The sequence below is a fragment of the Streptomyces rubradiris genome (assembly GCF_016860525.1).
In the GTDB taxonomy this organism is placed as follows: domain Bacteria; phylum Actinomycetota; class Actinomycetes; order Streptomycetales; family Streptomycetaceae; genus Streptomyces; species Streptomyces rubradiris.
Genome location: NZ_BNEA01000005.1, coordinates 1 through 43,512 on the forward strand (window position 1 = coordinate 1; position 43,512 = coordinate 43,512).

The window sequence follows — 43,512 nt, forward strand, 5'->3', positions numbered from 1 at the left end:
TCTCGGCGCGAAAGTCGAGGGTGCGCGAGTCCATGACGTGCTCGACGCCGAGGCCGCGCAGCATCTCGCGCTTGGCGGGGGAGCCGGCGGTGGCGAACACCCGCGCGCCCCGGCGGCGGGCGACCTGGAGCGCGGCGAGGCCGACGCCGCCGGTCGCGGAGTGGATGAGCACGCTGTCCCCCGCGCGCAGCCGGCCGAGGTGTTCCAGGCCGTACACGGCGGTGAGGAAGGCGATGGGCACCGCGGCGGCCTGCTCGTCGTCCAGGGCCGCCGGGGCCGGGGCCGTCAGGCGCGCGTCGAGTGTGAGGAAGGCCGCCATGCCGCCGGGGCCGGCGGCGATGACCCGGTCGCCGACCCGGCGCCCGCGTACGCCCTCGCCGACCGCGGTGATCCGGCCGGCGCACTCGGCGCCGAGCGGTACGACGCCTTCGGCTCCCGGGTAGGAGTCCAGGGCCTTGAGGACGTCGCTGAAGTTCAGGCCCGCGGCGGTGACCTCGATCTCGACCTCGCCGGGTCCGGGCGGGGTGCGGTGCCACCAGGTCGGGCGGAGGCTGGCCAGGGCGCCGGGGCGGGTGGCCAGCAGCCGGTGGTTGCCGTCGCGGGCGGCGTCGAAGGACCAGGAGGGACGCCGGTCCCCGGTGTCCCGGCCGGCGGGCGCCCAGGGCTGGAGCGCGGGTGTCAGCCGCACCTCGCCGCGCAGGGCGACCTGGTCGTCGTCGCCGGGACGCAGCACCTCCTCGAGCAGCTGGGTGCCCTCGGCGGCCGGGCGGGCCGGGTCCAGGTCGACGACGGTGGTGCGCAGCTCGCTGTGCTCCAGGCCGATCACCCGGGCCAGACCCCACAACGGGGCATGCCCCACGGCCGGTTCGTCGCCGTCGGCGGCGCGCTGGGCGCCGCGGGTGACGAGGACCAGGCGGGGCGCGGGGTCCTGGCCCGCGCGGGCGAGTTCCTGCACGAGGTGCAGCACCGGCAGGCAGACGTCGCCGTGCTCGCCGGGGCCGGCGTCCAGCGCCCACGCGTGGACGATGCCGTCGGGGCGGACATCCGCGTCGGCCAGGTCGGCCAGCAGCGCGGCGAGGTCCTCGCGGCGCCCGGGGTCGACCTCGTACGTGTGCGGGCCGGCCTTGCGGTAGGCCGAACCGGCGGTGACGGTGAGGCAGGTGGCACCGCGCGAGCGCAGGCCGGTGGCGAGAGTGGCGGCGGTGGTGCCGGTGTCGGCGAACAGCAGCCAGGTGCCCGGCTGCCGCGCGGTGCCGGGGGATCCGGCCGGCGCGGGGCGCCAGGCGATGTCGAGCAGCAACTCGTCGAGCGGGTCGGCGGCCCCGGCGCGCTCCAGGCGCTGCAGGGTGATGCCGGTGACCTCGCCGACGGCGGTGCCCGCGTCGTCGTACAGGACGACGGTGGCGCCGGTGATCCGCTCGGCGCCGGGCCGGGCGGTGACGGCCGCGTGGGCCCAGCGGGGTTCGGCGCGGTCGGTGAAGAGGGTGAAGCCGCCGACGGCGACCGGCAGGTAGGTGGCGTCGAGGGGGGTCTCCTGCGCGTCGAGCGCGGCGCTGAGGACCTGCAGGGCGCTGTCGAGCACGGCGGGGTGCACGGGGTGCTCGCCGCGGTCGGTGGTCAGCGCGGTCCGCTCGCGGAGCCGGGCGACGGCCTCGGCCCGGCCCCGCCACAGCTCCTGCACCCCCTGGAAGGCGGGGCCGTAGGCCAGTCCGGCGCGGCGCAGTGCCGCGTAGTGGTCGTCGGCCGCGGCGGTGGTGGCGCAGCGCGCCCGTACGGCGGCCAGCGGTTCGGCGCCGGCCCCGGGGGCGGCCCGGCGGAAGGCCGCCCGCGCGGCCTCGGTCCACTGCTCGCCGGCGCCGGCCCGGGTGTACAGCCGCACCGTGCCGGTGTCGGCGGTGCCGGGCAGCAGGACGAGCTGCAGGGTGCTGTCCTCGGCCTGCTCGGGCACGACGGTGAGCCGGCTGAGGGTGATGTCGTCCAGGGCGGCGGCGCCACCGAGGTGCGCGCGGGCCGCGGCGAGCGCGGCGTCCAGCACCAGGGCGGCGGGCAGGACGGGACTGCCGCCGATCTGATGATCCGTCAGGTAAGGGAACTCCGCGAGGGAGACGGGCGCCGACCAGTGCACGGCGTGCGGCGGCAGCGCCGATTCGGTGCGCTCGCGCAGGACCGGGTGGCCGCGGTGCGCGGCCGGGCGTCCCGGGCGCCGCTCGTGTCGGCAGCGGGTGCGCTGCCAGGGGTAGGAGGGCAGGTCGGCCATGGGACCGGCCGGGCCGTGGACCCGGGTGAAGTCGACCGGGTGGCCGGCGGTGTAGAGACGGCCCAGCTCGGTGAGCACGGCGGCCCGGCCCGGCTGGTCCCGGCGCAGCGAGGACACCGCGACCGCGTCGTCGTACGACGAGACGCGCTCGGTGACGGCGTCGGTGAGCATCGGGTGGGGCGAGACCTCGACGAAGACGGTGTGCCCGGTGTCGGCGAGCGCGGTGACGGCGGTGTCGAACAGGACCGGCCGGGTGAGGTTGGCGGCCCAGTACCCGGCGTCCAGGCGGTCGCCGGGCACGATCTCGCCGGTGCCGGTGGAGACCATCGGGATCGCGGTGGGCCGGGGCCGCAGCGGGGCCAGCTGCCGCCGCAGCTCGGCGGCGACGGGCTCCATCAGGGGGCAGTGGGAGGCGAACCCGACCGACTCCAGGACCTTGCAGTAGAGCCCCTCGTCCGCCAGGGACTTGGCGAACCTCTCCACGGCGGGGCCCTCGCCGGAGAACACGGTGGAGTTCGGGCTGTTGGCGGCGGCGATCCACACCGGTCCCGGGGCGCGCTCGGCCAGCAGGGCGCGGGCCCGGTCGAGGGAGACGCCCGCGACGGCCATCCGGCCCTTGCCGGTGGCGGCGTGCAGGACGGTACCGCGGTGCAGGGCGATCAGGAGGGCGTCCTCCAGCGAGATCGCGCCCGCGACCTGGGCGGCGGCGATCTCGCCGACGCTGTGCCCGACGACGGCGGCGGGTTCGACCCCCCAGGAGCGCCACAGGGCGGCCAGCGCTGTCTGCACCGCGGTCAGGGCGGGCTGGCCGACGGCGGTGTCGAGCAGCCGGGAGCGGTCCGGGTCGGCCGTGAGCTGGTCGAGCAGCGACCAGTCGGTGTGGCGGCGCAGCAGGGCGTCGGCCCGCTCCAGGACGGCCCGGAAGGCCCGTTCCCCGGCGAGCTCGCCGTCGAGCAGGTCGGCGGCGAGCGGCCACCAGCGGGGTCCCTGCCCGGAGAAGACGAACACCGCCTTGTCCTGCCGGCCGGCCCGGCGCACGCCGGAGCTGAGGCCGGGCGCCTCCTCGCCGCGGCCGAACGCGGCGAGCGCCCCGCGCAGTTCCGCGGCCGACGAGCCGACGCAGGCCAGCCGGTGCTCGTGATGGGTGCGCCGGACGGCGGCGGCGGAGGCGAAGGTGCCCACGGGCGTGGTGCCGGTGAGCTTGTCCGCGTAGCGGGCGGCGAGGTCGCGCAGGGCCTGCTCGTCCCGGGCCGAGACGGTCAGCAGCACGGCGCCGTCGGCTGTGGCGCCGGGCCGGCCGGCGGCCCGCGGCGGTTCCTCCACCACCAGGTGCGCGTTGGTGCCGCCGAAGCCGAAGGAGCTGACACCCGCGAGGGCGGGGGCGTCGGTGGGCCACGGCTGGAGGGTGTCGGCGACCCGGACGGGCAGGTCGGCGAAGGGGATGTGCGGGTTGGGGGTGCGGTAGTGCAGGGTCGGCGGCACCACGCGGTGGCGGACCATCAGGGCGGTCTTGATCAGACCGCCGATCCCGGCGGCGGCCTCCATGTGCCCGAGATTGGACTTGACCGAGCCGATCAGGCAGGGCCGGTCCGGGTCGCGGCCGTCCCCGAGGACCGCGCCGAGGGCCTTGGCCTCGATCGGGTCGCCGAGGATGGTGCCGGTGCCGTGGGCCTCCACATAGGCGATGTCGCGGGCGCGCACCCCGGCCCTGGCGTGGGCGGCGCGTACGACCGCCTCCTGGGCCTTCGGGTTGGGGGCCATCAGCCCGTTGCTCGCGCCGTCCTGGTTGACGGCGCCGCCCCGGATCACGGCGTGCACGGGGTCGCCGTCGGCCAGGGCCCGGCTGAGCGGCTTGAGGACCACCACGCCCGCGCCCTCGGAGCGCACATAGCCGTCGGCGGCGGCGTCGAACGGCTTGCAGCGGCCGTCGGCGGACATCACCCCGGCCTTGCTGAAGTTGATGGCGAAGGCCGGGGACAGCACCAGGTTCACGCCGCCAGCGAGGGCCAGGCCGCACTCGCCGCGGGACAGGCTCGCGCAGGCCTGGAGCACCGCCACCAGCGAGGAGGAGCAGGCGGAGTCGACGGCCATGCTCGGGCCGCGCAGGTCCAGCAGGTACGAGATGCGGTTGGCGGCGATGCTCAGCGCGCTGCCGGTGCCGGTGTAGGCGTCGATGGCGTCGAGGTCGCCCAGCTCGCCGGTGGCGTGGTCGAAGGTGGAGATGCCGATGAACACGCCGGTCTGGGTGCCGGACAGCGAGCCGGTGGGCACGCCCGCGTTCTCCAGGGCCTCGAAGGAGACCTCGGCGAGCAGTCGCTGCTGGGGGTCCATACGGGCGGCTTCCGCCTGCGAGATGCCGAAGAAGCCGGCGTCGAAGCGGTCGATCCCGTCGACGAAACCGCCCCAGCGGCTGTTGGTGCGGCCGGGGGCCGAGGGGTCCTCGTCGGTGAACTCCTCGGTGTCCCAGCGCTCCGGGGGCACCTCGGTGACCGCGTCGCGCCCCTCGCTCAGCAGCTGCCAGAAGCTGTCGGGGCCGTCGACGCCGCCGGGGAAGCGGCAGCCGATGCCGATGATGGCGATCGGCTCGTCCGCCCCGGACCCGTCCGGTGTGTGCGCGGCCGGTGCGACGGGCGCCGGGGCGGTGAGGGTCGTGGGGGGCTCGTCGGCGGCCCCGGGCGCCTCGACGGCGGCGGGCTGCCCGGCCAGGTGCCGGGCGAGCTTGGCGGCGGTGGGGTGCTCCCAGACGATGCCGGGCTCCAGCGGGACGCCGAGACGGCGCTCCAGGTCCCCGACCATCGCGACCAGTTCCACGGATCGCAGTCCGTACCCGGCGAACGGCAGCTCCGGGTCGATGGTGCCGGCCGGCCGTCCGGTCGCGGCGGCCAGCGCCTCGCGCAGCCACCGCTGGATCACGGCGGCGTCGGGCGGGGCGGTCGGCGCGCCCGGTGCCGCGGGCGCGTCCGGCGCCGCCGGGCCGGGGCCGGCCTCGTCCGCCCGCCACAGCGCGAGCGGTTCGAAGGTGCCCCCGAGGAGGCTGTCGATGCAGGCCCGGCGCTGGAGCTTGCCGCTGGAGGTCTTCGGTACCGTCCCGGTGCGGGCCAGGGCGACGATGTACGGCTGCAGTCCGTGTTCGCGGGCGACCTCGGTGCGTATCGCGTCGATGACCCGGGCGCGGTCCTCCGGCGAGCGGCTGCCGCGGTACTCCTGGACGACGATGAGGCGTTCCTCGCCGTCGATCTCGCGGGCGCCGGCCACTCCGCAGCCCGGCCGCAGGCCCGGGTCGACGCTTTCGACGGTCCGCTCGATGTCCTGGGGGTAGTGGTTGCGGCCCGCGACGATGACGACGTCCTTGATGCGGCCGGTGACGTAGAGCTGGCCGCCGTCGGCGAATCCGAGGTCACCGGTACGGAGGAACGTTCCCTCTCCGGTGTCGAGCCGGGCCCGGAAGGTCTCCTCGGTGGCCTCGGGGCGGCGCCAGTAACCGTGCGCGACGCTCGGCCCGGACACCCATATCTCGCCGACCCGGCCGTCGGGCAGGGCGGCGCGGGTCTGCGGGTCCACGACGACGACACGCTGGTCGTGCAGGGAGAAGCCGCAGCTGGGCAGGTTGCGTACGGCCTCGCCCGGGGTCGCGTCCTCGGCGGTGCCCGTCAGCAGCGCCTCGGCCCGCAGGTTGCGGTGGACGGGCTCGGCGGCCGGATCCCCGGTGGAGACCACCAGGGTGGCCTCGGCCAGGCCGTAGGACGGGGCATGGGTGGCGGGCCGGAAGCCGCACTCGGCGAAGGTGCGCGAGAAACGGTCCATGGTCTCCTTGCGCACCGGCTCCGCGCCGTTGAGGGCGACCCGCCAGGTGCTCAGGTCCAGGGTCCGCCGGTCCTCCTCGGTGACCTTGGCCACCGCGAGGTCGTAGGCGAAGTTGGGGGCGGGGCTCGCGGTCGCGCCGGCGTCGGAGATCGCGCGCAGCCAGCGCAGCGGTCGCTTCAGGAACGAGTACGGCGACATGAAGGTGACCGGGTAGCCGCCGTGGGCCGGGGTGAGCAGGCCCATGATGAGGCCCAGGTCGTGGAAGGGCGGCAGCCAGCTCACCATGTGCTGGTGGGGATCGCCGGCGAAGAACTGCCGGTTCATCTCCGAGATGTTGTGCATCAGGTTGCCGTGACTGACCATCACGCCCTTGGGGCTGCTGGTGGAGCCGGACGTGTACTGCAGGAACGCGAGGTCGTCACGGCCGCTGCCGGGGTCGCGCCAGCCGTCGGCGGCGGCGGTGTCGACGTCGTCGACGGCGATCCAGGCGATGTCCCGCAGCGTCGGGGCGTGTTCGGCGAAGCGGTCGACCAGGGCGACCGTCGCGGCGGGCGCGAGCACCACGGCGGGCTCGGCGTCGTCGACGATGGCGGTCAGCCGCGGCAGGGTGCGCATCGGGAACGCCGGGTCCGGGGGGTAGACCGGCACGGCGACGATGTCGGCGTACAGGCAGGCGAAGAACGAGACGACGTAGTCCAGCCCGGCCGGGCACATGATCAGGGCGCGCTCCTTCGCCGGGAAGCGCTCCCGCAGCACCGCGGCGATCGCCCGGGCGCGCAGGTCCAGCTCGGCGTTGCCCAGGGCCTGGGGCTCGCCCTCGCCGTCCACGAGGAAGCGGAAGATCGACTCCTGCGAGTGTTCCTGCAAGACCGTACGGAAATGGTCGACAAGCGATCGTGCGTCCCGGCCCGGCATGCGAGCGTCCTCTCGATATCGAACGTGCGTGAACTCGTGCGGAGTACGCGGATCGTGCCGCGCGGTCCTGATTGCTTCATTACGTGCGGTGCTTCAGCACAGAGGCCGTGGTGCGGCCGGGAGAATCAGGATGGGCTGATACGAAGAGGCGGCCGGGGAAATACCGTCCGGTGCGTGGGCACCCGGAACTCCCGGTGGAATGCCGCCCATTTTCCGTCAGCATCCATCAGGTTCCGCGGGACCGTCAAGAAACAGCCGGCCCGGCAGGTGGCGGAAGGCCTCAGGACGTGCGGAACCGGTTGATCGCCGGCTCGTGCCGGGCCCGCAGCTCCGGGTCGCCGACCCCGAGCCCCTCCTCGGGGGCCAGGCACAGCACCCCGACCTTGCCCTGGTGCCGGTTGTGGTGCACGTCGTACACGGCCTGGGCGGTGTCCTCCAGCGGCACCACCCGCGACAGCGTGGGATGCACCAGGCCCTTGGCGACGAGCCGGTTGGCCTCCCACGCCTCGCGGTAGTTCGCGAAATGCGTGCCCACGATGCGCTTGAGGTGCATCCACAGGTACCGGTTGTCGTAGACGTGCTCGTAACCGGAGGTGGACGCGCAGGTGACGATGGTGCCGCCGCGGCGGGCCACGTACACGCTCGCGCCGAACGTCTCGCGGCCCGGGTGCTCGAAGACGATGTCCGGGTCGTCACCGCCGGTCAGTTCCCTGATCCGGGAGCCGAACCGCCGCCACTCCCGCGGGTCCTGGGTGTGCTCGTCCTTCCAGAACCGGTAGCCCTCGGCGCTGCGGTCGATCACCAGTTCCGCGCCCATCCGCCGGGCGAGCTCCGCCTTCTGCGGACTGGACACGACGCACACCGGGGTGGCCCCGCCGTTGAGGACCAGCTGGGTGGCGTACGAGCCCAGTCCGCCGGTGGCGCCCCAGATCAGGACGGTGTCGCCCTGCTTGAGCCGGGCGCCGCCCGCGGAGACCAGCTGCCGGTACGCGGTGGAGTTCACCAGCCCCGAGGCGGCCGCCTCCTCCCAGGTGAGGTGACGCGGCTTGGGCATCAGCTGGTTGGCCTTGACCAGCGCCAGCTCGGCCAGCCCGCCGAAGTTCGTCTCGAACCCCCAGATGCGCTGCTCCGGGTCGAGCATGGTGTCGGCGTGCCCGTCGGGGTGGTCCAGCTCCACGGACAGGCAGTGCGCGACCACCTGGTCCCCGGGACGCCAGGCCGTGACCCCCTCGCCGCAGCGCAGCACCACACCGGCGAGGTCCGAGCCCAGCACGTGGTAGGGCAGGTCGTGCCGGGCCGCCTGGGGCGAGGTACGGCCGTAGCGGGACAGGAAGCCGAACGTCGGCACCGGTTCGAAGATCGACGACCACACCGTGTTGTGGTTGATCCCGCTCGCCATCACCGCCACCAGCACCTCGCCGGCGGCCGGTTCGGGGGTGGCCACCTCCTCCAGGTGCAGCGACCGGCGCGGATCCTTGTCGCGGCTCGCCAGCCCCTCGAACATCGCCGTCTCGTCGGCGTGCAGCACGACCCCCCGGTAGAAATCCGGCACCGGCAGGTGGCCCACCTCGTCGAGTTCGCCCGCGAGGATCGCATCGAGGATCTTTTGCATTGTCTGCCGACCTCTTTCCGGCTCAGTCCGCGAATACGGAAAACGATTCGTCCGCGTTTCCCGCAGGGGAGAAAAGCGAAGGTATTACCGGGCAAGCGCGGAACGCATGCTGGCATCCGGGCCGTGGCCGAGTCCAGTGGCCGCGATTCGCGTACGGTGTGCCGAGAGCGTGGCGGATCGGCGAGGCCCGCCGGGATGTTCAAGTGGCCGATACGGACAGTCGAACATCTCCTGGCACGGCCGGGCCGGAGGTGAATCGAGGGTGAATCGCGTGGGTCCCGGCCGGGGTCCGGGCGACCCCGCGGGGAACCCCGCGCGGGGTCGCCCGCCCGCAGCGTTCAACTGGCTTCTGCCGAGCAGTTGAACGCTCCGGTGCGGCGGTACGGCCAGGCGTTCGCCCGCCGTGCGGGTGTCCTAGGGGACAGCCCTGATATGCGCGTAGGGGTTGACCCTGATGCCGGAGGGCACTCGTCCGGTTACGTTGGGGCAAGTGGGCCGGACAGGGCATCTCGTGCCGCCGTGCAGGGACCGTCCGCGCAGCGAAACACCGTGCACCCGGCGTGACCACCCGGGTGAGGAACCGAGGAGGAGTCTGTGACCGACATGGGTGCCAGGAGTTCCGTGCAGGACGCGAAAAGCCGCACCTCGTCCGCCGGCTGGACGGCCCGGCGCGTCACCGCCGTCGTGGTCGGGGGAATCCTGACCCTCGTCGCGCTGACGCTCGTCGGTCTGGGCGGCACCGCCGTGTACATGGCCTCGCACGACGACGGCTACATCGACCTGGGGACCGGCAAGTACGCGCACCGCACCGACACCTACGCCATGGCCACCGACAGCTGGCGCGCCGACAAGCAGATGGGGGGCCTGCTGAACGACCTGCGGATCACCTTCAAGCCGGACAACCCCTCCGACCCGGTGTTCGTCGGCCTCGCCGAACAGGACAAGCTGGGCCGGTACCTGGACGGCGTCCAGCACGTGACCATCCACGACTCCAGCGACAAGGGCGACACCGCGAGCCGGCACGACGGCGGCACCCCCAAGACACCGCCGGCCCAGGCCGATGTGTGGGTCGCCAAGGCCAGCGGGCAGGGGGCGCAGACGCTGAACTGGTCCGTGAAGTCCGGTGACGTCCAGGCGGTCGTCATGAAGGCCGACGGATCGCGCGGCCAGTCCGGCCATGTCACCGTCGCGGCGAAGGTCGCGGGCCTGACCTGGATCGGCATCGGGTCGCTGGTGGTGGGTCTGCTCCTGCTGGCCGGTTCGGTCTGGATGATCGTGCGGCCGGTCCGCCGGGCGCGGGGGCGCACCGCCTGACCCCGCACACGGCGCGCGGCGCGGGCACGGGTCACCGTGCCCGCGCCGTTTCGCGTTTCTGGTCCCTGCCGCGGCCCGCTTCCGTGCCGCGCGGCCGGTTCACCGTGCCGGGCAGGACGGCCGTCCTGCCGGGGCGGGCCGGCCGCGTCCGGCCGCACGGTGCGGAACGCGCCGCAGGCGGCGAACATGGACAGCGCGTGCACCGGTCGGTAGACAGACAGGTGCAGCTCCGGGCGGACGGCCGAGCGTGGCCGCCACCCCGGCGGCTCGCCGTCTCGCAGGCACTCGCCCGTACCCGCCTCAACCCCCAGCCGGACCAGCCCTGTCCGCTGCCCGCGGCGCGGAACCCGCCCGCGCCCCGCGGGGACGGCCACGGCGCGAGCGACGGCACCCGCGACCTGCCGGGGCGACAGCACAGGCCGACGAACTCCTCGCCGCGAAGACCAACGATCAGGAGACTGGCGCATGACCGACATCGACCTGACCAGCCTCACGCCGGAGCAGAAGCGCGTGCTGCTGGCAGAGCGGTTGCGGAGCAAGAACGCCCCCCGGCCGCCGGCGCGCGAGCGGCGGTTCGCCACGTCGTTCCCCCAGCAGCGCATGTGGTTCCTGGACCAGCTCAACCCGGGCAGCGCCGCCTACAACATCCCGGCGGCCGTGCGCGTGCGCGGCCCCCTCGACGTGGAGCTGTGGCGCCGCAGCCTCAACGAGATCGTGCGCCGGCACGAGTCGCTGCGTACCACCTTCGAGGAGACCGACGGCGGCGAGCCCGTACAGGTCGTGCACGAGACCGGCGAGCTGGAGCTGACCGTCGTCGACTGCGCGCACCTGTCCGGCCCCGACGGCGAGGCGGGCGTCAAGGAGCTGGCCCGCCAGGAGTTCACCCGCCCCTTCGACCTGGGCACCGGGCCGCTGATGCGGATGAAGTTCCTGCGCCTGGCCCCCGACGAGCATGTGCTGCTGCTCACCATGCACCACATCGTCGCCGACCTGTGGTCGACGTCGGTGCTCTTCGGTGAACTGGCCGCCCTGTACGAGGGCTACCTGACCGGCGCCGGCGCCGAACTGCCGAAGCTCTCCGTCCAGTACGCCGACTACGCGGCCTGGCAGCGCAAGCAGCTGACCGGACCGGGCTTCGCGGCCGAACTGGAGTACTGGAAGAAGACCCTCGCGGGCGCCGCGCCCATCCTCGAACTCCCCACCGACCGGCCCCGGCCCGCGGTGCTCGGCTCGGCCGGCGCCTCCCGGCCCTTCCGCCTGCCCGCGTCGGTGATGAGCGGCGTGCGCGAGCTGAGCCGGCGCACCGGCACCACCCCGTTCATGACGCTGCTCGCCGCCTATGTCGCGCTGCTGCACCGCTACAGCAGGCAGGAGGACATCGTCGTCGGGGTGCCCGTGGCCAACCGCGGACAGTCCCAGGTCGAGCAGCTCATCGGCTACTTCGTCAACACCCTCGCGCTCCGCAACGACGTCTCCGGCAACCCGGCCTTCACCGAGCTGCTCGGCCGGGTGCGCGGCACCGTCCTCGAGGCCTTCGCCCACCAGGAGGTGCCCTTCGAGCGGCTGGTGGAGGAACTGCGCCCGGACCGCGACCTGTCGCGCTCGCCCCTGTTCCAGGTCTCCTTCGTCTACCAGAACATCCCCGTACCCGAGTTCGGCGCCGGCGGGCTGCGCATGGAACTCATGGAGACCGAGAGCTCCACCGCGCGCTTCGACCTCGAACTGCAGGTGTTCGAGGAGGGCGACGAGCTGAGCGGCTGGTTCGAGTACAACACCGAGCTGTTCGACGCGGCCACGATCGACCGCATGGGCGGCCATCTGCGGGTGCTCCTCGACAACCTGCTCGCCGACCCCGGCCAGCGGATTCTGGACGTCGCGCTGCTGACCGAGGAGGAGCAGCGGGCGCAGTACCGGGAGCGGGCCGACACCCGCCACGAGTGGCCCGACCAGCTGCTGACGCACCAGCGCGTCGAACGGCAGGCGACGCTGCGGCCCGACGCCGAGGCCGTCTACTGCCAGGGCGTCACGCTCACCTACGCCCAGCTCGACGCCTCCGCCAACCGGCTGGCCCGCAGACTGCGCGCCCTCGGGGTCGGACGTGACGTCATGGTCGGGATCTGCCTGGAGCGCTCGCTCGACATGGTCGTCGCCGTGCTGGCCGTGCTGAAGGCGGGCGGCGCCTATGTGCCGGTCGACCCCAAACTCCCCGGCGACCGCATCGCGTTCATGATCGAGGACGCCGGGCTGCCCGTCATGATCACCCAGAGTTCGGTGGCGCCGGGCCTGCCGCGCTCGGGGGCCACGACACTGTGCGTGGACGAGCTGCGCGAGGAACTCGCCGCCGAGTCGGCCGAGCCCCTCGACACACCGGTCGGCGGCGAGGACCTCGCCTACGTCATCTACACCTCGGGCTCGACCGGCCGCCCCAAGGGGGTGCAGCTGCCCCACCGGGCGCTGCGCAACCTCTTCTGGGCGATGAAGCAGTGGCCGGGCATCGACGCCGGCGACAGCCTGCTCGCGGTCACCACGCTGTCGTTCGACATCGCCACGCTGGAACTGCTGCTGCCGCTCGTGGAGGGCGCCCGCGTGGTGCTCGCCACCCGCGAGGTGGCCACCGACGGCAAGCTGCTCGCCGAGGAGATGGCCGCCAGCGGCGCCACCATGATGCAGGCCACCCCCTCGACCTGGCGGATGCTGCTCGACGCCGGCTGGCCGGGACGTCCGGGACTGCGCGGACTGATCTGCGGCGAGGCCCTGCCCCCCGACCTGGCGCGGCGACTGCTGGCCAAGGGGGTGGAGCTGTGGAACATGTACGGCCCCAGCGAGACCACGATCTACTCCCTGGGCACCCGGATCGTGGACGACACGATCACCATCGGCCGCCCGATCGCCAACACCGAGGTGCACATCCTCGACGCCGAGGGCCGCCCGGTGCCGCCGGGCGTCCCCGGTGAACTGTGCATCGGCGGCGCCGGCCTCGCGCGCGGCTACATCAACCGGCCGGAGCTGACGGCCCGGCAGTTCATCCCCAACCCCTTCGACTCCTCCCTCGCCGACCGCCTGTACCGCACCGGCGACCTGGTACGGCGCCGGGTGGACGGCACCATCGACTACCTCGGCAGGCTGGACCACCAGGTCAAACTGCGCGGCTACCGGATCGAGCTGGGCGAGATCGAGTCGGTGCTGATGTGCCAGGAACAGGTGAAGGACTCGGTCGTCGTGGTCCGCGAGGACCAGCCGGGCGACCAGCGCCTCGTCGCCTACGTGGTGCCGGACCGGGCGACCGGGGCGACCGAGGAGCTGCGCCGCCTGCTGCGCGTGGCGCTGGCCGAGAAGCTCCCCGGCTACATGGTCCCGGCCTCCTTCGTGTTCCTCGACGCGCTGCCGCTGACCCCCAGCGGCAAGACCGACCGCGGCGCGCTGCCCGCCCCGGAGGGGCAGGAGACCCGGACGGCGGCCTACGTCGCGCCCCGCGATGCCGGGGAAGAGGCCCTGTGCGACCTGTTCGCCCAGGTGCTGAACGTCTCCCGGGTGGGCATCGACGACGGCTTCTTCGCCCTCGGCGGGCATTCGCTGCTCGCCACCCGGCTGGTGGCGCGGATCCGCGCCACGCTCGGCGTCGAGCTGCCGGTACGCGCCCTGTTCGAGAAGCAGACCGTGGCCGAACTGGCCGAGCTGCTGCGCCGGGGCGACGGCGGGACGCGGCCCGCGCTGACCCCCATGACCCGCCCCGACCCGCTGCCGCTGTCCTTCGCCCAGCGCCGGCTGTGGTTCCTGCACCAGATGGAAGGCCCCTCGCCCACCTACAACCTGCCGGTGGTGCTGCGCCTGACCGGCACCCTGGACGTGGACTGCCTGCGCGCCGCCCTCGCCGACGTCGTCGCCCGCCACGAGGCGCTGCGCACCGTCTTCCCCGACACCGGCGCGGCGGCCTGCCAGCAGATCCTGCACCCCGACGAGGCGCGCCCCGCGCTGCCGGTGACCCGGGTCGACGAGGCCGGCCTGGACGAGGCGGTGACCGCCGCGGTCCGGCACGCCTTCGACCTGGCCCGGGAGATCCCGCTGCACGCGGAGCTGTTCGAGGTCGGCGACGACGTCCACGTCCTGGCCGTCGTCGTCCACCACATCGCGGCCGACGGCTGGTCGCTGGCCCCGCTGCGGCTGGACCTGGCCACCGCGTACCGGGCCCGGCTGGCCGGCCGGGCCCCCGAGTGGGCGCCGCTGCCCGCGCAGTACGCCGACTACGCGCTGTGGCAGCGGCAGTACCTCGGAGCGCAGGACGACCCCGAGAGCGTCTGGTCGCGCCAGCTCGACTACTGGCGCGGCGCGCTGGACGGCCTGCCGGAGCGGATCGCCCTGCCCGTCGACCGCCCCCACCCGGCCGAGGCCTCCCACCAGGGCGACACCCTCACCTTCCAGTGGGACACGGACCTGCACGAGGGACTGGCCCGGCTGGCCCGCGGCTGCGATGTCAGCATGTTCATGGTGCTCGACGCGGCGCTGGCGGTGTTGCTCAGCCGCCTCGGCGCCGGCTCCGACATCCCCGTCGGCGTGGCCACCGCGGGACGCGACGACCCGGCCACCGAGAACCTGATCGGCTTCTTCACCAACACCCTCGTGCTGCGCACCCGCGTGTCGGACCGCCAGACGTTCCGGGAACTGCTCGCCGCGGTGCGCGAGCGCACCCTCGACGCGCTCGCGCACCAGGACATCCCCTTCGAGTCCCTCGTGGACAGCCTGCGGCCGGCCCGCTCGATGTCCCACCACCCGCTCGTGCAGGTCATGCTGTCCTGGCAGACCGTGACCGACGAGACCCTCGACCTGCCCGGCGTCGAGGCGGCGCCGGTGGTCAGGAGCACCGGCACCGCGCGGATGGACCTGGTCCTGCTGGCGCACGAGCGCCTCACGGCCGACGGCACACCGGCCGGCATCGAGGGCGGCATCGAGTACAACGCCGACGTCTTCGACCCGGAGACCGTACGCACCATGCTGCGCAGGCTGCGCCAGGTGGTGCTGGCGATGATCGCCGACCCGGACCAGCCGGTCGGCGACGTCGACCTGCTCACCCCCGCCGAGCGGCACCGCGTGCTGCGGGAGTGGAACGGTACGGCCCCCGAGGCGCCGGCGGCCGGGCTGCCCGAGCTGTTCGAGGCACAGGCGGCCCGCACCCCGGACGCGGTCGCGGTCTCCTGCGGCGACGAACGGCTGACCTACCGCGAGCTGTCCGCGGCGTCGGACCGGCTCGCCGCGCGGCTGCGCGAGCGGGGCATCGGCGCCGACGGCGGCGAGGACGCGGTGTGCCTGCTGATGCAGCGCTCCGTACGGGTGCCCGTGGCCATCCTGGCCGTGCTCAAGGCCGGCGGTGTGTACGTGCCGCTGGACCCCCGCTACCCCGCCTCCCGCATGCGGCTGATCATGGCCGAGACCGGGGCGGACCTGCTCCTGGTGGACGGGGACGCGCTGGAGCCCCCGGCCGCCGACGGGGTGCGCGTCCTCGACGTGGCCGCCGGAGGAGACGCCGGCGCACCGGACGCCGCCGTCCCGCCGGCCGCGGGCGGGCCGGACCGGCTCGCCTACATCATGTTCACCTCCGGTTCCACGGGGCGCCCCAAGGGCGTGGCCGTCACCCACCGGAACGTGGCGAGCCTCGCCGCCGACCACATGTGGCGCGGCGGAAACCACACCCGCGTCCTGATGCACGCTCCGACCGCGTTCGACGCCTCCACCTACGAGCTGTGGGTGCCGCTGCTGTCCGGCGGCCAGGTGGTCGTCGCACCCCCCGGGGAACTCGACCCGGACGTGCTGGTGCGCACCATCCGCGACCACCGGGTCACCGCGGCCTTCTTCACGGCCGCGCTCTTCAACCTGCTGGTCGAACGCGACCCCGCGGCGCTGGCCGGGATGCACGAGGTGATGGCCGGCGGCGAGGCGCTGTCGCCCCCCGTGGTCGCCCGGGCGCTGGCCGCGTGGCCGCGTACGGTGCTGACCAACGGCTACGGCCCCACCGAGACGACGACGTTCGCCGTGCTGCACCGCACCCGCGAGGTCACCGGCGGCACCGTGCCGATCGGCACCCCCATGGACGACACCCGCGCCTACGTCCTCGACGAGCGGCTGCGCCCGGTGCCGGTCGGCGTCCCCGGCGAGCTGTACCTCGCCGGAGCGGGCCTGGCCCGCGGCTACGTCGCCCAGCCCGGCCTGACCGCCCAGCGCTTCGTCGGCTGCCCGTACGGCGCACCGGGCGAGCGCATGTACCGCACCGGTGACCTGGTGCGCTGGTGCGCCGACGGGCGGCTCGAGTACCTGGGCCGGACCGACGACCAGGTCAAGATCCGCGGCTTCCGCATCGAGCCGGGCGAGATCGAGAACGTGCTCGGCGCGCACCCGGCCGTGGCGGACGCCGCCGTGGTGGTGCACACCAAGCCCTCCGGCGGCAAGGACCTCGTCGGCTACGCCGTGCTGGCCGACGGCGCCCACGCCGAACCCGCCGAGCTGCGCTCGTACGTGGCCGAGCGACTGCCGCAGTACATGGTGCCGGTCGTGGTGACGGTCCTCGACGCGTTCCCGATGACCGGCAACGGCAAGCTCGACCGCCGTGCGCTGCCCGCCCCGGACCTCGGCGCCGGCACCGTCTCCCGTGCGGCGCGCACCCCGGTCGAACAGACCCTCGCCGCCGTGTTCGCCGACGTGCTCGGGCTGCCCGAGGTCGGCGCCGAGACCGGCTTCTTCGACCTGGGCGGGGACAGCATCCAGGCCACCCAGCTGGTCGCCCAGTCCCGCACGGCCGGCCTGGTGTTCACCGTCCGGGACGTGTTCACCCACCAGACGGTGGAGGGCATCGCCCGGGTGGCGCGGCCGGCCGGCGAGGACGCCGCGGCGCGCGTCACGGACATCGGCACCGGTGAGATCCCCCTGCTGCCCGTCATGGAACGGCAGCGGCAACTGGGCGGATCGGTGGTCGGCTTCGACCTGTCCGCGACCGTCGGCCTGCCGGCCGGCGTGGACGAGGACCGGCTGACCGCGACGCTCCAGGCGGTCGTCGACCGGCACGACGCACTGCGCACACGGCTGGTGGCCGGGCCCGGCGGACAGTGGTCGCTGCACGCCGACGAGCCCGGCACGCCGCGGGTCGCCGACCTCCTGCGCCGCGTGGACACCAGCACGCTGGCGGACGCGGACGCGCGGGCACTGATCGCCGAGGAGACGGCCGCGGCCAAGCGGCGGCTCGACCCGGCGAAGGGCGCGATGCTCCAGCCGGTGTGGTTCGACGCCGGGCCGGGCAGGCCGGGCCGGCTGCTGCTGGCCGTGCACCACTTCGCCGTCGACGGCGTGTCCTGGCGGATCCTGCTGTCCGACATCGCCGTCGCCTGGGAGGCGGTGAGCGCGGGACGCGAACCGCTCCTCGCGCCGGTGGGGACATCCCTGCGCGGCTGGGCACGACGGGTGGCCGGCGAGGAGGGCATCACCCGGCACCGCGCCGAACTGCCGGTGTGGCAGGACGTCCTGCGGGACACCGAGCCGCTGCTGGCCGGGGCACCGGACACCGGCCGGGACGTCGCCGGCACCGAGGGGCGGCTGACGCTGACCCTGCCGGCCGAGGACACCGCGCCGCTGGTCGGACAGGTGCCCTCGGTGTTCCGCCGCGGCATCCAGGACCTGCTGCTGACCGCCTTCGGACTCGCCCTCGGCCGGTGGCGCGAACACCGCCACGGCCGCACGGGCGGCCCGGTGGTGCTGGACATCGAGAGCCACGGCAGGCACGAGCACCTGGTCGACGGCGCCGACCTGTCCCGCACGGTGGGCTGGTTCACCAGCGTTCACCCCGTACGCCTGGACTGCGCGGCGCTGCCCTGGGACGTGGTCACCGGGGCGGGCGGTGCACTGGCGGACGCCGTCGCGCAGACCTCGGCGCACCTGCGGGCGCTCCCGGCGAACGGCCTCGGCTACGGAGTACTGCGCTACCTCGACCCGCAGAACGCGCCGCGGCTCGCGGAACTGCCCGCACCGCAGGTGCTGTTCAACTACCTCGGCCGGGTGCCCGTCACCGACGAGGAGCGGCCCTGGCTGCCGCTGCGCGACGACACCGCGCCCGGCACCGCCGGCGCGCTGCCGCCGTCCCACCCGCTCCAGGTCAACGCCGTCACCCAGGACGGCCCGGACGGCCCGCGGCTGGTGGCCCACTGGAGCTGGGCGGGTGCGCTGCTCACCGAGGACGAGGTCCGGGAACTGGGCCAGGCCTGGTTCGAGGCGCTGCGCGCCCTGACCCGGTGCGCCGGCGCGGTGGAGGACGGCACGGTGCGGCTGCCCGACGGCGACGACCGCCACGCCGCGGCCGTCGGCGCCGCCGACCTGCTGGGCGCCACGATCCCCAGGGCCGACCACAGCCACGGCACCGGGCTGTCCTTCGGGCAGCTGGAGTTCCTGCTCCAGCCGGTCGGCCCCAACCACGCGCACCACGCCGTCATCACCGCCTACCGGGTGCGCGGCGAGCTGGACACCGCCGCGCTGCGCCGCTCCCTGAACGACCTGGTGCGCCGACACGACATCCTGCGCACCCGCTATGTCCAGCGCGGCTCCGCGACCCTGCAGTTCGCCGACGGCCGGCCCGAGTGGCCGCTGGAGACCGCCGACCTGCGGGCCGGTGAGGACGAGACGCGGCAGGAACGGCTGCGGGAGATCCTCACCGAGCAGACCAGGCGGCCGTTCCGCATCGAGGACGGGAACCTGGTGCGGGCCCTGCTCGTGCGGCTCGCCGACCGGGAACACGCCCTGGTCCTCGTCGCCCACCACATCCTGGTGGACCACTGGGGCTTCCTCGTGGTCTTCGACGAACTGTCGCAGCTGTACGCGGCCCACGCGGCCGGCCGGCGCCCGCAGCTGCCCGACGTGCCGGTCCAGCACCTGGACTACGCGGCCTGGGAACAGGGACTGCTGGCCAGTGGCGCGCTCGACGAGCACATCGCCCACTGGCGCAGGGAGCTGGACGGCGCGGCCCGCACACTCGACTTCGAGGCGCCCGAGCACCAGCTCGACGACTTCATCGAGGGCTTCAGCCACAGTGTCGTGGTCGGCGCCGAGGTCATGACGGCGGTGAAGGAGGCCGCCCGCCGCGAGGGCGTGACCCTGTTCATGATGCTGATGTCGGCGTTCCACGTGCTGCTGCACAGCTACTCGGGCGCGACGGACATCGCCGTCAGCCACCCGCTGGCCGGCCGCGAACGGCCGGAGACCAAGACGATGGTCGGCCCGTTCATCAACATCATCCTCAACCGCTCGCGGATGGCGGACGATCCCCCCTTCCGCGAACTGGTCCAGCGGGTCCTGCGGGGCGAGCTGGACGCGTACTCCCACCAGAACGTCCCGGTGCGCGCGCTCGTGCACGACGGCGTCGTCGGCGACGGCAACCAGCTGCCCCTGCGCGTGATGCTGAACCTGCTCGGCGTGCCCACCCGGACGCTCACCCTGGAGGGGCTGGAGGTGACGCCGCTGGGCGCCCGGGTCGGCGACGTGACCCCGCTCCCGGAGCTGATCACCGCCATCGAGCCGCACAACCTCGACCTCTACCTGGTGGCCCGCGAGGTCGAGGGCGAACTCCACGGCCTGTGGGTGTACTCGCCGGACTACATAGAGCCGGCCGTCATGGGCGCCATCGTCCGCCAGTGGCCCCGGGTCCTGGAACTCGTGGCCACCGAGCCCGAGCTGACGGTCTCCCAGCTGCGCGCGCGCGTGCGGGCCGAACAGGAGTAGAGAAGATGACCGACATCACACACGCCGTCACCAACGGGCTGCCCACCCACCGGGAAGCGCCGTTCGACCCGCCCCGGGTGCTGCGCACCGAGGGCCCGATCGCCCGGATGACCTTCCCCGACGGATACGAGGGATGGCTCGTCACCGGGTACCGGCAGGGCCGGCAGATCCTGTCCGACAAGCGGTTCAGCTCCGCCGCCTCGCACAAGCACCTGGCGTTCCCCTCCGACCGCCCGTCGGACCTGGAGGCGGACATCCCGGGCCTGTTCGAGCACATGGACCCGCCGGACCACACCCGCTTCCGGCGGCGCCTGGCCGGCCAGTTCACGCTGCGCCGCATGCGGCTGCTCGCCGCGCGGATCGAGGAGATCACCGCGCAGTACGCCGACGCGATGCTGCGCAAGGGACCGCCCGCGGACCTGGTCGCCGACTACGCCGTGCCGGTGTCCTCGCAGGTGATCTGCGAGCTGCTCGGCGTGCCGGTCGGCGACCGGGACCGGTTCGTGGGCGACTCGGAGAACCTGCTGCGCCTGGACGTCGACCCGCAGGAGGCACAGGCCGCGCTGAAGGACCTCGTCGACCTCACCGGCGAGCTGCTGCTGCGCAAGCAGGCCGAACCGGACGACGACGTGCTGAGCGTGCTGGTGGCCGGGGACGACATCACCCTGCAGGAGTCCATCGGCGCCACCCTGCTGCTGCTGGTCGCCGGGCACGAGACCACCGCCAGCATGCTCTCGCTCGGTACCTACGCGCTGCTGGACAACCCCGGTCAGATGGCCCTGCTGCGCGCGGACGAGTCGCTGATCGAGAACGCCGTCGAGGAACTGCTGCGCTACCTCACCGTCGTCCACGTGGGCGTGCAGCGCACCCCCACCGAGGACGTCGAGATCGACGGGGTGACCCTGCGCAAGGGGGAGACGGTGCTGATCCACCTGCCCACCGCGAACCGCGACCCCGAGCAGTTCGCCGACCCGGACCGCCTGGACGTCACCCGGGGCGGACACGGCCACCTCACCTTCAGCCACGGCATCCACCAGTGCCTCGGGCAGCAGCTGGCCCGTCTGGAGCTGCGCATCGGCTACACCGCCCTGCTGCGGCGCTTCCCGGAGCTGCGCATCGCCGGGAACCCGGACGAGATCCCGATGCGCTCCGACATGGCCGTCTACGGCGTGCACCGGCTGCCGGTGACGTGGTGAGCGGCCGCGGCGAGCAGGAGGGCACGATGGCTAACCCGTTCGACGATCCCGACGGCGTCTACCAGGTTCTGGTCAACGCCGAACAGCAGCACAGCCTCTGGCCGCAGGACATCGCGGTCCCCGCGGGCTGGACGCCGGTGTTCGGCCCGGACACCCGCAACGCCTGCGTCGACTACGTCGAGTCCCACTGGAGCGACATGCGCCCGGCCGCGCTGCGGGCGGCCGCGGCGCGGACGAACCGGTGACGACCGCGACGGCGGTGCCGCGATCGCCCCTGCGGAGCGGGCAGTTCCGCAGGGTCGTCGCCGCGGAGTTCATCTCCTCCGTCGGCACCCAGATGACGACGCTCGCCCTGCCCTGGTTCGTGCTGACGACCAGTGGCTCACCGGCGCGCATGGGCCTGGTGTTCCTCATCCAGATCCTGCCGGTGCCGCTGCTGAGCATGCCGGCGGGACTGCTGGTGGCCCGCTGGGGCGCCCGCCGCGTGACGGTCGTCGGAGATGTGTGCAACGCGGCGCTGTCGGCCGCGGTGCCCGCGCTGTACCTCGCGGACATGCTGCCGTTCTGGGCGCTGGCGGTGATCGTGGCCCTGTTCGGCTGTGTCGCGTCGGCCTATCTGTCCGCGCAGCGCATGCTGCTGACCGAGACCATCGGCTCCGACGAGGGCCTGGTCACCGCCGGCAACGCCCTGTTCGAGACGGCGACGTCGACGGCGCGGCTGGTCGGCCCGGCGATCGCCGGGTTCCTGATCGCCCGGTTCGACGCGCTCGACGTGCTGTGGCTCGACGCGGTCTCCTTCGCCGTGTCGGCCGCGCTGCTGACCGGGCTGCCCCGCCGGGCGCCGGCCCCGCAGGCGCCGCCGGCGCACAACATGGCGGAGGGCGTGCGGTATCTGGTCCGGGATCCGGTGCTGCGCACGATGTCGCTCGCCGTGCTCGGGTACGGCACGCTCATGCCCGTCGTGATGCTCGCCCTGCCCGTCCTGGCCAGGACCCGCTACGACGCCGACCCGCACGTGGCCGGCTGGCTGCTGGCGGCGTGGGGCGGTGGCACGGCGCTGGGCACCGTCGCGGTCGCCCGGATCGCCCGCCGGGTCCCGCCCGTCCGGCTGGCGGCGGCGGGCGGCCTCGGTGCGGCGCTCCTGCTGTGGTTCCTGCCGTGGGACCAGCCGGTGACGACGCTGGCGCTGACGGTGGCGGCCGGCTGCATGTTCCTGCCCGGGGTGACCGCGCCCGCCGTGGCCCTGATGACGCTGCGGCCGCCGGAGCACCTGCGCCCGCACGTGGTCCCGGTGTTCGGCGCCGTCGTCTTCGTCGCGAGCCCGGTCGCCTACGGCGTGGCCGGGCTGCTCTTCGAGCAGCTCGCGGTGGGCACGGTGCTCACGGCGGTCGCCGTCCTCGCGAGCCTGTGCGCGCTGCTGCTGCTGGGCCTGGCACGGCGCCCCGGCACCCGCTGAGACGGCGGTGCGCCGAAAAGCCGGCCGCCGCCTCGGTGACCGCCGGGGCGGCGGCCGGCTTCCCCCCCCCGCCCGGCAGGACACCGGTGTCCGCCCCGCGCGGCGCGGGGCCCGGCCCGCCACCGGGCGCCCGGATGTGCCTTTGGGCACGGTGACATGTCACGGAAGTCGTAGCGCCGCCGGTCCCGCCGTCCGCGGTGCCCTAGGGTCCTGGGCGCCCCCGGGCCGGACCCGCCGACGACAGGAGGGACGCCGACGGTGTCCTCGGCTCCGACTCCCATGACGCCGGGCCCCCTCGGCCACGGCCGGCGCGCGACGGCCCCCGGCCCGCCCGGCAGCCGGCCCGCCGTCGTCGCGATGCCCGGCGGACCGCACCGTGCCCCGCTCCGGCGCCGGGAGCGGGTGAGGGGACGTCCGCGGCCGGACGGACCCGCGGCACGGCACACCGCTTCCCCTCCGGCCCGGCCGGCCGCGGGCCGCGGACCCGCGAGACCCGCACGGCGGTGGCCGGCCGGCTCACCGGCGGCGCGCCCCTGGTGCGGCACGCAGCGGTCCGGACCGGTCCCCGGCACAGGCCCCCGAAGCCCCGGCAGGCCCGCGGCGCCCGCGGCTCTCCCGTCCCGGGGCGGCCGTGGCACGCGCCGCGCGGGGCGGGCGCCGCCCGCCGGCTCGCCGACGGCACACACACCCCCCACTCCCCGGAGCCCCCTGGCGGTACGGCCACGGTGTCCGCCAAGGCCCGGCAACAGGAAGAAAGGCCGACATGAAGAAAATCATCCTTATCGGAGTCAATGCGACGAGCGCCAAGTACGTGCCCCAGGCGCTGCGTTCGGCGGGATTCGAGCCCGTCTTCCTGGCGGACCCCGACGCGTTCACCGGCCGGTCCGCGCACAGCCTGCGCGACTGCGCCTGCCTCCCGGTGAACATCCAGGACCGTTCCGCGGTGCTGCGCGCGCTGGCCGACCACCCGTCGGTCACCGAGGGGGCGTTCGCCGTCACCGGCCTGTACGACGAGAAGTTCCCGCTCATCGCGGAGATCGCCGCCACCTACGACCTGCACGGCCCGGAACCGGTCGCCGTACGGCTGGCCGCCAAGGACGAAGTCGCCGCTCTCATACCGGAGTTCAGCCCGCCCACCGTGCGCTTCACCGGCGCCGAGGCGGCCCGGCTGGCCGTCGACCCGGCCGCCCTCGGCCCGGTGCCCGACGGCTACGTCCTCAAGCCGGCCGAGCAGGCCGGCGGACGCGGCGCGACACGGCTGCCGCGGGGCGCCCGGCCCGCCGACGTGCGGGACGCGCTGGCCGCCAGCAGCCTGCCGCAGGACCCCACCCGCTCGTGGGTGCTGCAGGCGGACATCCGCGGCCCGCTGTTCAGCCTGGAGGGGTACGTCTCCGACGGCCGGATCGTGTTCATCGACTTCTCCCAGCGCGGGCGCATCGCCTGGACCGAGGTGAGCAACCTGCTCCCGGCCGACCGGCGGCTGCCGCGCGACGCCCAGGAGCGGTGCAAGGCGGCCGTCACGGCGCTCGTCGAGCGCTCCGGTTTCGGCCAGGGCTACTTCCACTGCGAGTTCCTGCTCCAGGACGGACAGCCGTACCTCATCGACGCCAACGCCGGACGCCTCGGCGGCGGCGCCGTCGTCGAGCAGCTCGCGCTCTCCCACGGCCTGGACCCGGTCGAGATCCTCGCCCATGTGCTGACCCTGGGCCTGCCGGCCGCCGGCACGAGCCCGGAACCCGCCTACCGTCCCCTGGGCAGCGGCAGGGCCACCCTGTCGTACTACTACGGCCTCGAGGGCGGCGGACGGATCACCTCGGTGTCCGTGCCGGAGGGCGGGCGCTGCTTCCACACCCGGGTCGTGCCGGACGGCGGACGCGTCGGCCCCGTGGGCACCGGCGACTCCGCCTGGATCGGCATGCTCACCGGGTTCGCCGACGACGTGACCCGGGACATCGAGGGCGTCGTGGTGCACACCCCCGACGGCCCGCGCCCGGCGGCCTGGGTCGCACCGTCATGACCGGTGTGCGCGGCGCCCCGCCCGGCGGCTGGGCGATCTACGCCGTCCGCTTCCTCACCTACAGCACCTGGGGAGTGCTGTACCCGTTCTTCACCGTGTGGCTGCTGGACCAGAAGCTGTTCTCGGCCGCGGACTGCGGGCTGATCACCGGCGCCGCGGTGCTGGCCAACCGGCTCGGCTCGCTGGCGTTCGTCCGCGTCCTGCCACCGGGCGGCGAGCGCCGTGCCATCGTCGGCTCACAGCTCGCGATGGCGGCGGCGGCGGCCGTGATGTGCGCGATGGCGCTGCTGACCGTCCGGTCCCTGGTGGGCTGGACGCTGGTGTCGGCGGCCTTCGGGCTGGCCGGCTCCCTCGCCACCCTCGCGCAACTCACCCTGATAGTGCGCCAGTTCGGCCCGGGGGAGATCCGCAGGGCCTTCTCCTACGAGAACGTCGCACTGAACGCCGCGGGCGGCCTCGCCCCGTTCGTCTCCTCGCTGGCCTACGCCGCCACGGGCCGGCTGTACGTGCTGGCCCCGATCGGCTTCGCCGTGCTCGCGGGTCTGCTGGCGGCCCGCCTGAGACCGGGGCGCGCACCCGCCGCCGAGGCACCGGCGACCGCGCCGGACACCCTCCCGGCCCGGCGACGCGGCATGTTCCTCCTGCTCGGGGTCAACTTCCTGACCCACGTGACCTACGCGCAGTTCTACGGAGTGTTCGCCGTCTACGCGGAGCCCAGCCTCGGGGCGCGCAACATCGGTCTGCTGTTCGCCTTCGCCAGCGTCACCATCGTGGTGCTGCAGTCCCTGGTGACCCGGTGGGCGCGCGGGGCCGGCGAACCGGCGCTCATCGCGGCCGCCAACCTGACGCTCGGGGCGGGCACGGCACTGCTCGTCGCCCCCGAGGGCGGCATGGCGCTGATGGCCCTGGCCGTGGTCGCCATCTCCGTCGGCGAGATGCTCTACGGCCCCGTCTACCAGACGCTGGCCGTGAACGTCTCCGGCGGGCGGACCAGCCTCGCGGTCGGCTCCCTGACCTTCGTGTGGGGCGTGTCCGAATCCCTCGCGGTGGCGGCGGGCCTGTGGCTCATCGGGGCGGGGCACGGAGCCCTGACGTTCGTGGCCGGGACCTGCGCGGCCGTGGCCGTCGTCCTGATCGTCGCCGTCCTGCACCGCCGCTTCAGCGCCATGGCGGGCACGGCCGAGGCCGCGCCCGCCGTCCGGCGCGCGGCCGGTACCACGTCATGACGGGCCGGGGAGGCACCCGCTCCGTCGCCCGTACGGAACGCCTTCGACCATCTTTCGGGGACCGTCGTGGTCTTCCGGACCGCAAGGGAGCTGACCCAGTCATGCTGGAAGCCGAGGACCGTGTGGTGGCTGTGTCCCACGAGCCGGGCCACGCCCGGATCACGTTCGTCACCGGCTCCGGGGACGTCCCGTTGCGCGGGAGGGAAGTCCTCGCCCTGCTGGCCGACGCGTCCGCGCCGGTCGACGTGACGACCCGCTGGACGGACCGCTCGGGCCGGCACGGCTGGGACTTCACCGTGCCGGCCGAGGAGGTCGGCACCGTCACGAGCCTGCTCACCACCCTGCCCGGCAGCCTCGCCGTCGACGCGGCGGTGGCGAAGGTGTCCGTCGTCGGCGCCGGGTTGATGAGCGACCCCCGGATCACGGGACGGATGCTGCAAGCGCTGCTGGGCAGGGGGATCGACCCGCTGTCCGTGACCACCTCGCAGAGCCGGATCTCCGCGACGGTGCCCGAGACGGACGGCGCCCGCGCGGTGGCGGCCCTGCACGACGAGTTCCTGGCCTGACCTGACCGGCGCGGGCCGTCGGACGGCCCGGTCGGTTCGAAAGGGCCGGAAACAGCGGCACCGGTCGGGAACCACCAACAGAAGCGAGAGCCCAGGCCGGCCGGCCTGGGCTCTCCTGGTGTGCGGCGGGTCAGCCTTCCGCCTGCCAGAACCACGGTTCGTCGAAGGCGGGCTTGAGGTCGTCGAACCACACCGCGTGCTCGTCGAGCTTCGCGAAGAACGGCCGCCCCACCCAGTCGGGGTCGCGCGCCTGCAGAAAACGGCAGCAGAACACGTCCTGACCGGCGATCCGGGCGGTGCCGTCGAGCACCACCTTGCCCGGCGAGGCGGACATCACCGGCCCGCGTGCCGTGCGCTCCAGCCCGGAGACGGCGGATATCGCGTCGCGGTAGACGGAGACCGCCCGGCGCAGCGGCAGTTCGAAGTACTGGCTGGCCCCGGTGTCCCGCTCCACGAACATGTAGTAGGGCACCACCCCGAGGTTGGTCATCGTCCGCCACATCCGCGCCCACACCGCCGGGTCGTCATTGACGTGACGCACCAGGGGCGCCTGCGCCCGGATCACCGCACCGGTGTCCCGGATGCGCCGGATGGCCTCCCGGCAGGCTTCGGTCTCCAGCTCGTTGTAGTGCGAGAAGTGTGCCATCACGGCGACGTGCCTGCCGAGCGAGGTGGCCCGTTCCAGCAGCCGCAGCAGCTCGTCCGCGTCGTCGTCGGTGGTGAACCGGTACGGCCAGTACGACAGCGCCTTGGTGCCGAAGCGGATGTTGCGGATGTGTTCGAAGCGGGGCTCCAGCAGCGGGGTGACGTAGGCCCGGAGCCGCTCCGTGGACATGATCATCGGGTCCCCGCCGGTGAACAGCACGTCCGAGACCTCGGGGTGCCCGGAGAGATAGCCGAGCGCCTGCTCCGGCCCGGACACGGCCTGCTTCAGCTCCGCCACGCCGATGAACTGCGCCCAGCGGAAGCAGTATCCGCAGTAGGCGTGGCAGGTCTGGCCCTGCCCGGGGAAGACGAGCACGGTCTCCCGGTACTTGTGCTGCAGCCCGTTGAGCGCCCCGTTCTCCCCCTGCGGCACATTCGCCTGCAGCTGGTCCCCGGGGTGCGGATTGAGGCTCAGCCGCGCCTGGTTGACCGCGGCGCGCAGCTCCTCCCGGCCGGCGTCGCGGTCGATCAGCGCCGCGATCTCGTCGAAGACCGGCTGCGGCAGCATGCCGCGGTCCGGGAAGGTGAGCCGGTAGAGGGGATCGTCCGGGGCCCGGTCCCAGTCGATCAGTTCGTCGAGCACGTAGTTGTTGACCTTGAACGGCAGGACCGAGCTGACCACCCGGATGTCCCGGCGGACAGCCGGGTCCAGCCGCTGCACCTGCGGCAGCGTGGCCAGCCGCGCCCCGGGAACCGCCCGCATCCGCATCGTGCGTGCCGTGCCTGACTCGACGGTCATACCCGCTCCTCCCTCCGGTCCGCGTGCGCCTGCCCGGTGGCCGTGGCGACGGCACGGGACAGCGCGCGCAGCGCTTCGTCGACCTGGTCGTCGTTCACCGTCAGCGCGGGCAGCAGCCGCAGTACGTTGCGCAGCGGCCCGCCGATCTGCAGCAGCAGCCCCTCGGTGACGGCCGCCTGCTGGACCCGGAGCACGGTGGCGGGGTCCGGCTGCCCCTGGGCGTCGGAGAACTCCCAGCCGAGCATGAGGCCGAGCCCGCGGACGTCTCCGGTGATGTCGTGGTCGGCCGCGATCCGCTTCAGGCCCTCGGCCAGGGAGCGGCCCTGCCGGGCCGCGTTCGCCACCAGCTCCTCCCGCTCGATGACGTCCAGGGTGGCGAGCGCGGCGGCGCACGCCACCGCGTTGCCGCCGTACGTCCCGCCCTGGGAGCCCGCGGGCGCCGCGGCCATCAGCTTCTCCGAGGTGGCCATCACGGACAGCGGGAGCCCGCTGGTCATGCCCTTGGCGGCGACGAGGATGTCCGGCTCGACCCCGGAGTGCTGGTGTCCCCAGAACCGTCCGGTGCGGCCGAACCCGGTCTGCACCTCGTCCATGACCAGCAGGAAGCCGTGGCGGTCGGCGCGCTCGCGCAGCCCCTGCAGGAAGGCGGTGCCGGCGGGGACGAACCCGCCCTCGCCCAGCACCGGTTCCACGATGAGGGCCGCGGTGTCCTCCGGGGCGGTCACCGTCGCCAGGAGGTAGTCGAGTTCCTGCAGGGCGAACCGGATGGCCGCGTCCTCGCTCCAGCCGTACCGGTAGGCGGTCGGGAACGGCGCGATGTGCACCCCGCTCATCAGGGGTGCGTAGCCCGTGCGGAACCGGGGGCTGGACGTGGTCAGCGAGGCGGCGCCCACCGTGCGGCCGTGGAAGCCGCCGTGGAAGACGATGACGTTGGGACGGCCCGTGGCCTGCCGGGCCAGGCGCAGCGCCGCCTCCATGGCCTCGCTGCCGGAGTTGGCGAAGAACAGGGACTGAAGGGGAGCCGGAAGCACCTGTCCCAGCCGCTCGCACAGGTCGAGCAGCGGACGGTGCCGGACCGTCACGTACTGACCGTGAATCAGTTTGCCGGCCTGCTCGGCGATCGCGTCGACCACGGCGGGGTGGCAGTGTCCCGTGCTGGTGACCCCGATGCCCGCGGTGAAGTCCAGATACCTCTGTCCATCCTCCCCGAACACGTCAAGCCCTCTGGCATGGCTGACGGTTACCGGGGTCGCCTGTTTGAGAACAGGTGATAAGCGTGCCATGGTCGTCCCTCCGCGTCGGTGCACCCCTGTGGCGCTCCGCCGCCAGCTGACGGTAGTCAGGCCGACCCTGAAAGACAACCGGACAGTCGGTTTTCTATGCGGTTGACAAAACCAGACGGTCGGTTTTGAAATGGGCTCGGCCAGCACGCCGCCACCAGGCACCAGCGGCATGCCACCAGGACACCAGTGGTTGATCACCTGCCGGTCAGCGCAGGGGAATTGCGAGGAATCGATGACTGCGGCGTTACTGGAACTGAACGATCAAGAACGTTCGGTCATGTGGGAACGGGCCGAACAGATCGTGCACCAAGGCCCCGATGCCGTCCGCCCCGACGACCTGCCCGAGCGGGTGCGGCAAGCGGTACGGCGCTTCGGCGAGGACTCGGGCACGACGGGTTTCCTGCTGCTGCGCGGCCTGGAGGTCGGCGAGCTCCCGCCCACCCACTCCGACGGCGAACCCGCGACCCTGCCGGGCCACGGCACGGCCGGCCTGGCCATGATCATCGCCGAGACGCTCGGCACCATGATCGGCTACGCCGACGAGAAGAACGGCGACCTCGTCCACAACGTGCAGCCGCTGCCCGGCGAGGAGACCCGGATCGAGGGCTCCGGCTCGGTGGCGTTCGACTTCCACATCGAGAACGTCCACCACGCCCTGCGCCCGGACTTCATCGGCCTGATCTGCCTGCGGCAGGACCACGACAAGGTCGCCGCGACCCGCGTCTCCTCCGTCCGGGAGGCCGTCGAGCGGCTCAAGCCGTCGACCCTGGACGTCCTGCGGGAATGCCAGTTCTACAGCAACTACCCGGGCTCCTTCACCCGGGACAGCACCGTGGAACCCGCGCCGGCCGGCCCCCACCCGGTCCTCTTCGGCGACGCCGGCAAACCGCTCATGCGCTTCAACTCACACAACACCGTCTCCCTGAGCAAGGCGGGCCGCGCCGCCCTGCGCGCGCTGGCCGAGGCACTGGAGGAGGTCTGCCACGAGGTGATCATGCAGCCGGGCGACTGCGCCCTGCTGGACAACCACGTCGCGGCGCACGGACGGTCGGCGTTCACCCCCCGCTACGACGGGCAGGACCGGTGGCTGCGCCGGTTCTACTCCATCCAGTCCGTTCCCCGTTCGGTACTGCAGATGATGGGCGGATCACGCGTCATCCCGCCGATCCCGGCCATCCAGGGCATCTGGTGAACCCGCCGGAGACCCCGATGACCGAACTCGACGCGTTGCTGTCGCTCGCCGATTTCGAGCAGCGGTGGACGGCGCAGGCGGACCCGCCCATCGCCCAGTACGTGGCGGGCGGGGCCGGTTCGGACAGCGTGGTGGCGGCCAACACCGCCGCGTTCGGCGACGTGTGGCTGCAGCCGCGGGGACTCCACGACGGTCCGCACACACTCGACACGTCGGTCACCGTACTGGGCCACACCCTCGCCATGCCGCTCCTGCTCGCCCCCACGAGCCCGCAGCGGCTGGTGCACCCGGACGCCGAACTGGCCACCGCGCGCGCGGCGGCCCGCCACGGCCTGCTGTCGGTCGTCAGCACCGACTCGCACCACCCCTACGCCGACATCGCGCGCGAGACGCCCGGACACACATGGTTCCAGCTCTTCCCCTACCGCTCCCGCGCGGACGTCGAGGCCACCTTGGCGTACGCGGAGGAGTGCGGGGCCTCGGCCATCGTGGTCACGGTCGACGCGTCGTTCGCGGCCCGCCGGCTGACCACCCTGCGGGCCGGGTACCGGCTGCCCCCGGGAGTCGACTACGGCACCCTGCGCGCACTGGGCATCCTGCGAGGCGACCCGCCGGCCAGCGGACGGCACGAGAAACTCCCCGTCACCTGGGCCGACCTGGAGTGGATCCGCAACCGGACCCGGCTGCCGCTGCTGGTCAAGGGCCTGGTGCGGCCGGCCGACGTCCGGCGCTGCGTCGAACTGGGCATGGACGCGACCATCGTCTCCAACCACGGTGGCCGCCAGCTGGACGGTGTCGTACCCGCCCTGTTCGCCCTCCGCTCGGTCGTCGAAGCCGTACCGCGCGACCACCCGGTGCTGCTCGACGGCGGAATCCGCTCCGGGACCGACATCGCCAAGGCGATCGCGCTCGGCGCACGGGCCGTGTGCATCGGCAGGCCCTATCTGTGGGGCCTCGGACTCGGCGGCCAGCAGGGGGTGGAGCGCGTCCTGGACATCCTGCGCGCCGAGTTCGACGACGCCCTGCTGCAACTGGGCATCAACACGGTGGACAAGCTGGACGACACGTTCGTGACGGCGGCGCGCCGTCTGACGGCCGTGGCCGCCGGCTGACCCGCCACGGGGACGACGAAGCGAAGGAAGCAGCGGCTCGATGGCGACTCCGAAGGCACACAGCGGCACACCCCCGCGTCCCGTGCGCGCCCCGGGCGGGCACGGGAACGGCGGGGTGCTCGCCGGTATCGCCCTGGCGGTCGCGGCCGCCGCCGCGATGGGCGGTGCCGCCCCCGCCCTGAAGGCCATGGGAACCGCCGGTCTGTCGGCGGTCGACATCATCCAGGCCCGCGCGGTCGTGGGCGCCGTGCTGCTGATGCTCATCGCGGCGGTCGTGCACCGCGGCCGCCTGCGGGTCAGGGTCCGCGACTGGTGGCTGGTCCTGGTGTACGGCACGGTCAGCCTCGCCGTGAACCAGGTCGCCTTCACCATGGCCCTGACCCGGCTGCCCGTGGGTGTCGCGCTGCTGGTGGAGTACCTGTCGCCGGTGCTGGTCGCCCTCTGGGTACGGCTCGTGCAGGGAAAGCAGCTCTCCGGGCTGGTCTGGCTGGGGATCGCGCTCGCCCTCGGCGGCCTCGCGCTGACCGGGCGGGTGTGGTCCTCCGGCGGCGATCTCGACCGGGCCGGCCTGGCGCTCGCCCTGCTGGCGGCCCTGACCATGGCGAGCCGCTTCCTGCTCGCCGAACGAGGACTGCGCGCCTACGAACCCCTGGTGATGTCGGCATGGGGCACCACCGTGGACGCCGCGGTCCTCACCCTGGTGGGCGTGATCGACCCCTTCCCCTTCTCCGCGCTGTGGCGGGACGCCGCGCTGAACGACCACTCCCTGCCGGTGTGGGGGCTGGTGGTCTGGGTGGGCGTGATCGGCATGGCCGGCGGGCTGGCGCTGGGCGTCGCGGCGCAGCGCCGGCTGCCGCCCACCTCGGCCAGCCTGATGCTCACCCTGGAGGTGGTGGCCGGAGCCGTCGCCGCCTACCTGGTGCTCGGCGAGGTGCTGACACCGCCGCAGCTGGCCGGGTCCGTGCTGATGCTCCTGGGCATCGTCCTGTCCCAGTCGGCCGCCCTGCGGCGCCGGCCGCCCGCAGAGGCCGCCGTCACAGATCCGGCACCGGGCGGGGACCGCGGGAGCGGGAGACACAGATCGGCATGAGACCGCCGGCCGCGCGCTCCTCCTCGGTCAGGAGGCTGTCGCGGTGTGCCGGGACACCGTCCAGCACGACGGTCTCGCAGGTGCCGTACATGCCCACCCGCCCGTTCCGGGTGAACGCCGCCGCGCTGCACTCCTACAGCCTCACGCCGAACAACCGCACCCGCTACCTGGCCGAACTGCGTTCCGGTTCCGAGCTGCTGGCCGTGGACACCGACGGCAGGACGCGGCGGGTCGTGGTCGGCCGGATCAAGATGGAGAGCCGCCCGATGCTGCTGATCGAGGCGGAGTCGCCCTCCGGCGGCAAGGTGAACGTGATCGCCCAGGACGACTGGCACGTGCGGGTACTCGGCCCCGGCGGCAGCGTCCACAACATCACCGAACTCAAGCCCGGCGACGTCATCCTCGGCTACGCGCTCACCGACCAGCGCCATGTCGGCTGCCCCATCCGGGAGTTCCAGCAGGAGCAGTGAGCCAGGACCGCCCGTCGGCCCCGTGTCACGGCCTCGGCGGACCGGGCCTCGCCTCAACCGAGTCGCGCGAGCGCGTCCTTCGTCGCCTCGTCGGCCGGGAAACGGGCCAGCAGGTGCACGCGCGGGTCGTCCGCGGCGATCAGCTTCGACTGGCGCAGGGTGAGCCGGCCCACCCTCGGGTGCGCGAAGTCCTTGTACACGGTCCGGTAGTCGGCGACGTCGTGCCGCTGCCAGAAACGGGCGAAGTCGGGTGTGTGGGCCAGCAGATCGGCCACCACCTCCGCGTAGCGGGGGTCCGCGGGCTCCTCGTCGGCGCGCATCCGGAACTGGGCGAGCACCTGCGTGGCCTGGGCCTCCCAGTCCGTCATCAGGGAACGCGCGGGCCGCCAGCCGAAAATGACCCACAGCATGTTGCGGCGCTCGGCCGGCAGCGCGCCGAAGTCCGTGAAGAGCGCCGCCTCCGCCCGGTTCCAGGCCACCACGTCCCAGTGGTGGTCCAGCAGCATCGCCGGATTGGGCTGCAGGGCGTCCAGCAGGGCTTGGAGCTGCTCGTTGCGGCCAGGGCAGCCGCGCACCTCGCCGAGATCCGGGGGCAGTTCGTTGCTGAGCCGGTACAGGTGCCGGATCTCCGGCGCGGAGAGCCTCAAGGCCCGCGCGAGCGAGGCGAGCACCTGACGCGAGACCTTGATGTCCCGGCCCTGCTCCAGCCACGTGTACCAGCTCAGGCTCACCCCGGACAGCGAGGCCACCTCCTCGCGGCGCAACCCGGGGGTACGGCGGCGCGAGAAGTCGGAGATTCCCACGTCCTCGGGAGACAACCGCTCGCGCCGCGACCTCACGAACGCCCCGAGCGTACGGCGGCCGGTGTCACCCAGATCCCTCATGGCTGCCATCGGCCCAGGCTAGCAGCGCGTACCGGCCGTTCCCCCGGGGCGCCCCCGGTCCGCGCGGCGGGCGTCCGGGCCGGGAGCCCCGCGGCGCACGCCCGGGCCGCCGGCACCTGCGGCCCGGCACGTTCAAGTGTTCCGCGCCAGGCGGTTGAACGGCCGCGCCGGTGCCGCGCACGCGAGGCTGTGAGTATTTGTCTCCTGGCTGCCCGCCCGCCGACGGCGCACGATCGGGACCGTAAAACCTTTGCGCCTCTCGTGGAAAGGCCCTGCCGTGTCCCAAGACGTACAGCCCGAGACGACCGGGTCCGCCCTCCCGCCGAGCGCGCCGGCCGACTCGCCCCCGGCGCCGCAGACCGCGGCGCGGGTGCCGCCCGCGCTCGCCGTGGCCTGTTTCCTCAGCAACTTCGACCGCTTCGCGATCACCCCCCTGCTGATGGCCATCGCCACCGGATTCCACGTCCGGCTCGGCCAGGTCGTGCTGGTCGCGAGCGGCTACTTCTTCGCGTACGGGTGCGCCCAGCCGGTGTGGGGCATGCTGTCCGACCGCTACGGGCGCATGCGGGTCATCCGCTTCACCCTGTGCGCCGCGGCGGTGTGCGGACTGGTGTCCGCGGCCGCACCCGACCTGACCACGCTCGTGATCCTGCGGATCGCCACCGGGGCGTTCTTCGGGGCGGTCGTCCCCGCCTCCCTGACGTACGTGGGCGACACCGTCCCCGCGGCCGTACGCCAGCGGGCCCTGTCGGATCTGCAGCTGGCCCTCGCCATCGGCACCGCGGCCGCCACCCTGGTCGCCGGCGCAGCAGCAGCCCTGTTCAGCTGGCGGGTGATGCTGGCGCTGTCCGCCGTGCTGGCCGCGGTCACGGTCGCCGGCATGCGCGGACTGTCCGAGTCCCGTGCCGACACCACCCTGCGCCGGCCGTCCGAACAACTCGCCTCGGTGCTGCGGCGGCGCTGGTCCTGGCTGGTCATGGCCTTCGGCCTGGTCGAGGGCGCGGTACTGCTGGGCTGCTTCACCTTCCTGGCCCCGGCCCTCGAGGACGGGGGGATCGGTGCCCTGGGCGCGGGCGGTGTGACCGCCCTGTACGGCGCGGGCACCCTGGGCTTCTCGCGGCTGCTGAAGCGGGTGGCGATGCGCCCGGCGTGGTCGCTGCTGGCCGCCGGCGGCGTGATGATGGCGGGCGGCTTCCTGGTCGCCGCCGCCGGCCCGAACGTGTGGGGGATCGGCGCCGCCGCGATCCTGCTGGGCGGCGGCTGGTCGTTCTTCCACTCCTCGTTGCAGAACTGGGCCACCACGCTGGTGCCCGAGGCCCGCGGCACGGCCGTCGCGCTGTTCGTGGCCTCCCTGTTCGTCGGCAGCGCGATCGGCTCGGGCCTCGGCGGCACGCTCGCCCAGCACGGCCACTACCAGCAGCTGTTCCTCCTCGCGGCGGCCACCGCCGTACCCCTGACCGTGTGCGCCGCCTGGCTGCGCACCCGCTACACGCCTACCGGCTCCTGACCCGGGCCGGCCGCGGCCCCGCGGACTCCAGGGCACCGTCCTTTCCCCGGGGACGGTGCCCTGGTCACCCCGGGCGACGAGCGGACCCGTGTACGACCCAGCGGCAGCCCGGGCCCACCGCGCTGATCTGCGGACCGGCGGCGAACCAGAGCGGGAAGAGACCGACGACGCGGCCGGGCTGCGGCGGCGTATCGGCCGCGTGCCCGATCAGTACGCGGGTTCCGCCCCGGACGCCCGCGGCAGCCCGGGGGTCTCCAGCGGCTCGCACCACAGGCCGTACACACCCGGCGCGAACGGCCCCGTGCTACCCGCTCTGCGCGGCTTTCGCGGAACGGAAGGCGAACGTCCCCAGCAACGCCAGCGCGGCCATGACGGCGGCGGCGGCGAACGCGGCGGTGATACCGCTGTTCAAGGCCTCCTTCGGCGCGTCGGCGTGGCCCCGGACGGACGACCCGAGGAGCGTGGTCAGGATCGCCAGGCCCAGCGTGACCCCGGTCTGCTGAATGGTCTGGAGCGCCCCCCCGGCGGCACCGGCCACCCCGGACGGCACGTTCGCCATGATGATCACGCTGAGCGGCATCAGCCCCAGCCCGGTGCCGCAGCCGATCAGCACACTCGCGGCGAACACCAAAGGGAAGTAACCGGTACCGGGCGTCAGCCGCGTCAGCAGGACCAGCCCGGCCACCAGCAGCACGCAGCCGGTCATGGTCACCGCCTTCGGCCCGAACCGCCGCAGCAGCCGCGGCACCAGCCGGATCATCGCGAACATCAGGACGGCCGTCGGAAGGAACGCCAAACCGGTCGACAGCGGACCCATGCCGCGCACGTCCTGCAGATACAGGGACAGGAAGAAGAACATCGACATGCTCGCCATGTAGCCGACGAACACATTGGTGTACGCGACCGCGCGGTTGCGGTCGGCGAACAGCACCGGCGGCAGCAGCGGCTGCGCCGCCCGCCGCTCCAGGAGGAGGAAGACCACGATCAGCGCGGCGCCCGCGAGGAGCGCGAGGCCGCTGGCCACATCACCCCACCCGTGCGTCGCGGACCGGATGAAGCCGAACACCAGGGCGGCGACACCGCCCGTCGCGGTCAGCGCGCCCGGCAGGTCCAGCCGGGCCTCCCGCCTGGGCGTGACCGGCAGGTACCGCCCGGCCAGCACGATGGCCGGCACACCCAGCGGAACATTGATGAACAGCACCGCCCGCCAGCCGAGCCACTGGGCCAGCACACCACCGAGGATCAGACCGACCGCGAACCCGACACTGGCCATCCCCGAGTACAGCGCCAGCGCGCGCACCCGGGCCTTCGGCTCGGTGAAGACGGTGTGCAGCAACGCCAGCGCGTTCGGTCCGGCCATGGCGGCACCCGCCCCCTGCACCACCCGGGCGGCCAGCAGCCAGGCGGCCGACTGCGCCAGACCCCCCGCCAGCGACGCCGCGGTGAACAGGACGACGCCCGCGACGAACATCCGCCGCCGGCCGAACAGATCACCCGCCCGGCCGCTGACCAGCAGCAGCCCGCCGAACGTCAGGGTGTACGCGTCCAGGACCCACGGCAGACCGGTGGCCGTGAAGTCCAGGTCGGCCCGGATCCGGGGCAGCACGACGTTCATGACCGTGACATCGAGGATGATCAGCAACTGGCAGCTGAGCAGGATGGCCAGCACGGCGTGAGGACGCAGGGGACGGCTGCCTTTGCCGGCCCGGCTGCCCGGGAGCGCTGTGACGTCAGACATGGGGACTCCGTGAAGGGGGGAAGGAACCGGCGGCCGGACACACCCGGCACATCAACCGACCGAGATGCGGCGCAGCTTTCGCGGAGCGTCGACGCAGTAGGCGGCACGCCCGTGCACGACCCGCTGGTTGTCCATGACCAGGACCTGGCCGACCCGCCACCGGTGGGCGTACATCACCTCCGGAACCGTCAACCACCGGTCCACCAGGGCGAAGAGCTCCAGGCTCTGCTCCTTGGTGCGGCCCACCACGGCCGCCCCGTAGTTGCGCTCCGGATCCTCGGGATAGTCCAGCCCGATCTGCAGCGTGTCCCCGCCGGTCACCGGGTCCACCTGCACCGGCGCCACGACCGGGTTGCCGCCGGGCCGCTCCACGTAGAAGCCCGAGACCCTGGACCAGTACTCGATCCGGATGCCGCGCAGGGTCTCCACCAGCTCGGCGGGAGCCGTCGCGAAGAACGCGCTGCTGCCGGCGATCAGCGTCTCACCGCCCTCGTCCGGGGCCTCCAGGCACTCCAGCCCGATGTAGCGGACCGGGTGTGCGTTCAGGATCGCGTCGACGTGCATCGGTATGGCACCGGTCCGGAACTGCGAGTTGTCGGTCCCCGGCCGCTGCTCCTGGACGAGCTGGGTGCCGAACCGGTACGACACCGCCGTGCCGAGCGGCGCCATGATGTCCTCCAGGGACAGCCCGTCCGGGCCGTCGGGTTCCAGGACGACGAAGCCGTGACGCCGCAGCTTCTCCAGATACGGTGAGGGCGCGCTGCGGCCGCAGCGCGCCTCACCGTATCTGGAGAAGCTGCGGCGTCACGGCTTCGTCGTCCTGGAACCCGACGGCCCGGACGGGCTGTCCCTGGAGGACATCATGGCGCCGCTCGGCACGGCGGTGTCGTACCGGTTCGGCACCCAGCTCGTCCAGGAGCAGCGGCCGGGGACCGACAACTCGCAGTTCCGGACGGTGCCATACCGATGCACGTCGACGCGATCCTGAACGCACACCCGGTCCGCTACATCGGGCTGGAGTGCCTGGAGGCCCCGGACGAGGGCGGTGAGACGCTGATCGCCGGCAGCAGCGCGTTCTTCGCGACGGCTCCCGCCGAGCTGGTGGAGACCCTGCGCGGCATCCGGATCGAGAGTACTGGTCCAGGGTCTCGGGCTTCTACGTGGAGCGGCCCGGCGGCAACCCGGTCGTGGCGCCGGTGCAGGTGGACCCGGTGACCGGCGGGGACACGCTGCAGATCGGGCTGGACTATCCCGAGGATCCGGAGCGCAACTACGGGGCGGCCGTGGTGGGCCGCACCAAGGAGCAGAGCCTGGAGCTCTTCGCCCTGGTGGACCGGTGGTTGACGGTTCCGGAGGTGATGTACGCCCACCGGTGGCGGGTCGGCCAGGTCCTGGTCATGGACAACCAGCGGGTCGTGCACGGGCGTGCCGCCTACTGCGTCGACGCTCCGCGAAAGCTGCGCGCATCTCGGTCGGTTGATGTGCCGGGTGTGTCCGGCCGCCGGTTCCTTCCCCCTTCACGGAGTCCCCATGTCTGACGTCACAGCGCTCCCGGGCAGCCGGGCCGGCAAAGGCAGCCGTCCCCTGCGTCCTCACGCCGTGCTGGCCATCCTGCTCAGCTGCCAGTTGCTGATCATCCTCGATGTCACGGTCATGAACGTCGTGCTGCCCGGATCCGGGCCGACCTGGACTTCACGGCCACCGGTCTGCCGTGGGTCCTGACGCGTACACCCTGACGTTCGGCGGGCTGCTGCTGGTCAGCGGCCGGGCGGGTGATCTGTTCGGACGGCGGCGGAGTTCGTCGCGGGCGTCGTCCTGTTCACCGCGGCGTCGACTGCGTGGGGTCTGGGGCGCTAGCGGCCGCCTGGCTGCTGGCCGCCCGGGTGGTGCAGGGGGCGGGTGCCGCCATGGCCGGACCGAACGCGCTGGCGTTGCTGCACACCGTCTTCACCGAGCCGAAGGCCCGGGTGCGCGCGCTGGCGCTGTACTCGGGGATGGCCAGTGTCGGGTTCGCGGTCGGTCTGATCCTCGGTGGTGTGCTGGCCCAGTGGCTCGGCTGGCGGGCGGTGCTGTTCATCAATGTTCCGCTGGGTGTGCCGGCCATCGTGCTGGCCGGGCGGTACCTGCCGGTCACGCCCAGGCGGGAGGCCCGGCTGGACCTGCCGGGCGCGCTGACCGCGACGGGCGGTGTCGCCGCCCTGGTGTTCGGCTTCATCCGGTCCGCGACGCACGGGTGGGGTGATGTGGCCAGCGGCCTCGCGCTCCTCGCGGGCGCCGCGCTGATCGTGGTCTTCCTCCTCCCTGGAGCGGCGGGCGGCGCAGCCGCTGCTGCCGCCGGTGCTGTTCGCCGACCGCAACCGCGCGGTCGCGTACACCAATGTGTTCGTCGGCTACATGGCGAGCATGTCGATGTTCTTCTTCCTGTCCCTGTATCTGCAGGACGTGCGCGGCATGGGTCCGCTGTCGACCGGTTTGGCGTTTCCTTCCGACGGCCGTCCTGATGTTCGCGATGATCCGGCTGGTGCCGCGGCTGCTGCGGCGGTTCGGGCCGAAGGCGGTGACATGACCGGCTGCGTGCTGCTGGTGGCCGGGCTGGTCCTGCTGACGCGGCTGACGCCCGGTACCGGTTACTTCCCTTTGGTGTTCGCCGCGAGTGTGCTGATCGGCTTGCGGCACCGGGCTGGGGCTGATGCCGCTCAGCGTGATCATCATGGCGAACGTGCCGTCCGGGGTGGCCGGTGCCGCCGGGGGGGCGCTCCAGACCATTCAGCAGACCGGGGTCACGCTGGGCCTGGCGATCCTGACCACGCTCCTCGGGTCGTCCGTCCGGGGCCACGCCGACGCGCCGAAGGAGGCCTTGAACAGCGGTATCACCGCCGCGTTCGCCGCCGCCGCCGTCATGGCCGCGCTGGCGTTGCTGGGGACGTTCGCCTTCCGTTCCGCGAAAGCCGCGCAGAGCGGGTAGCACGGGGCCGTTCGCGCCGGGTGTGTACGGCCTGTGGTGCGAGCCGCTGGAGACCCCCGGGCTGCCGCGGGCGTCCGGGGCGGAACCCGCGTACTGATCGGGCACGCGGCCGATACGCCGCCGCAGCCCGGCCGCGTCGTCGGTCTCTTCCCGCTCTGGTTCGCCGCCGGTCCGCAGATCAGCGCGGTGGGCCCGGGCTGCCGCTGGGTCGTACACGGGTCCGCTCGTCGCCCGGGGTGACCAGGGCACCGTCCCCGGGGAAAGGACGTTGCCCTGGAGTCCGCGGGGCCGCGGCCGGCCCGGGTCAGGAGCCGGTAGGCGTGTAGCGGGGCGCAGCCAGGCGGCGCACACGGTCAGGGGTACGGCGGTGGCCGCCGCGAGGAGGAACAGCTGCTGGTAGTGGCCGTGCTGGGCGAGCGTGCCGCCGAGGCCCGAGCCGATCGCGCTGCCGACGAACAGGGAGGCCACGAACAGCGCGACGGCCGTGCCCGCGGGCCTCGGGCACCAGCGTGGTGGCCCAGTTCTGCAACGAGGAGTGGAAGAACGACCAGCCGCCGCCCAGCAGGATCGCGGCGGCGCCGATCCCCCACACGTTCGGGCCGGCGGCGGCGACCAGGAAGCCGCCCGCCACTCATCACGCCGCCGGCGGCAGCCAGAGCGACCACGCCGGGCGCATCGCCACCCGCTTCAGCAGCCGCGAGAAGCCCAGGGTGCCCGCGCCGTACAGGGCGGTCCACACCGCCCGCGCCCAGGGCACCGATCCCCCCGTCCTCGAGGGGCCGGGGCCAGGAAGGTGAAGCAGCCCAGCAGTACCGCGCCCTCGACCAGGCCGAAGGCCATGACAGCCAGGACCAGCGCCGCCGCAGCACCGAGGCGAGTTGTTTCGGACGGCCGGGCGCAGGGTGTTGTCGGCACGGGACTCGGACAGTCCGCGCCATGCCGGCGACCGTGACCGCGGCCAGCACGGCGGACAGCGCCAGCATCACCCGCCAGCTGAACAGGGCTGCTGCTGCGCCGGCGACCAGGGTGGCGGCCGCCGGGTGCCGATGGCGAGGGCCAGCTGCAGATCCGACAGGGCCCCGCTGGCGTACGGCCGCGGGGACGGTGTCGCCCACGTACGTCAGGGATGGCGGGGACGACCGCCCCGAAGAACGCCCCGGGTGGCGATCCGCAGGATCACGAGCGTGGTCAGGTCGGTGTGCGCCCGCGGACACCAGTCCGCACACCGCCGCGGCGCACAGGGTGAATGCGGATGACCCGCATGCGCCCGTAGCGGTCGGACAGCATGCCCACACCGGCTGGGCGCACCCGTACGCGAAGAAGTAGCCGCTCGCGACCAGCACGACCTGGCCGAGCCGGACGTGGAATCCGGTGGCGATGGCCATCAGCAGGGGGGTGATCGCGAAGCGGTCGAAGTTGCTGAGGAAAACAGGCCACGGCGAGCGCGGGCGGCACCCGCGCCGCGGTCTGCGGCGCCGGGGGCGAGTCGGGCCGGCGCGCTCGGCGGGAGGGCGGACCCGGTCGTCTCGGGCTGTACGTCTTGGGACACGGCAGGGCCTTTCCACGAGAGGCGCAAAGGTTTTACGGTCCCGATCGTGCGCCGTCGGCGGGCGGGCAGCCAGGAGACAATACTCACAGCCTCGCGTGCGCGGCACCGGCGCGGCCCGTTCAACCGCCTGGCGCGGAACACTTGAACGTGCCGGGCCGCAGGTGCCGGCGGCCCGGGCGTGCGCCGCGGGGCTCCCGGCCCGGACGCCCGCCGCGCGGACCGGGGGCGCCCGGGGGAACGGCCGGGTACGCGCTGCTAGCCTGGGCCGATGGCAGCCATGAGGGATCTGGGTGACAACCGGCCGCCGTACGCTCGGGGCGTTCGTGAGGTCGCGGCGCGAGCGGTTGTCTCCCGAGGACGTGGGAATCTCCGACTTCTCGCGCCGCCGTACCACCGGGTTGCCGCCGCGAGGAGGTGGCCTCGCTGTCCGGGGTGAGCCTGAGCTGGTACACGTGGCTGGAGCAGGGCCGGGGACATCAAGGTCTCGCGTCATGTGCTCGCCTCCGCTCGCGCGGGCCTTGAGGCTCTCCGCCGCCGGAGATCCGGCACCTGTACCGGCATCAGCAACGAACTGCCCCGGATCTCGGCGAGGTGCGCGGCTGCCCTGGCCGCAAACGAGCAGCTCCAAGCCTGCTGGACGCCCGTGCAGCCCAATCCGGCGATGCTGCTGGACCACCACTGGGACGTGTGGCCTGGAACCGGGCGGAGGCGGCGCTCTTCACGGACTTCGGCGCGCTGCCGGCCGAGCGCCGCAACATGCTGTGGGTCATTTTCGGCTGGCGGCCCGCGCGTTCCATGATGACGGACTGGAGGCCCAGGCCCGCAGGTGCTCCGCCCAGTTCCGGATGCGCGCCGACGAGGAGCCCGCGGACCCCCGCTACGCGGAGGTGGTGGCCGATCTGCTGGCCCACCACACCCGACTTCGCCCGTTCTGGCAGCGGCACGACGTCGACGACTACCGGACCGTGTACAAGGACTTCGCGCACCCGAGGGTGGGGCCGGCTCACCCTGCGCCAGTCGAAGCTGATCGCCGCGGGACGACCCGCGCGTGCACCTGCTGGCCCGTTCCCGGCCGACGAAGGCGACGAAGGACGCGCTCGCGCGATCTCGGTTGAGGCGGAGGCCCGGTCCGCCGAGGCCTGACACGGGGCCGACGGGCGGTCCTGGCTCACTGCTCCTGCTGGAACGCCCGGATGGGGCAGCCGACATGGCGCTGGTCGGTGAGGCGCGTAGCCGAGGATGACGTCGCCGGGCTTGAGTTCGGTGATGTTGTGGGACGCTGCCGCCGGGGCCGAGTACCCGCACGTGCCAGTCGTCCTGGGCGATCACTTTCACCTTGCCGCCGGAGGGCGACTCCGCCTCGATCAGCAGCATCGGGCGGCTCTCCATCTTGATCCGGCCGACCACGACCCGCCGCGTCCTGCCGTCGGTGTGTCCACGGCCAGCAGCTCGGAACCGGAACGCAGTTCGGCCAGGTAGCGGGTGCGGTTGTTCGGCGTGAGGCTGTAGGAGTGCAGCGCGGCGGCGTTCACCCGGAACGGGCGGGTGGGCATGTACGGCACTGCGAGACCGTCGTGGGACGGTGTCCCGGCACACCGCGACAGCCTCCTGACGAGGAGCGCGCGGCCGGCGGTCTCATGCCGATCTGTGTCTCCCGCTCCGCGGTCCCCGCCCGGTGCCGGATCTGTGACGGCGGCCTCTGCGGGCGGCCGGCGCCGCAGGGCGGCGCCGACTGGGACAGGACGATGCCCAGGAGCATCAGCACGGACCCGGCCAGCTGCGGCGGTGTCAGCATCGCCGAGCACCAGGTAGGCGGCGACGGCTCCGGCCACCACCTCCAGGGTGAGCATCAGGCTGGCCGAGGTGGGCGGCAGCCGGCGCTGCGCCGCGACGCCCAGCGCCAGCCGCCGGCCATGCCGATCACGCCCACCAGACCACCAGCCCCACACCGGCAGGGAGTGGTCGTTCAGCGCGGCGTCCCGCCACAGCGCGGAGAAGGGGAAGGGGTCGATCACGCCCACCAGGGTGAGGACCGCGGCGCCACGGTGGTGCCCCATGCCGACATCACCAGGGGTTCGTAGGCGCGCAGTCCTCGTTCGGCGAGAGGAAGCGGCTCGCCATGGTCAGGGCCGCCAGCAGGGAGAGCCAGGCCGGCCCGGTCGAGATCG

26 protein-coding genes and 4 pseudogenes are annotated in these 43,512 nt (G+C 73.4%); 19 read left to right on the plus strand and 11 right to left on the minus strand.

The genetic code is table 11. The features are described 5' to 3' along the window. A partial coding sequence (locus Srubr_RS09045; protein WP_230426646.1) for a type I polyketide synthase occupies positions 1–6,928 on the minus strand: 6,928 nt, incomplete at its 3' end. Positions 6,929–7,256: 328 nt separating this feature from the next. Beyond that, complete coding sequence (ccrA, locus tag Srubr_RS09050; RefSeq protein ID WP_189997946.1) at positions 7,257–8,588, minus strand: crotonyl-CoA carboxylase/reductase; 1,332 nt, start codon at positions 8,586–8,588, stop codon at positions 7,257–7,259. A 594-nt stretch (positions 8,589–9,182) separates the two neighbouring features. Between ccrA and Srubr_RS09055 the strand changes: the two genes are divergently transcribed. The 8 genes from Srubr_RS09055 to Srubr_RS09090 all read left to right on the plus strand — a co-directional run bounded on the left by Srubr_RS09055 (position 9,183) and on the right by Srubr_RS09090 (position 26,110). After that, a complete protein-coding gene (locus Srubr_RS09055; RefSeq protein WP_189997945.1) occupies positions 9,183–9,902 on the plus strand; it encodes a hypothetical protein in 720 nt (239 codons plus the stop codon). Positions 9,903–10,367: 465 nt separating this feature from the next. Then, entirely contained in the window at positions 10,368–19,649 is a 9,282-nt protein-coding gene (locus Srubr_RS09060; protein WP_189997944.1) for a non-ribosomal peptide synthetase, read from the plus strand. 5 nt (positions 19,650–19,654) lie between these two features. Then, complete coding sequence (locus Srubr_RS09065) at positions 19,655–20,845, plus strand: cytochrome P450 (RefSeq protein ID WP_189997943.1); 1,191 nt, start codon at positions 19,655–19,657, stop codon at positions 20,843–20,845. A 26-nt stretch (positions 20,846–20,871) separates the two neighbouring features. After that, positions 20,872–21,090, plus strand: coding sequence for an MbtH family protein (locus tag Srubr_RS09070; protein WP_189997942.1), 219 nt, complete (start codon positions 20,872–20,874; stop codon positions 21,088–21,090). Next, entirely contained in the window at positions 21,087–22,301 is a 1,215-nt protein-coding gene (locus Srubr_RS09075) for an MFS transporter (RefSeq protein ID WP_189997941.1), read from the plus strand. The genes Srubr_RS09070 and Srubr_RS09075 overlap by 4 nt, the downstream gene beginning before the upstream one ends. Before the next feature lie 763 nt (positions 22,302–23,064). After that, positions 23,065–24,318, plus strand: coding sequence for an ATP-grasp domain-containing protein (locus Srubr_RS09080; RefSeq protein WP_189997940.1), 1,254 nt, complete (start codon positions 23,065–23,067; stop codon positions 24,316–24,318). Next, positions 24,315–25,544, plus strand: coding sequence for an MFS transporter (locus Srubr_RS09085; RefSeq protein ID WP_189997939.1), 1,230 nt, complete (start codon positions 24,315–24,317; stop codon positions 25,542–25,544). Before Srubr_RS09080 ends, Srubr_RS09085 begins: the two co-directional genes overlap by 4 nt. A 101-nt stretch (positions 25,545–25,645) precedes the next feature. Further along, positions 25,646–26,110, plus strand: a complete 465-nt coding sequence (locus Srubr_RS09090) for an ACT domain-containing protein (RefSeq protein WP_189997938.1) — start codon at positions 25,646–25,648, stop codon at positions 26,108–26,110. A 130-nt stretch (positions 26,111–26,240) separates the two neighbouring features. Here the strand turns inward: Srubr_RS09090 and Srubr_RS09095 are convergent, their stop codons facing one another. Together Srubr_RS09095 and Srubr_RS09100 are read right to left on the minus strand one after the other, a co-directional pair. Continuing rightward, the gene (locus Srubr_RS09095; protein ID WP_203854937.1) at positions 26,241–27,554 is read right to left on the minus strand and encodes a KamA family radical SAM protein; all 1,314 of its coding nucleotides are present in this window, start codon (positions 27,552–27,554) and stop codon (positions 26,241–26,243) included. After that, positions 27,551–28,837, minus strand: coding sequence for an aspartate aminotransferase family protein (locus Srubr_RS09100; protein WP_189997937.1), 1,287 nt, complete (start codon positions 28,835–28,837; stop codon positions 27,551–27,553). Before Srubr_RS09100 ends, Srubr_RS09095 begins: the two co-directional genes overlap by 4 nt. 232 nt (positions 28,838–29,069) lie before the next feature. On the opposite strand from Srubr_RS09100, the gene Srubr_RS09105 reads away from it, so the two are divergent. From Srubr_RS09105 to Srubr_RS09115, 3 genes are read left to right on the plus strand one after another with little or no spacing between them, the layout of a single operon-like run. Beyond that, entirely contained in the window at positions 29,070–30,029 is a 960-nt protein-coding gene (locus tag Srubr_RS09105; RefSeq protein ID WP_189997936.1) for a TauD/TfdA family dioxygenase, read from the plus strand. Positions 30,030–30,046: 17 nt separating this feature from the next. Then, the gene (locus tag Srubr_RS09110; RefSeq protein WP_189997935.1) at positions 30,047–31,141 is read left to right on the plus strand and encodes an alpha-hydroxy acid oxidase; all 1,095 of its coding nucleotides are present in this window, start codon (positions 30,047–30,049) and stop codon (positions 31,139–31,141) included. Positions 31,142–31,181: 40 nt separating this feature from the next. Beyond that, positions 31,182–32,231 carry a DMT family transporter gene (locus Srubr_RS09115; protein ID WP_189997934.1) on the plus strand — a complete coding sequence of 350 codons (1,050 nt, stop codon included), beginning with the start codon at positions 31,182–31,184 and terminating at the stop codon, positions 32,229–32,231. Here Srubr_RS09115 and Srubr_RS42195 read toward each other — a convergent pair. Beyond that, positions 32,176–32,325: pseudogene (locus Srubr_RS42195) on the minus strand (oxidoreductase); the annotation flags it as partial. The gene Srubr_RS09115 and the pseudogene Srubr_RS42195 overlap by 56 nt on opposite strands. On the opposite strand from Srubr_RS42195, the pseudogene Srubr_RS09120 reads away from it, so the two are divergent. Further along, positions 32,312–32,701: pseudogene (locus Srubr_RS09120) on the plus strand (3-dehydroquinate synthase II); the annotation flags it as partial. The pseudogenes Srubr_RS42195 and Srubr_RS09120 sit on opposite strands and share 14 nt — an antisense overlap. Positions 32,702–32,754: 53 nt before the next feature. On the opposite strand, the gene Srubr_RS09125 reads toward Srubr_RS09120, so the two are convergent. Then, positions 32,755–33,594: a helix-turn-helix transcriptional regulator gene (locus Srubr_RS09125; protein WP_229927028.1), complete on the minus strand. Its 840-nt coding sequence runs from the start codon at positions 33,592–33,594 to the stop codon at positions 32,755–32,757. Between the two features lie 268 nt (positions 33,595–33,862). Here Srubr_RS09125 and Srubr_RS09130 point away from each other — a divergent pair, with 268 nt between their 5' ends. Then, positions 33,863–35,092 (plus strand): MFS transporter, encoded by a 1,230-nt coding sequence (locus Srubr_RS09130; protein WP_189999931.1) that lies wholly within the window; start codon positions 33,863–33,865, stop codon positions 35,090–35,092. 304 nt (positions 35,093–35,396) lie between these two features. On the opposite strand, the gene Srubr_RS09135 is transcribed toward Srubr_RS09130, so the two are convergent. Together Srubr_RS09135 and Srubr_RS09140 are read right to left on the minus strand one after the other, a co-directional pair. Beyond that, positions 35,397–36,830, minus strand: a complete 1,434-nt coding sequence (locus tag Srubr_RS09135; protein WP_189999930.1) for an MFS transporter — start codon at positions 36,828–36,830, stop codon at positions 35,397–35,399. A gap of 51 nt (positions 36,831–36,881) precedes the next feature. Then, complete coding sequence (locus Srubr_RS09140) at positions 36,882–37,499, minus strand: TauD/TfdA family dioxygenase (protein ID WP_203854939.1); 618 nt, start codon at positions 37,497–37,499, stop codon at positions 36,882–36,884. Between the two features lie 285 nt (positions 37,500–37,784). Here Srubr_RS09140 and Srubr_RS41350 point away from each other — a divergent pair. The 5 genes and pseudogenes from Srubr_RS41350 to Srubr_RS09165 all read left to right on the plus strand — a co-directional run. Beyond that, positions 37,785–38,045, plus strand: a pseudogene (locus Srubr_RS41350) (TauD/TfdA family dioxygenase); the annotation flags it as partial. Next, complete coding sequence (locus tag Srubr_RS41355; RefSeq protein WP_203854941.1) at positions 38,042–38,368, plus strand: TauD/TfdA family dioxygenase; 327 nt, start codon at positions 38,042–38,044, stop codon at positions 38,366–38,368. The pseudogene Srubr_RS41350 and the gene Srubr_RS41355, both read left to right, overlap by 4 nt. Beyond that, positions 38,361–38,552, plus strand: a complete 192-nt coding sequence (locus tag Srubr_RS09155; RefSeq protein WP_203854942.1) for a hypothetical protein — start codon at positions 38,361–38,363, stop codon at positions 38,550–38,552. The genes Srubr_RS41355 and Srubr_RS09155 overlap by 8 nt, the downstream gene beginning before the upstream one ends. 116 nt (positions 38,553–38,668) lie before the next feature. Continuing rightward, positions 38,669–39,331 (plus strand): MFS transporter, encoded by a 663-nt coding sequence (locus Srubr_RS09160; RefSeq protein ID WP_203854943.1) that lies wholly within the window; start codon positions 38,669–38,671, stop codon positions 39,329–39,331. 209 nt (positions 39,332–39,540) lie between these two features. After that, positions 39,541–39,795 (plus strand): hypothetical protein, encoded by a 255-nt coding sequence (locus Srubr_RS09165; RefSeq protein ID WP_203854944.1) that lies wholly within the window; start codon positions 39,541–39,543, stop codon positions 39,793–39,795. A 267-nt stretch (positions 39,796–40,062) separates the two neighbouring features. On the opposite strand, the pseudogene Srubr_RS41880 reads toward Srubr_RS09165, so the two are convergent. Further along, positions 40,063–40,293, minus strand: a pseudogene (locus tag Srubr_RS41880) (MFS transporter); the annotation flags it as partial. A 136-nt stretch (positions 40,294–40,429) separates the two neighbouring features. Continuing rightward, positions 40,430–40,552 carry a hypothetical protein gene (locus Srubr_RS41360; RefSeq protein WP_268987382.1) on the minus strand — a complete coding sequence of 41 codons (123 nt, stop codon included), beginning with the start codon at positions 40,550–40,552 and terminating at the stop codon, positions 40,430–40,432. Positions 40,553–41,835: 1,283 nt separating this feature from the next. On the opposite strand from Srubr_RS41360, the gene Srubr_RS41885 reads away from it, so the two are divergent. After that, positions 41,836–42,459, plus strand: a complete 624-nt coding sequence (locus Srubr_RS41885; RefSeq protein WP_373319120.1) for an MmyB family transcriptional regulator — start codon at positions 41,836–41,838, stop codon at positions 42,457–42,459. Positions 42,460–42,708: 249 nt separating this feature from the next. Here the strand turns inward: Srubr_RS41885 and Srubr_RS09180 are convergent, their stop codons facing one another. Beyond that, positions 42,709–43,401, minus strand: a complete 693-nt coding sequence (locus tag Srubr_RS09180; RefSeq protein ID WP_373319121.1) for a 3-dehydroquinate synthase II — start codon at positions 43,399–43,401, stop codon at positions 42,709–42,711. Positions 43,402–43,512 lie beyond the last annotated feature (111 nt).

Bases quoted from the DNA above. Each gene is read 5' to 3' on its own strand.
- Srubr_RS09125 (WP_229927028.1), bottom strand. From the start codon at position 33,594: ATGGCAGCCATGAGGGATCTGGGTGACACCGGCCGCCGTACGCTCGGG.
- Srubr_RS09135 (WP_189999930.1), bottom strand. From the start codon at position 36,830: ATGTCTGACGTCACAGCGCTCCCGGGCAGCCGGGCCGGCAAAGGCAGC.
- ccrA (WP_189997946.1), bottom strand. From the start codon at position 8,588: ATGCAAAAGATCCTCGATGCGATCCTCGCGGGCGAACTCGACGAGGTG.
- Srubr_RS09060 (WP_189997944.1), top strand. From the start codon at position 10,368: ATGACCGACATCGACCTGACCAGCCTCACGCCGGAGCAGAAGCGCGTG.
- Srubr_RS09070 (WP_189997942.1), top strand. From the start codon at position 20,872: ATGGCTAACCCGTTCGACGATCCCGACGGCGTCTACCAGGTTCTGGTC.
- Srubr_RS09105 (WP_189997936.1), top strand. From the start codon at position 29,070: ATGACTGCGGCGTTACTGGAACTGAACGATCAAGAACGTTCGGTCATG.
- Srubr_RS09085 (WP_189997939.1), top strand. From the start codon at position 24,315: ATGACCGGTGTGCGCGGCGCCCCGCCCGGCGGCTGGGCGATCTACGCC.
- Srubr_RS09165 (WP_203854944.1), top strand. From the start codon at position 39,541: ATGGCGAACGTGCCGTCCGGGGTGGCCGGTGCCGCCGGGGGGGCGCTC.
- Srubr_RS09110 (WP_189997935.1), top strand. From the start codon at position 30,047: ATGACCGAACTCGACGCGTTGCTGTCGCTCGCCGATTTCGAGCAGCGG.
- Srubr_RS09100 (WP_189997937.1), bottom strand. From the start codon at position 28,837: ATGGCACGCTTATCACCTGTTCTCAAACAGGCGACCCCGGTAACCGTC.
- Srubr_RS09080 (WP_189997940.1), top strand. From the start codon at position 23,065: ATGAAGAAAATCATCCTTATCGGAGTCAATGCGACGAGCGCCAAGTAC.
- Srubr_RS09095 (WP_203854937.1), bottom strand. From the start codon at position 27,554: ATGACCGTCGAGTCAGGCACGGCACGCACGATGCGGATGCGGGCGGTT.
- Srubr_RS41885 (WP_373319120.1), top strand. From the start codon at position 41,836: ATGTGCTCGCCTCCGCTCGCGCGGGCCTTGAGGCTCTCCGCCGCCGGA.
- Srubr_RS09065 (WP_189997943.1), top strand. From the start codon at position 19,655: ATGACCGACATCACACACGCCGTCACCAACGGGCTGCCCACCCACCGG.
- Srubr_RS09140 (WP_203854939.1), bottom strand. From the start codon at position 37,499: ATGGCGCCGCTCGGCACGGCGGTGTCGTACCGGTTCGGCACCCAGCTC.
- Srubr_RS09155 (WP_203854942.1), top strand. From the start codon at position 38,361: ATGTCTGACGTCACAGCGCTCCCGGGCAGCCGGGCCGGCAAAGGCAGC.
- Srubr_RS09115 (WP_189997934.1), top strand. From the start codon at position 31,182: ATGGCGACTCCGAAGGCACACAGCGGCACACCCCCGCGTCCCGTGCGC.
- Srubr_RS09090 (WP_189997938.1), top strand. From the start codon at position 25,646: ATGCTGGAAGCCGAGGACCGTGTGGTGGCTGTGTCCCACGAGCCGGGC.
- Srubr_RS09180 (WP_373319121.1), bottom strand. From the start codon at position 43,401: ATGGGGCACCACCGTGGCGCCGCGGTCCTCACCCTGGTGGGCGTGATC.